General features: G+C 60.7%; 53 protein-coding genes and 1 tRNA gene (1 of these 54 running past the window's edge). 19 read left to right on the forward strand and 35 right to left on the reverse strand.

Annotation, left to right across the window (positions count from 1 at the left end; all coding sequences use genetic code 11):
- Positions 1–679: 679 nt before the first annotated feature.
- A complete protein-coding gene (locus AF71_RS10785) occupies positions 680–2,620 on the forward strand; it encodes a M23 family metallopeptidase (protein ID WP_018860468.1) in 1,941 nt (646 codons plus the stop codon).
- 54 nt (positions 2,621–2,674) lie between these two features.
- Here the strand turns inward: AF71_RS10785 and clpB are convergent, their stop codons facing one another.
- The 11 genes from clpB to AF71_RS32235 form a co-directional block, all read right to left on the reverse strand.
- Positions 2,675–5,278, reverse strand: a complete 2,604-nt coding sequence (gene clpB / locus AF71_RS10790) for an ATP-dependent chaperone ClpB (protein WP_169681319.1) — start codon at positions 5,276–5,278, stop codon at positions 2,675–2,677.
- A gap of 251 nt (positions 5,279–5,529) precedes the next feature.
- Entirely contained in the window at positions 5,530–5,796 is a 267-nt protein-coding gene (locus AF71_RS31600; RefSeq protein WP_348644125.1) for a DUF1214 domain-containing protein, read from the reverse strand.
- A gap of 404 nt (positions 5,797–6,200) precedes the next feature.
- On the reverse strand, positions 6,201–6,608 hold the full coding sequence (locus AF71_RS31605) for a DUF1254 domain-containing protein (RefSeq protein WP_246733629.1): 408 nt from the start codon (positions 6,606–6,608) through the stop codon (positions 6,201–6,203).
- A 67-nt stretch (positions 6,609–6,675) separates the two neighbouring features.
- On the reverse strand, positions 6,676–8,331 hold the full coding sequence (locus tag AF71_RS10800) for an arylsulfatase (RefSeq protein ID WP_113471544.1): 1,656 nt from the start codon (positions 8,329–8,331) through the stop codon (positions 6,676–6,678).
- 218 nt (positions 8,332–8,549) lie between these two features.
- The gene (locus AF71_RS10805) at positions 8,550–9,326 is read right to left on the reverse strand and encodes a DUF4167 domain-containing protein (protein ID WP_113471543.1); all 777 of its coding nucleotides are present in this window, start codon (positions 9,324–9,326) and stop codon (positions 8,550–8,552) included.
- Between the two features lie 344 nt (positions 9,327–9,670).
- Positions 9,671–10,552: a peptide chain release factor N(5)-glutamine methyltransferase gene (gene prmC / locus AF71_RS10810; protein WP_025661664.1), complete on the reverse strand. Its 882-nt coding sequence runs from the start codon at positions 10,550–10,552 to the stop codon at positions 9,671–9,673.
- Positions 10,549–11,628, reverse strand: a complete 1,080-nt coding sequence (prfA, locus tag AF71_RS10815; RefSeq protein WP_018857870.1) for a peptide chain release factor 1 — start codon at positions 11,626–11,628, stop codon at positions 10,549–10,551. The genes prmC and prfA overlap by 4 nt, the downstream gene beginning before the upstream one ends.
- A gap of 28 nt (positions 11,629–11,656) precedes the next feature.
- Positions 11,657–13,924: a phosphoenolpyruvate--protein phosphotransferase gene (ptsP, locus tag AF71_RS10820; RefSeq protein ID WP_018857869.1), complete on the reverse strand. Its 2,268-nt coding sequence runs from the start codon at positions 13,922–13,924 to the stop codon at positions 11,657–11,659.
- 90 nt (positions 13,925–14,014) lie between these two features.
- Positions 14,015–15,289 (reverse strand): aspartate kinase, encoded by a 1,275-nt coding sequence (locus tag AF71_RS10825; RefSeq protein WP_018857868.1) that lies wholly within the window; start codon positions 15,287–15,289, stop codon positions 14,015–14,017.
- 318 nt (positions 15,290–15,607) lie between these two features.
- Positions 15,608–15,961 carry a MarR family transcriptional regulator gene (locus AF71_RS10830; protein WP_245267961.1) on the reverse strand — a complete coding sequence of 118 codons (354 nt, stop codon included), beginning with the start codon at positions 15,959–15,961 and terminating at the stop codon, positions 15,608–15,610.
- Between the two features lie 296 nt (positions 15,962–16,257).
- Complete coding sequence (locus AF71_RS32235; protein WP_348644126.1) at positions 16,258–16,500, reverse strand: hypothetical protein; 243 nt, start codon at positions 16,498–16,500, stop codon at positions 16,258–16,260.
- Positions 16,501–16,585: 85 nt separating this feature from the next.
- Between AF71_RS32235 and AF71_RS10840 the strand changes: the two genes are divergently transcribed.
- Together AF71_RS10840 and AF71_RS10845 are read left to right on the forward strand one after the other, a co-directional pair.
- Positions 16,586–18,478 (forward strand): chloride channel protein, encoded by a 1,893-nt coding sequence (locus AF71_RS10840; protein ID WP_169681321.1) that lies wholly within the window; start codon positions 16,586–16,588, stop codon positions 18,476–18,478.
- A 132-nt stretch (positions 18,479–18,610) separates the two neighbouring features.
- Positions 18,611–20,818 (forward strand): adenylate/guanylate cyclase domain-containing protein, encoded by a 2,208-nt coding sequence (locus AF71_RS10845; protein WP_169681323.1) that lies wholly within the window; start codon positions 18,611–18,613, stop codon positions 20,816–20,818.
- Positions 20,819–20,860: 42 nt separating this feature from the next.
- Here the strand turns inward: AF71_RS10845 and AF71_RS10850 are convergent, their stop codons facing one another.
- Positions 20,861–21,820 carry a FecR domain-containing protein gene (locus AF71_RS10850; protein WP_018857863.1) on the reverse strand — a complete coding sequence of 320 codons (960 nt, stop codon included), beginning with the start codon at positions 21,818–21,820 and terminating at the stop codon, positions 20,861–20,863.
- A 188-nt stretch (positions 21,821–22,008) separates the two neighbouring features.
- Here AF71_RS10850 and ubiG point away from each other — a divergent pair, with 188 nt between their 5' ends.
- On the forward strand, positions 22,009–22,755 hold the full coding sequence (ubiG, locus tag AF71_RS10855) for a bifunctional 2-polyprenyl-6-hydroxyphenol methylase/3-demethylubiquinol 3-O-methyltransferase UbiG (RefSeq protein WP_018857862.1): 747 nt from the start codon (positions 22,009–22,011) through the stop codon (positions 22,753–22,755).
- A gap of 15 nt (positions 22,756–22,770) precedes the next feature.
- Here the strand turns inward: ubiG and AF71_RS10860 are convergent, their stop codons facing one another.
- The 6 genes from AF71_RS10860 to AF71_RS10885 form a co-directional block, all read right to left on the reverse strand.
- The gene (locus AF71_RS10860; protein WP_113471538.1) at positions 22,771–23,646 is read right to left on the reverse strand and encodes an SDR family NAD(P)-dependent oxidoreductase; all 876 of its coding nucleotides are present in this window, start codon (positions 23,644–23,646) and stop codon (positions 22,771–22,773) included.
- Positions 23,643–24,428, reverse strand: a complete 786-nt coding sequence (locus tag AF71_RS10865; RefSeq protein WP_169681325.1) for a hypothetical protein — start codon at positions 24,426–24,428, stop codon at positions 23,643–23,645. Before AF71_RS10865 ends, AF71_RS10860 begins: the two co-directional genes overlap by 4 nt.
- A 10-nt stretch (positions 24,429–24,438) precedes the next feature.
- Positions 24,439–25,026, reverse strand: a complete 588-nt coding sequence (locus AF71_RS10870; protein WP_026371855.1) for a protein-S-isoprenylcysteine O-methyltransferase — start codon at positions 25,024–25,026, stop codon at positions 24,439–24,441.
- 68 nt (positions 25,027–25,094) lie between these two features.
- Entirely contained in the window at positions 25,095–25,673 is a 579-nt protein-coding gene (locus tag AF71_RS10875) for a hypothetical protein (RefSeq protein ID WP_018857858.1), read from the reverse strand.
- Positions 25,674–25,823: 150 nt separating this feature from the next.
- Positions 25,824–25,952 carry a hypothetical protein gene (locus AF71_RS10880; RefSeq protein ID WP_037075964.1) on the reverse strand — a complete coding sequence of 43 codons (129 nt, stop codon included), beginning with the start codon at positions 25,950–25,952 and terminating at the stop codon, positions 25,824–25,826.
- 170 nt (positions 25,953–26,122) lie between these two features.
- A complete protein-coding gene (locus AF71_RS10885) occupies positions 26,123–26,704 on the reverse strand; it encodes a L,D-transpeptidase (protein ID WP_018857857.1) in 582 nt (193 codons plus the stop codon).
- Positions 26,705–26,998: 294 nt separating this feature from the next.
- On the opposite strand from AF71_RS10885, the gene AF71_RS10890 reads away from it, so the two are divergent.
- Positions 26,999–27,754, forward strand: a complete 756-nt coding sequence (locus AF71_RS10890; protein WP_018857856.1) for an SDR family NAD(P)-dependent oxidoreductase — start codon at positions 26,999–27,001, stop codon at positions 27,752–27,754.
- A gap of 1 nt (position 27,755) precedes the next feature.
- Here the strand turns inward: AF71_RS10890 and AF71_RS10895 are convergent, their stop codons facing one another.
- Genes AF71_RS10895 through AF71_RS10910 form a run of 4 tightly spaced genes read right to left on the reverse strand, consistent with a single transcriptional unit; the run spans position 27,756 to position 30,086 of the window.
- The gene (locus AF71_RS10895; protein ID WP_169681327.1) at positions 27,756–28,184 is read right to left on the reverse strand and encodes a DUF1178 family protein; all 429 of its coding nucleotides are present in this window, start codon (positions 28,182–28,184) and stop codon (positions 27,756–27,758) included.
- On the reverse strand, positions 28,181–29,038 hold the full coding sequence (locus AF71_RS10900; protein WP_169681329.1) for a carbon-nitrogen hydrolase family protein: 858 nt from the start codon (positions 29,036–29,038) through the stop codon (positions 28,181–28,183). The genes AF71_RS10895 and AF71_RS10900 overlap by 4 nt, the downstream gene beginning before the upstream one ends.
- A gap of 9 nt (positions 29,039–29,047) precedes the next feature.
- A complete protein-coding gene (gene grxC / locus AF71_RS10905) occupies positions 29,048–29,305 on the reverse strand; it encodes a glutaredoxin 3 (protein ID WP_169681331.1) in 258 nt (85 codons plus the stop codon).
- A gap of 31 nt (positions 29,306–29,336) precedes the next feature.
- Positions 29,337–30,086: a ComF family protein gene (locus AF71_RS10910; RefSeq protein WP_169681418.1), complete on the reverse strand. Its 750-nt coding sequence runs from the start codon at positions 30,084–30,086 to the stop codon at positions 29,337–29,339.
- Between the two features lie 117 nt (positions 30,087–30,203).
- On the opposite strand from AF71_RS10910, the gene AF71_RS10915 reads away from it, so the two are divergent.
- Complete coding sequence (locus AF71_RS10915; protein ID WP_025661652.1) at positions 30,204–31,088, forward strand: methyltransferase domain-containing protein; 885 nt, start codon at positions 30,204–30,206, stop codon at positions 31,086–31,088.
- 8 nt (positions 31,089–31,096) lie between these two features.
- Here AF71_RS10915 and AF71_RS10920 read toward each other — a convergent pair whose 3' ends face one another.
- The 6 genes from AF71_RS10920 to AF71_RS10945 form a co-directional block, all read right to left on the reverse strand.
- A complete protein-coding gene (locus AF71_RS10920; protein ID WP_025661651.1) occupies positions 31,097–31,261 on the reverse strand; it encodes a Flp family type IVb pilin in 165 nt (54 codons plus the stop codon).
- 66 nt (positions 31,262–31,327) lie between these two features.
- Positions 31,328–31,645 carry a hypothetical protein gene (locus tag AF71_RS10925; RefSeq protein ID WP_018857849.1) on the reverse strand — a complete coding sequence of 106 codons (318 nt, stop codon included), beginning with the start codon at positions 31,643–31,645 and terminating at the stop codon, positions 31,328–31,330.
- Positions 31,646–31,768: 123 nt separating this feature from the next.
- A complete protein-coding gene (mutT, locus tag AF71_RS10930; RefSeq protein WP_018857848.1) occupies positions 31,769–32,182 on the reverse strand; it encodes an 8-oxo-dGTP diphosphatase MutT in 414 nt (137 codons plus the stop codon).
- The gene (locus tag AF71_RS10935; protein ID WP_018857847.1) at positions 32,179–32,961 is read right to left on the reverse strand and encodes a GNAT family N-acetyltransferase; all 783 of its coding nucleotides are present in this window, start codon (positions 32,959–32,961) and stop codon (positions 32,179–32,181) included. Before AF71_RS10935 ends, mutT begins: the two co-directional genes overlap by 4 nt.
- A gap of 7 nt (positions 32,962–32,968) precedes the next feature.
- Entirely contained in the window at positions 32,969–34,210 is a 1,242-nt protein-coding gene (gene argJ, locus AF71_RS10940) for a bifunctional glutamate N-acetyltransferase/amino-acid acetyltransferase ArgJ (protein WP_169681332.1), read from the reverse strand.
- Between the two features lie 121 nt (positions 34,211–34,331).
- Complete coding sequence (locus AF71_RS10945; RefSeq protein WP_018857845.1) at positions 34,332–35,219, reverse strand: peptidylprolyl isomerase; 888 nt, start codon at positions 35,217–35,219, stop codon at positions 34,332–34,334.
- Positions 35,220–35,465: 246 nt separating this feature from the next.
- On the opposite strand from AF71_RS10945, the gene secA reads away from it, so the two are divergent.
- The 5 genes from secA (at position 35,466) to AF71_RS10970 (ending at position 42,944) form a co-directional block, all read left to right on the forward strand.
- On the forward strand, positions 35,466–38,180 hold the full coding sequence (secA, locus tag AF71_RS10950) for a preprotein translocase subunit SecA (RefSeq protein WP_018857844.1): 2,715 nt from the start codon (positions 35,466–35,468) through the stop codon (positions 38,178–38,180).
- Positions 38,181–38,371: 191 nt separating this feature from the next.
- Positions 38,372–38,992: a C39 family peptidase gene (locus AF71_RS10955; protein ID WP_169681334.1), complete on the forward strand. Its 621-nt coding sequence runs from the start codon at positions 38,372–38,374 to the stop codon at positions 38,990–38,992.
- 35 nt (positions 38,993–39,027) lie between these two features.
- Positions 39,028–40,131 (forward strand): D-alanine--D-alanine ligase family protein, encoded by a 1,104-nt coding sequence (locus tag AF71_RS10960; protein ID WP_169681336.1) that lies wholly within the window; start codon positions 39,028–39,030, stop codon positions 40,129–40,131.
- A gap of 109 nt (positions 40,132–40,240) precedes the next feature.
- On the forward strand, positions 40,241–41,650 hold the full coding sequence (locus AF71_RS10965) for an oligosaccharide flippase family protein (RefSeq protein ID WP_169681419.1): 1,410 nt from the start codon (positions 40,241–40,243) through the stop codon (positions 41,648–41,650).
- Positions 41,651–41,654: 4 nt separating this feature from the next.
- Entirely contained in the window at positions 41,655–42,944 is a 1,290-nt protein-coding gene (locus AF71_RS10970; RefSeq protein ID WP_018857840.1) for a GNAT family N-acetyltransferase, read from the forward strand.
- A 21-nt stretch (positions 42,945–42,965) separates the two neighbouring features.
- Here AF71_RS10970 and AF71_RS10975 read toward each other — a convergent pair whose 3' ends face one another.
- Positions 42,966–44,594, reverse strand: a complete 1,629-nt coding sequence (locus AF71_RS10975; RefSeq protein ID WP_018857839.1) for an AMP-binding protein — start codon at positions 44,592–44,594, stop codon at positions 42,966–42,968.
- A gap of 177 nt (positions 44,595–44,771) precedes the next feature.
- Between AF71_RS10975 and AF71_RS10980 the strand changes: the two genes are divergently transcribed.
- Positions 44,772–45,752 (forward strand): aldo/keto reductase, encoded by a 981-nt coding sequence (locus AF71_RS10980; protein ID WP_169681337.1) that lies wholly within the window; start codon positions 44,772–44,774, stop codon positions 45,750–45,752.
- 75 nt (positions 45,753–45,827) lie between these two features.
- Entirely contained in the window at positions 45,828–46,622 is a 795-nt protein-coding gene (locus tag AF71_RS10985; protein WP_169681339.1) for a class I SAM-dependent methyltransferase, read from the forward strand.
- Here the strand turns inward: AF71_RS10985 and AF71_RS10990 are convergent.
- On the reverse strand, positions 46,619–47,203 hold the full coding sequence (locus AF71_RS10990; protein WP_018857836.1) for a TetR/AcrR family transcriptional regulator: 585 nt from the start codon (positions 47,201–47,203) through the stop codon (positions 46,619–46,621). The two genes, AF71_RS10985 and AF71_RS10990, sit on opposite strands and share 4 nt — an antisense overlap.
- A gap of 124 nt (positions 47,204–47,327) precedes the next feature.
- Between AF71_RS10990 and AF71_RS10995 the strand changes: the two genes are divergently transcribed.
- Together AF71_RS10995 and AF71_RS11000 are read left to right on the forward strand one after the other, a co-directional pair.
- Complete coding sequence (locus tag AF71_RS10995) at positions 47,328–48,626, forward strand: MFS transporter (RefSeq protein ID WP_018857835.1); 1,299 nt, start codon at positions 47,328–47,330, stop codon at positions 48,624–48,626.
- 120 nt (positions 48,627–48,746) lie between these two features.
- Positions 48,747–48,831 (forward strand) — tRNA-Leu (locus AF71_RS11000).
- An 81-nt stretch (positions 48,832–48,912) separates the two neighbouring features.
- On the opposite strand, the gene AF71_RS11005 is transcribed toward AF71_RS11000, so the two are convergent.
- The gene (locus tag AF71_RS11005; protein WP_018857819.1) at positions 48,913–49,785 is read right to left on the reverse strand and encodes a Hint domain-containing protein; all 873 of its coding nucleotides are present in this window, start codon (positions 49,783–49,785) and stop codon (positions 48,913–48,915) included.
- A 360-nt stretch (positions 49,786–50,145) separates the two neighbouring features.
- Positions 50,146–51,276: a glycosyltransferase family 39 protein gene (locus AF71_RS11010; protein ID WP_026371851.1), complete on the reverse strand. Its 1,131-nt coding sequence runs from the start codon at positions 51,274–51,276 to the stop codon at positions 50,146–50,148.
- 278 nt (positions 51,277–51,554) lie between these two features.
- Between AF71_RS11010 and AF71_RS11015 the strand changes: the two genes are divergently transcribed.
- From AF71_RS11015 to AF71_RS11025, 3 genes are all read left to right on the forward strand, one after another.
- Complete coding sequence (locus AF71_RS11015; protein ID WP_169681341.1) at positions 51,555–53,306, forward strand: cation:proton antiporter; 1,752 nt, start codon at positions 51,555–51,557, stop codon at positions 53,304–53,306.
- A 121-nt stretch (positions 53,307–53,427) separates the two neighbouring features.
- Positions 53,428–54,024: a YqaA family protein gene (locus tag AF71_RS11020; protein ID WP_018857816.1), complete on the forward strand. Its 597-nt coding sequence runs from the start codon at positions 53,428–53,430 to the stop codon at positions 54,022–54,024.
- A gap of 22 nt (positions 54,025–54,046) precedes the next feature.
- A complete protein-coding gene (locus AF71_RS11025) occupies positions 54,047–54,559 on the forward strand; it encodes a disulfide bond formation protein B (RefSeq protein ID WP_018857815.1) in 513 nt (170 codons plus the stop codon).
- Positions 54,560–54,580: 21 nt separating this feature from the next.
- Here AF71_RS11025 and AF71_RS11030 read toward each other — a convergent pair whose 3' ends face one another.
- The gene (locus AF71_RS11030; protein ID WP_007790722.1) at positions 54,581–55,138 is read right to left on the reverse strand and encodes an HNH endonuclease; all 558 of its coding nucleotides are present in this window, start codon (positions 55,136–55,138) and stop codon (positions 54,581–54,583) included.
- A gap of 111 nt (positions 55,139–55,249) precedes the next feature.
- Positions 55,250–55,936, reverse strand: a complete 687-nt coding sequence (locus AF71_RS11035; protein WP_113472148.1) for a DNA-3-methyladenine glycosylase — start codon at positions 55,934–55,936, stop codon at positions 55,250–55,252.
- Between AF71_RS11035 and gluQRS the strand changes: the two genes are divergently transcribed.
- Positions 55,935–56,816, forward strand: a complete 882-nt coding sequence (gluQRS, locus tag AF71_RS11040) for a tRNA glutamyl-Q(34) synthetase GluQRS (protein WP_018857813.1) — start codon at positions 55,935–55,937, stop codon at positions 56,814–56,816. The two genes, AF71_RS11035 and gluQRS, sit on opposite strands and share 2 nt — an antisense overlap.
- On the opposite strand, the gene AF71_RS11045 is transcribed toward gluQRS, so the two are convergent.
- Positions 56,781–57,671, reverse strand: the 3' portion of a protein-coding gene (locus tag AF71_RS11045) for a YihY/virulence factor BrkB family protein (protein WP_018857812.1). The gene runs 24 nt beyond the window's last position; 891 of the gene's 915 nt are visible here — the last part of the coding sequence; the start codon falls outside the window, past its right edge; it ends in the stop codon at positions 56,781–56,783. The two genes, gluQRS and AF71_RS11045, sit on opposite strands and share 36 nt — an antisense overlap.

Here is a 57,671-nt window from a genome sequence, read left to right on the forward strand (position 1 = left end):
GGCATTTACGTCACGTTCTGAATCGACGAGAACTTCACACCTGTTTTCCAAACACAAAGGCAAAAACCCCTGCGTCAAAAACCAGTGTAACTTCTCTTGATAAACGTGACCGCCAAAGTCTCTTTCAAGAACCGAAATCTCTTCCGGTCCCGCAAGCTCCGCCGCCCACGTTTCTCTTTCTTCTCATCTTCAATTGTCAAATAACAGACCAGATACCCCGGTCGAATTTCCTCGCCTCAAACCAAAAAGTCCAAGGAACCAATCAGCAACTAAGCCAATCTTAAAAGAAACTTAAGAGCGAAGGACTTCGTCGCCAGCAGCGCCGCCGCCCTCGTTCAGTGAGGGGGCTTATAGATCCTACCCCTTTTCTAAGTCAACAGCCGTTTTCAAAAAAAACGAGAATTCTTGCATCGCATTGAATTCTAAGAGCGATTTTCCAAGTGGCGCTTTTGTCCCCTTGGATCGCGCCGATAGCCGGGTCATTTGTCGGGAAATAGCGCGCAAAAATCCGATGACGAGATCCTTCGCCCTCACATCTTCACAATCGGATGGTCTCAAGGGCTGATCATTTGGGTGCGCGCAGGCGTCCCATTTGACTTCTATTGGCAAACTATGCACTTTTCGGCGCCAACTAGAGCTGCCCGAGAAAGCCTACCGAAAGGACGCGGATCCACCTGCCATGATGACGGAGAAGATGATGATCCGCTCGTTCGGCAACGAGCCGCCGCTTCTCGCTGATGGCAGACGCGCGCCCGACCGCCGCGAGGTTTCATTGCGTTGGCTTTCGGGTACGTTCCTCACCGGCATTACCTCGAGCGTGCTGATGGGCGTGGCGCTGTTTGCGGCACTCGACGGCCGCCAGCAGTTGGCGATTCCCGCCGAGGCCTACGCCAATATCAATGCCGAAGCCAACGCAGATACTGATGTAACGCGCGGCAGCCGTTTGATTGCAGCCGCGATTGCCGCCAAGCCGTCGGACCGCAAGATCATGGAAGTCTCGACCGTCGTGCACGAGGGCGACAAGGAGGTCGTCCGCCGGCAGCCCTTCGCGCGTGTGAAGATGACGCTTGCCGCCAACCACGTCGCGACGGAGGACTATCCGAGCTTCAATCCGCTGACGATCTTCTCGGCGGACGAGCCGGACGCGCAGCCGACCGTTCGCACCGGGCAGATCTACGGTTCAGACGTGGAGTCCGAAGTCAGCTTGAAGACCGTGGCCTATCCCACGACGAGATCCGATCTCCAGGTGGCGCCCGGCATGACGCTCGACGAGATCGAGGAGAATGTGCGCTCCAACGGCTCAATCCTGACCGACGGCGCCGCCCAAGTGGCAGCACTCTACTATGTCGACCCACGCCGCTTCTCCAACGACGATAACGACGTTGACCTGACAGCCGGCCTGACGGCGCGCGTCCTCGAGCAGAACATGACGGTCTCCGCACCGGAATCGATCACGCCGCAGACCGAGGAATTCGCCGACGACATCATCCCGGTGCGCCAGTCGACCTCGATCATCAAGGCGATGACGGACTCGGGCTATCCCGAACTGCAGGCCAAGGGGCTGGCAGGCTACCTCTCACCGATGATCGGATCGGACGACCTCTCCAAGGGCGATGTGTTGCGCATCGGCATCCTGCAGAAAGGCGAACAAGCAAAGATCATCCGCGCCAGCATCTATCGCGGCACGCGCCATCTTGTCACCGTGGCGCTTGACGACCACGATCGGTTCGTGGCCGGCCGTGAACCACCTGAGATCGACGCAGTCACTACCGCCTTCGACGACAATTCGACATCGGTCCCGTCCAACCAGAATCTGCCACGCGTCTATGACGGCATTTATCGTGCCGCACTGTCCTACGGCATGACCAAGGACATGACCGCCCTGATCATCAAGCTGCTGGCAAGCAGCGTCGATTTCCAGGCGGAGCTGCGGCCGACCGACACGCTGGAAGCCTTCTTTTCCGTCGCCGATTCCAGCGGTCAGGCAACGGAGGATTCCGAGCTTCTCTATGTGAACGCGCGTTTCGGCGACACACAGACCCGCTTCTACCGCTTCCAGGATGCGGAAGATGGGTCGATCGACTACTTCGATCAGGACGGCAAGAGCATTCGGCAATTCCTGCTGCGCAATCCCGTTCCGAACGGCATCTTCAAGTCAGGCTTCGGCATGCGCCGGCACCCGATCCTGGGCTTTGCCCGCATGCATACGGGCGTCGATTGGGCGGCACCGCGCGGCACGGCGATTATCGCAGTCGGCAACGGAACGGTCGAGAAGGCCGGCTGGGATTCCGGCGGTTATGGCAACCAGACCATCGTCCGCCACGCCAACGGTTACGAATCCTCCTACAATCACCAGAGCGCCATCGCCAAGGGCGTCGTTCCCGGCTCCAAGGTACGTCAGGGCCAGGTAATCGGCTGGGTTGGAACGACCGGCGAATCCACCGGTCCGCATCTGCACTACGAGATGATCGTCAACGGCACCAAGGTCGATCCGCTGCGCGTGCGCCTGCCAGGCGGCAAGTCGTTGAAGGGTGAGGCGTTGGCAAAATTCGAGGACGAGCGGCAGCGCATCGACACCCTCCTCGGCAACCAGCCGCCGCCACAAGTGGCAAGCAAGTAGCGTCCATCAAAAATGGCGGCCCGGGGCCGCCATTTTCTTTCCTGTTGTGAGGCCTTAGGCCGCTTCGTTGACCGCGGAATTCCGCGTCCGGAACAGCAGCCGATCCGTACCGCCTGTGATCTTCACCGTCGAACCATCCGGAACCTGCCCGGAAAGGATCTGTTCGGCGAGCGGATCCTGCACGTATTTCTGGATCACCCGCTTCAGCGGCCGCGCACCATAGACCGGATCGTAACCCTTGTTGGCGAGCCAATTGCGGGCATCGTCATCGAGCTCGAGTGTGATCTTGCGTTCGGCAAGCAATGCCACCAGACGCATCAGCTGGATATCGACGATCGCGCCCATTTCCTCGCGCTTCAGGCGATGGAACAGGATGATCTCATCGATACGGTTTAGGAACTCCGGCCGGAAGTGACCGCGCACGACGTCCAGCACCTGCTCGCGGATCTCATCTGTGTCATGACCGTCGGGTAGCTCCGTCAACATCGTAGCACCGAGGTTCGACGTCATGATGATCATCGTGTTGCGGAAATCGACTGTCCGGCCCTGACCGTCGGTCAGGCGACCGTCGTCGAGCACCTGCAGCAGCACGTTGAAGACGTCAGGATGCGCCTTTTCGATCTCGTCGAAAAGAACGACCTGATACGGCCGCCGGCGAACGGCTTCCGTCAGCGAACCACCTTCCTCATAGCCGACATAGCCGGGAGGCGCGCCTATCAGCCTGGCCACCGAGTGCTTCTCCATGTACTCCGACATATCCATGCGCACCATCGCCGTTTCGTCGTCGAAGAGGAAGCGGGCAAGCGCCTTGGTCAGCTCCGTCTTGCCGACGCCGGTCGGGCCGAGGAAGATGAACGAGCCGATCGGCCGGTTCGGATCCTGCAGGCCGGCGCGCGCGCGGCGCACCGCCCGCGACACGGCCTGAACCGCATCACCCTGGCCGATCACCGATTTCGCCAGCTCGTCTTCCATACGCAGAAGCTTGTCGCGTTCGCCTTCCAGCATCTTGTCGACAGGGATACCGGTCCAGCGGGAAACGACATGCGCGATGTTGTCGGGGATGACGACCTCCTGCACCATGGCGCTGCGATCGCTGTCCTGCTGTTCGGCCTCCGTGAGCTTCTTTTCCAGTTCCGGAATGACACCGTAAGTCAACTCGCCGGCGCGCTGAAACTCACCCTTGCGCTGGGCGATCGCCAGATCGTTGCGGGCCTCATCCAGCTGCTTCTTCAGATCGGCGGCGAGGCCGAGCTTCTGCTTTTCCGCCTGCCAGCGGGCCGTCAGGGCGTCGGCTTCTTCCTCGAGGCCAGTCAACTCGGTTTCAAGCCGCGTCAGCCGGTCGGCAGACGCCGTATCGGTTTCCTTCTTCAGCGCTTCGCGCTCGATCTTCAGCTGCATGATGCGGCGATCGAGTTCGTCCAGCTCTTCAGGCTTGGAATCCACCTGCATGCGCAGCCGCGCAGCGGCTTCGTCCATCAGGTCGATCGCCTTGTCGGGCAGGAAGCGGTCGGTGATGTAGCGGTTGGAAAGCGTCGCAGCCGCAACCAGGGCCGAATCCGAGATACGGACCTTGTGATGCTGCTCGTACTTTTCCTTCAAGCCACGCAAGATCGAAATCGTGTCCTCAACCGTCGGCTCCTCAACCATGACAGGCTGGAAGCGGCGGGCTAGGGCCGGATCTTTCTCAACGTGCTTGCGGTATTCGTCGAGCGTCGTCGCACCGACGCAGTGTAACTCGCCACGCGCAAGCGCAGGCTTCAGGAGGTTGGAGGCGTCCATCGCCCCATCCGCCTTGCCGGCACCAACCAGCGTGTGCATTTCGTCGATGAAGAGAATGATCTCGCCGTTTTCGGCCTGCACCTCGTTAAGCACGGCTTTCAGCCGCTCCTCGAACTCGCCGCGATATTTCGCGCCGGCGATCAGCGCGCCCATGTCGAGCGCCATCAACTTCTTGTCCTTGAGTGATTCAGGCACGTCGCCGTTGACGATACGCAGTGCGAGGCCTTCGACAATGGCGGTCTTGCCGACGCCAGGCTCGCCGATCAGCACGGGGTTGTTCTTGGTGCGGCGGGAGAGAACCTGGATCGTGCGGCGGATTTCGTCGTCACGGCCAATGACCGGATCGAGCTTGCCCTCGCGGGCTTCGCCGGTCAGATCGCGGGCATACTTCTTCAGCGAGTCGAAGCCTTGTTCGGCGTTCGAGCTGTCAGCGGTGCGGCCCTTGCGAATTTCATTGATGACTTGGTTGAGCGCCAGCGCGGTCACACCGGCATTCTTCAGCGTCGTCGACGTCGAAGCCGAAGACTCGATCGCCAATGCCTGCAGCAGGCGCTCGACCGTGACGAAGCTGTCGCCGGCCTTCTTCGCTGCCTCTTCGGCAGTGGAAAGCACCTTGGCAAGCGGCTGCGCGAGATAGATCTGCCCGTTGCCGCCGGATACCTTCGGCAGCTTGGCAAGTGCGGCATCGTTGGCAAGGCGCGCCGCTTTGGGATCACCGCCGGCGCGCTCGATCAGCGAGGCGGCCATGCCCTGGTCGTCGTCGAGCAGCACTTTCAGTACATGTTCGGGTGTGAACTGCTGGTGTCCCTGCGCAAGCGCATAGGTTTGGGCGGACTGAATAAAACCGCGCACCCGCTCGGAGTATTTTTCGATATTCATGCTGTACCTCCATGGATCGCCCTGCCCTCATAAGGCACAGGCCGATGACTGAGATTGAGCTCCCTTAAATGGCAAGCCCATTGTTCCGCCGCGGTTGGGATTTGCGGCTGACGAACCTGGGCTGGATATGGTGGAGGATTTCAAAAGTTTAAAGAGGCGATGACGTGAAAAACCCCGGCCTTTGCGACCGGGGGTTCTCATTTCATGTCCTGTCTCCGCCGGAGCCATGTCGGCTGCCGGCAGCCATCCAATCACTTGATTTCTTCGATGTCGTTGGGCTTCCAGGAGCCGTCAAAGGCCGGCTGCGTGGGTCCGTAGATGCGGATGTAGCTGAACCAGCCACGTCCGGACTGGGTTTTGATCCAACGGCCTTCGCCATCCTTCGGCGCCGTTGGACCAAAATAGAGGTCGACCGGCTTTGACGTGTCGATGTCCTTCAACTCAAAGAGCGAGCGGAGCGCCGCCTTGTCCTGATCCGTCTGCACGTCGGAGCGCGTCTGCGCGCCATAGAGCGTCACGGACCAGAGCAGCTTGCCCGGGACGGGCTGGGGAATCGTCAGCTTGTAGTTCTTGCTCCGTCCAGAAACGCACCGCTAGCGTCGCGAGCACCGAGCCAATAGAGCCGAGCCCGCGCCGGCCGAACGGTGGAACATTGCGGGCGTGACGATCGCCTGTGCGAACCAGCGATCATGTGCCTCCAGATCGACGCCCATCGGCGTCTCGAACTGGGCAGCGTTGGGAACCAGGCCGACCCACTCCCATTTGCGGTCCGGCCACGCAAAGCGGTCCGGCCGATCGCTATCGAACGCCGATACGAGAAGCTGGTCACGACCAACCTTCGCAGCTTTTTCGAGGATAGCTTTCGTACGGGCATCAGGTGCGAACGGCTTGCCCTTTTAGATACCGAGCGTCGCAAGAAGCCCTACATCGGTGTGAATTTCTCGACGAGGGGTTCCTCATCGATGATCCGCTTCAATACCTCCCAGAACTGGATGTTGTCCTCCCACTTGAGAGAGGTGCTGTCCATTGCCTTCTCGGTGGTGTCGACGATCGCGATTGGCTTCGGCTTGCTGGCCGTACTCAAAGGGTAGACCTTGATGGCGTGCAGCGCCTTCAGCGCCTTGTCCTGGTCGCCACCGACCGGCAGAGCGCGCACAGCAAGCAGAACTTTGTAGGTGGCCGACTTCCCGACATGGTAGCCCTTTGGCACCTTGCCCTTGTAGTCCGGCAGCAGGATGAGGTGCTTTCCACCCTTTCCGCCATCCGGGCCGGGGAGATTATGGTCGTTGATCAGGCCGATATAGGCGCCCGGCGGCAACTCAACCACCATCGGACCGTCCCTCTTTGGTGAGGACAGCCCGCGCCGTTTGGCCGGCGCGGGCTGTCGCGGTGTTTGCCTATTGCGGGGCAAGCCGCTCGAGTTCATTCAACCGCTTCAGTGCCGCTTGCTGGCGAAGCAGCCCGTAGTTGATGCCGCTGGCATTGAGCGAGCTGCCTTCCTGATACGGGAACTGGTCGAAGTCTGAGAAGAAGTCCTTGATCTTCCCCTGGATCGGAACGAGCAGCCACATGTTCCTTGCAAGGAACTCGATCGCTCCGCCACCGTCCTCCATGCCACGCTCGTAGGGGTCCATTCGCAGGTTGGCGATCATAGCCCATGCTGGGACTTCACGGGTGGCCGTGGCAATGTTGCCGTGGCTCGCGATGGCAAAGCTCAGCTTCCAGTCGTTCCAGCGAAGCGCATTGAGATTGCCGCCCTGATCGAAGTAGTAGACGACATCGCGCGGGCCGCTCTGAGCCTCACCCTTCAGGAAAGGCAAAAGATCATAGCCGTCCAGGTGAACCTTGAAATCCTTGGTCCCTGACTTGAACCCGGCCTTCATCTGCTCCTTGATGTCGGATATCCCGGCGGCGCTCGCGAATGTCGGCATCCAATCCATTAGCGTAACGATCTCATTCACCTCGGTCCCGGGTTTGACGACGCCCGGCCAGCGAACCATCATCGGAATGCGGAAGCCGCCCTCCCATGTCGTGCCCTTTTCACCGTGGAACGGCGTCTGGGCACCATCAGGCCACAAGGCAAGCTCGGCGCCGTTGTCGGTCGTGTAGAGAACGATAGTGTTGTCGGCGATGCCGAGCTGATCCAGCTGCTCGAGAAGCTGGCCGACGTGACCGTCGTGCTCCACCATACCGTCGGCATGAATGCCCTTGCCGGTTTTTCCAAGCGAGTCCGGCTTCAGATGGGTGAAGACGTGCATGCGGGTCGAGTTGAACCAGCAGAAGAACGGCTTGTCAGCTTTCGCTTGCCGATCGATGAAGTTCTTGGCGGCAGCCAGGAATTCCTCATCGACCGTCTCCATACGCTTCGTGTTGAGCGCACCGGTATCTTCGATCTTGCCGTCCGCAGTTGACTTGATCACGCCACGCGGACCGAACTGCCGGCGGAACGCCGGGTCCTTCGGGTAGAAGTAGCCTTCCGGCTCTTCCTCGGCGTTGAGGTGGTAGAGGTTGCCGAAGAACTCGTCGAAGCCATGCTTGGTCGGCAGGTGCTGGTCCTGGTCGCCGAGGTGGTTCTTGCCGAACTGGCCGGTCGCATAGCCCTGCGTCTTCAACACGTCGGCAATCGTCGGCATCCAGTCCTGAATGCCGTGCGGATCGCCGGGCATGCCGATCGTCAAGAGGCCGGTGCGGAATGGTTCTTGCCCGAGAATGAAGGAGGCGCGGCCCGCAGTGCAGCTCTGCTGGCCATAGGAATCGGTGAAGATTGCGCCTTCCCTGGCGATGCGGTCGATATTGGGCGTGCGATAGCCCATCAGCCCCATCGTGTAGGCGCTGATCTGCGGTATGCCGATGTCATCGCCGAAGATGACAAGAATATTCGGCTTCTTGCCGGATGGTGCCGCCGCCGTCTGCGCCTGGGCTGCTGCGAAACTCACCATGCTGGCGACCGTGGCGGCCCCGGCGGCAAGGGCTGTTGACCCTATCAGCAGATTACGGCGCGTGAGGTTGCTGGCGTCGGAGGAGGATGATCGTACGCTATCGTCGCTGGCCATTTCGCGTGTCTCCCGTCAAACGTGAACTTTTGGAATGTTGTCTGGTGATGAGATGCATCGGCGCGAACCAAAGAGGCATAGCCACAGCGTAGACGTAAGTACGTTACGGTAAATGCACGACACTTTAACGGTCGGAGGCGAGACGGCGGCAGAAACGAAAAAGGCCGCTCCATAGAGCGGCCTTTTATCCATTAGCTCGGATCGTTGAAGCGATCCGGTTATTCCGAAGCGGCATCCGCCAAAACAGGCGCATCGCCGGAACCTTCACCCTCGGCCGGAGCCTCGCCTTCCGCAGCGCGGCGCGGACGACGCGGACGGCTACCGGCAGTGCGGCGACGCGGCTGACGCTCGCGCGGCTGGCCTGCAGCACTTTCCTCGTCCATCGAAACCTCTGCCGGAATACCTTCGATCTCCGGCTGCGGGCCGCTGCCATCGTTCACCTCGGGCTGCGGCGCTTCAGCTGCGACCGGGGCCGGCTGCTGTTCCTGGCGACGCGGCTGGCGGTCTTCGTTGCGGCGCGGCTGCTCGTCGTTGCGACGCTGCGACTGTTCTTCCGAACGGCGCTGCTGATGCTCGTGCTGGTGACGCGGTGGCTGGACGATGACAACATCGTCATTGTCGATGGCTTCGACATCGTCACCATCGCGCTCCGCACCTTCACTGAATTCGTTACGGTCGTCGCGCTGGAAGCGCTCCTGCATCTGCGCCTGAGCGGCTGCAATGATGCGGTTATAGTGTTCGGCGTGCTGCAGGTAGTTTTCAGCGATAACGCGATCGCCCGAACTCTGCGCGTCGCGCGCAAGTTGTGCGTACTTTTCAGCGATATGCTGCGCGGTACCACGAATCTTAACGTCTGGGCCGGAGCTGTCGTAGGTCCGCGTCAACGGGTTGCCGCCCTTGCGGTTGAAATTGTTGTTATTGTTATTTCCGCCGCCGCCGCCGCCGTTGTTATTGCCACGCCCGCGACCGCGCTTGTTCTGCTGTCCTGGCCTCATAGATCGTTCACCTGAATTCTCTGTTTGTTGTGGAGTTATGGCACCAACGGCCGTGGCCGGTTCACCGGCTCAGAGCCCTCGTGCCGCAAGCATACTGCGCCTTCGCGCCAACCTGCCGCTTGTTCTCAAGTCAGTTTGACTGATTCACGCATTGGGTCGTATTCAACCTTTGAAGCTCTCGTTTAAAAGAGCGGACCCCCGAGGCCGAGTTAGTTTCGAACGTCTCACCGTTCTGTCCTATCTCTCCAACGCGTGGGGTCAACCTATATTGCTTCCCGTGGAAATCCAAGCCTTTTCTTCGCAATGACACCAATGTCCTGTTCAATGCTTAAAGTCGTCGCGCATCACTTGAGCGCGAACACAAGCGCCCGGTCATTCTGGCCGTAATCCTTTACGGATTCCAGAAGCTTGAAGCCTTCAGCCTCGAAAACGTCTGTCACGTCGTTTCGCTGGTCGTAGCCGATCTCAAGTCCCACAACGCCGTTCGGCTTTATGAACCTTGCCGCATCCTTGGCGATGGTTCTGTAGGCGTCAAGCCCATCCCGGCCGCCATCCAGTGCGGCATGGGGATCAAATTTCGTCACTTCGGGAGCGAGAGTGTGAACGACCTTAGAAGCGATATAGGGCGGATTTGAGACAATCGCGTGAAACGAGCCGTGGATATTCTGAAACCAACTGGATTGAATGGCTTCGAAGCGATCCTGCAATCCGTTTCTTTCCGCGTTTGATTTCGCCGTCTTCAATGCATCGGCCGATATATCGCTGCCGACGCCTGACGCTTCCGGACATTCGCTCAACAGAGCAAGGCATATCGCCCCTGTTCCGGTTCCTAGGTCCAGAATATGGATATGGCCCTCGGTATTTGCAAGGTCGCGCAGATAAGGAAGCATCGTATCGACGAGAATTTCCGTATCAGGCCGTGGCTCAAGGGTTTCCGCAGACAAAGACAGCGGCAGGCCATAGAATTCCCGTTCGCCGAGAATGCGGTGAACAGGCTCATGCGCCAGCCGGCGTTCGATGGCTTGCTCGATCATTGCCATCTGCTCTGTGCTGACGGTTTCGCCGCCACGCGTTACGATGGCGGTCGTCGAAAGTCCAAGCAGCCCTGCGACGAGCATACGGGCATCAGCCGAAGCACTGTCGACACCGGCTTCAGTGAAACGACGGCGAGCCTCGGCCAGCATTTGGGAAACCGTAGCCTCGGCCTGTTTCCCGCTCATGCTCATTGCTGCTCGCCGAGTTGCGCCAACTGGCTTGCCTGATAGTCGGCCATCAGCGCGTCGACCACCTCGTCGATCTCGCCGATCATCATCCGGTCGAGCTTGTAGAGTGTCAGATTGATCCGGTGGTCCGTCACCCGCCCCTGTGGGAAGTTGTAGGTGCGGATGCGTTCGGAGCGATCGCCGGAACCGACCTGGCTCTTGCGATCGGCGGAACGCTCGCTTTCGGCCCGTTGACGCTCGGCGTCGTAGAGACGCGAACGCAGAACCTGCATCGCCTTGGCGCGGTTCTGATGCTGCGATTTCTCGGAACTGGTGACGACGATGCCGGTCGGCAGATGGGTGATGCGCACCGCTGAGTCGGTGGTGTTGACGTGCTGGCCGCCAGCGCCGGATGAGCGCATCGTATCGATGCGGATGTCTTCTGGCCGGATCTCGATGTCGATTTCCTCCGCCTCCGGCAGAACCGCGACGGTCGCGGCCGAAGTGTGGATGCGACCGCCGGCTTCCGTTTCCGGCACGCGCTGGACACGGTGAACACCGGATTCAAACTTCAGCTTGGCAAATACGCCCTTGCCGGTGATGGTCGCGATGATTTCCTTGAAGCCGCCCGCCTCGCCTTCGCTCGACGACAGGACTTCGACCTTCCAGCCGTGGGCGGCTGCATAGCGCTCATACATCCGGAACAAATCACCAGCAAAGAGTGCGGCTTCCGAACCGCCGGTGCCAGCGCGGATTTCCAAAATAGCGCTCTTCTCGTCTGCTGCATCCTTCGGCAGCAGCAAGATCTGGATTTCCTGCTCCAGCGCCTCCAGCCGCTCCTTCACCTCGGGCAGCTCCAGTTCGGCCAGATCGCGCATCTCACGGTCCACCGACTTGTCGTTCAGCAGGGTTTCGAGGTCCGCAAGCTCGGCAATTGCCTTCTCGAAGGCGCGGATCTTCGTGACGACGGGCTGCAACTCGGAATATTCGGAGGCGAGCTTGACGTAGACGTCAGCCGAGGGGCCAGCCGACATGCGCGCTTCGATCTCGCCAAAACGGCGTTCCAGCTCGCGCATCTTTTCAACGGGAAGCTTCGCCACCCTTCACTCCGATTCTGCTTGTCTTGACCTAAAGAGGAATATTGTGAGCTTCCGCGAAGTGGGCAAGCACATCGCGGATCGAAGTCGCCGACTTGGTGTCGTCAAGCGCCTCGTTCATCACCTTCGCCAGCGTCTCAACCTCGAGACCGAGCAGCATCGCCTTGACCGGACCGATCGATGCCGGCGACATCGAAACCGAACGGAAGCCTATGCCGAGAAGCGCCATCGCCGAGATTGGCTTGCCGGCAAGCTCGCCGCACAAGGTCACGGGCGTGTTGTTGCGCTCGCCTGCCCGCACGATGTCGCGCAGGATCCTAAGGAACGGTTTGCCAAGCGGATCGAAGCGGTCGGACACGCGCGCATTGCCGCGATCGACCGCCATCGAAAACTGGAAGAGGTCATTCGACCCGACCGAGACGAAATCGACCGCCGACATCAGCTCGTCGAGCTGCCAGAGCAGCGCCGGCACCTCCAGCATCGCCCCGAACTGCAGCTTGCGCGGCAGGCCGTGGCCGAAGCGCGAAAGGTGCTGAACCTCCTTCTGCAGCAGTTCTCGCACGGCGGCGATCTCGGAAACCTCGGTTACCATTGGCACCATCAGCTTCAGCTCGATGCCGGCCGCCGCCTTCAGCATGGCGCGCAGCTGCGTGCGCAGCAGGCCCGGACGATCGAGCGAAAGGCGGATTGCCCGCCAGCCGAGCGCCGGATTTTCTTCCTCATGGCCACGGAAATAGGGAACGACCTTGTCGCCGCCGATATCAAGCGTGCGGAATGTCACAACTCGTCCGGCCGCCTGCTTGAGCACATTGCGATAAAACAGCTCCTGCTCTTCCGCCTTCGGCATGTTGGAGGCGATCATGAACTGCAGCTCGGTGCGGAACAGGCCAATGCCTTCAGCACCCGAGTCCGAAAGCTGCGGCAAATCGACCAGCAGCCCGGCGTTCATCATCAACGATACGCGCTGGCCGTCCCTGGTGCGCGACTCGACCGAGCGCAGCGCCCGGAACTGCTCCTGGCGGCGGGCGCGGAACCGTACCTTTTCCTCGTAGGAGCGCTGATGCTCCGGCATGGGGCGAAGGTGCACATGCCCGCCATCGCCGTCGATGATGACGGCATCGCCGTTTTCGGCGAGCGCCACCACGCCAGCGGCCTGGCCGATCACAGGAATGCCCATGGCACGCGCGACGATCACCACATGGCTCGTCACCGCACCTTCTTCCAGCACGAGCCCGCGCACATTGGCACGCGGATAGTCCAACAACTCAGCCGCACCCATGGCACGCGCCAGGATGATGGCGTCGCTTGGGAAACCGTCCCCCGCTGTGCGGCCGGTATAGCCGGTCAACTGCCGCAGCAGGCGGTTCGCGAGATCTTCGAAATCGTGCATCCGTTCCCGCAGATAGGGATCGGTCATGCGGATCATGCGCGCCTTGGTGTCGCTCTGCACCTTCTCGACGGCGGCTTCCGCGGTCAAACCGTTACGGATTGCTTCCTCGAGCTTGCGCACCCAGCCCTGGTCATGGGCGAACATGCGATAGGTTTCGAGAACCTCGCGGTGCTCGCCCTCCATCGAAACGTCGCGCTGCGACAGAAGGTCATCGATCGAGATGCGGAGCGACCCTAGCGCCTCGCCCAGGCGGCGGATTTCCTTCTCGGAATCCTCATTCAAAAGGTTGGTGACGACGATACGCGGCTCATGCAGCACAACGTAGCCGAGGCCGATGCCTTCATTATAGGTGTCGCCGTCGATGGTCACCGAACGCGTCAGGTCGAGTTCGAGCCCGGGCTTGGTGATCTTCTTGAGTTCGCCGGTGGCGATCATCTCGGCAAGCACCATCGCGGTCGTCTCGAGCGCTTCGAGCTCTTCTTCGCGGTAGGTGCGGCTCGCCTTGTTCTGCACGACCAAAACGCCGAGCGAGCGGCCGGTGCGCAGGATCGGCACGCCGAGGAACGAATGGTAGATCTCTTCGCCGGTTTCCGGCAGGTAGCGGAAAGCCGGGTGCGATTGCGCGTCGGAGAGATTGAGAGGCTGCGCCGATGCCGCGATCGTACCGACCAGACCTTGTCCCATCTTGAGCTGGGACAGGTGGACCGCTTCCTTCTTCAGACCTTCGGTTGCATAGAGCTCGAGAACGCCGTCAGCGCGCAACACATAGACGGAGCAAACCTCCGCCACCATGTTGCCTGCAATCTGGCGAACGATCCGATCGAGACGCTCCTGCGGCTCCAGCGGCTCCGCCATCAACTCGCGCAGCCGCTTGAGCAGCACGCGCGGACCGCCGGAAAGGTCTCTCATTGCGTCTCAAGCTCCAAAACAAACATCAAAGCCTCGCGGCCGACAGCCGCGTGACTTCACAACTTGAACGCGCGGCAGACTCGTTCAGAATCAGTTCTTATCGAGACCGTAGCAGGAATGCAAAGTCCTGACAGCGAGTTCCGCATAAGGACCATCAATCAGGATCGAAATTTTGATCTCAGAGGTGGTGATCGCCTTGATGTTGATGCCCTTGTCGGCCAGCGCCTTGAAAGCGGTGGCGGCAACGCCGGCGTGGCTGCGCATGCCGATACCGATGACCGACACTTTCACCAGGCCCGCTTCGTTCTGAACGACGTCGTACCCGATCTTTTCCTTGTTCTCGCCCAGAACCTTGATCGCCTTGTCGACATCACCCGAAGGAACCGTGAAGGTCATGTCGGTCTTCGAGCCGTCTTCCGAGATGTTCTGGACGATCATGTCGACATTGATGTGGCTTTCGGCCAGCGGTCCGAAGATCGCAGCGGAAACGCCCGGCCGGTCGGCAAGACGGCGAAGCGAGATCTGAGCCTCATCCTTGGCATAGGCGATGCCGGTGACTACTTCCTGTTCCACGATTTCATCCTCGTCACAAATCAGCGTTCCGGGCGGATTCAAGAAGTCACCCATGCCCGGAGCATCGGGATCTTCGAAAGAGGAGCGCACGAAGGTACGGACCTTGTGCACCATGGCAAGCTCGACGGAGCGAACCTGCAGAACCTTGGCGCCGAGCGACGCCATTTCGAGCATTTCCTCGAAGGCGATCTTCTTCAGGCGGCGTGCCTGCGGCACGATGCGCGGATCGGTCGTGTAGACGCCGTCAACGTCGGTATAGATATCGCATCGATCGGCCTTGACCGCAGCCGCGATCGCAACTGCCGACGTATCGGAGCCGCCGCGGCCGAGCGTCGCGATGCGGTTGTCGGGCCCAAGACCCTGGAAGCCGGCGATGACGGCAACCTGCCCCTCGCCCATACGCTTGATGATGTCGGAGCCATCGATATCGAGGATGCGGGCGGCGCCATGGGCGTTGTCGGTACGGATCGGGATCTGCCAACCCTGCCAAGAGCGGGCATTGATATCCATCGCCTGCAGCGCGATCGCGAGCAAGCCGGAAGTCACCTGCTCGCCCGATGCAACAACGGCATCATATTCGCGCGCATCGTAAAAAGGTGAATTGGCGCCGACGACCTTTGGCGTGCCTTGCACCCACCCGACCAGCTCGTTGGTCTTGCCGGACATGGCGGAGACGACCACCGCCACTTCGTGGCCGGCGTCGACTTCACGTTTCACATGGCGGGCAACGTTCTTGATGCGGTCCAGATCAGCGACGGACGTTCCGCCGAATTTCATTACGATGCGTGCCATATGCCTCTACCACGACCTAGCGCCGAGAGAGACCAAAGCCAGACCCGGCATCACGAACCCTGCATGGAGCCGCATGGCCGAAGAGCCCGGAATTGGGAGTTTCTGGAACCCTTCTAGAGCCTTGCACCCCAAGGGCCCAAGTTGCCGCGTCTCTTAGCGAGTTTGTGGGGGGGTGGCAAGGTGTGGAAAGGAGAATGCGACACCCTGGAACTGGCGGGTAAAAGTGGCAGCTGCCACCCCGGCTAGGCCTCCTCAGCCTCGAGGGCGTTGAGCAGCGCAGCAGAGGAGAGAAATCTGCCGGAGGTCTGAGACTTCCCTTCATCGCTCGATTTCGTCCTGCAGCTTCCTGAGGATGTCAATCAGCTGCGGCGCCATCTCCCGGATTTCCGTCAGATGGATAGCAGTCAGGCGCTTCAACACACGCTCTGCCTTGTCGGTGAGCTCCAATGTCTGCCGGCGCTTGTCGTTCGGATCCGTGCGACGCGACACGTAGCCGGCTGTGACCAGACGTCCAACGAGCTCCGTTGCCGAATGGGGCGCGATCAGCAGCCGTTCAGCAAGCATTCCGATCGTCATCGAGTCTTCGCCGCGATGGCCCTTGATCGACAGCAATGCCTGATGCTGTTGCGTTGGGAGCCCCTCCTCTTGTGCCGCGGACGTGCTGAAATCCATGAAGCGGCGCAAGGTGTAGCGCAGATTGGACAAGGCCTCGTAGTCGGCGTCGGTCAGTCGTTCTCCGGGTGTCCTCAATGCAGATCCCTCGTGGCCATCATTGCATCCATGCGGCGACTTCCATTCTTCGATGATCCTGGAGCACGCGCAACGCCAGCATGAGTTCGGGAGCCATCTCCCGGATCTCGTAAAGATGCGCAGGCGTCAGCCGTCGCAATATCTCTTCCGCCTTGTCTGTCAACCGCGCAATAGTCCGGCGCCTCTGCTTCACTTCGATAGTGACATAGCCACGTCCCTCAAGCGAGCGCGTAAGTTCGGCTGCAGATGCAGCCGGGACGAAGAGTCAAGGTTGAAACGCTCATCTGTTCTCCGCTTCCCAGTCCCTTGATCGCGAGTAGTGCCTGATTCTGTTGCGGCGATAGACCGAGCTTCTCCGCCGCCTTGGTGCTGAATTGGCGAAATTTTCGAATTCTGTACCTCAGGTTGGCCAACGCGGCATGATCAGCATCCGATAAGCTGCCGTTTTTGCCCGACACCATTTCTGCCTCCAGATCTGCTTGTTGATTTATATCGTATCACGATATATTTACAACGTCGAACAGAAGCGTTTCGACGGGATCCTCCATGTACGAGCAATCGACCCCTCACCGGCCACATGACTTTACCGGCGGCCTCTCGCGGCGCGAGGCCGGGGACTTTACGACGGACAAACGCGTTCTCGCGCTGGTCGGCATGGCCGTGGTGGTCGGCTCCGGCGGTGCGTTCGCCGCCTGGGTCCTGGTGAGCCTGATTTCGCTGGTCACCAGTCTCGTGTGGTTCGGGCGTTTCAGTATTGCCGCCACCTCGCTTGCTGATGCACCGCGCTCCGTATGGATGGTTGCCATTCCCATCCTTGGCGGCCTTGTTATCGGGCTGATGGCCCGCTTCGGATCCAAGAAGATCCGCGGTCACGGCATCCCCGAGGCAATCGAGACGATCCTGATTGGTGGCAGCCGGATGTCGCCGAAGGTGGCGATTCTCAAGCCGCTCTCGTCGGCGATCTCCATCGGCACCGGCGGACCTTTTGGCGCCGAAGGGCCGATCATCATGACGGGCGGCGCCATCGGATCGCTCTTCGCGCAATGCTTCCACTTGAGCTCGGCCGAGCGCAAGACGCTCCTCGTCGCGGGTGCGGCCGCCGGCATGACCGCAATCTTCGGTTCACCGATTGCCGCAGTCATGCTCGCCGTAGAATTGCTGCTCTTCGAATGGAAGCCCAGAAGCTTCATCCCCGTTGCCATCGCGGCCTGCGTGTCGATCTGCTGGCGCCCCTTCCTGTTCCAGGCCGGCCCTCTTTTTCCCAAGCAATTTCACATGGACCTTCCCTGGTGGGGCATCGCGCTCTGCGCTGCGATGGGGATTATTGCGGGGCTGCAATCCGGCCTGTTGACGACGATGCTCTACAAGATCGAAGATCTCTTCGAGGCCCTGCCGATCCATTGGATGTGGTGCCCGGCGATTGGCGGGTTGATCATCGGCCTCGGCGGCTTGATCGAGCCTCGCGCCCTCGGAGTCGGCTACGACATCATCGAAGGATTGCTGAACAGCACTCTTCTGCCGTCGGCCGTGTTGGCGGTCCTGCTTGTGAAAGCATTCATCTGGCTTGTGGCGCTGTCATCGGGCACATCCGGTGGCGTACTCGCGCCGCTGCTGATCTTCGGAGGAGCCCTCGGATGGCTGGTCGGCCTGATGCTTCCCGGCGACCCGGGATTCTGGGCCTTGCTGGGCATGGCCGCAATGATGGGAGGAACGATGCGCGCACCGCTGACGGGCACGTTCTTTGCCGTCGAACTCACCGGCGACGTTTCGATGCTGGTACCCCTCCTGGCGGCCACGGTAGCAGCCTACGTGGTGACCGTTCTCCTTCTTCGCCGGTCGATCCTCACCGAAAAGATCGCACGGCGCGGCCAACACATCACGCGAGAATACGGCATTGATCCCTTCGAATTGACGCGTGCGCGCGAGATCATGATCAAGGAGGTCGACACGCTTGCAGCAAGCATGACAGTCGGCGATGCCTGCGCCTTCTTCGCGACGCCTGCAAGAACGCACCGGGTTTATCCGGTCGTTGACGGCAGCGGTGTCCTCAAGGGACTGGTCTCCGGTAGCGATGCGTTGCGATGGCAGGACGCAGCCGCGTTTTCCGACCAACGTCTCGACGACATGGTGTCCGACGCATCTATCCCCGCGGCACATCCTGACGATACGGTCGGATATGTCGCTGACCTGATGTTGTCGACTGGCTCCGGCCGCATCCCGATCGTGGATCCACAGACCGCCAAGCTTCATGGCTTGATTGCGCGGAAGGACCTACTGCGCCTTCGAAGCACGCTGCGAGCGACGGAGACCGAGCGAAGGCCCTTTCTTGGGCCGCGCAGAGCAAATGACGAGCGCATGCTGACGTTGGAGAATTCAGAGGCTGCAGCTTCGCAGACCAACAACCCGCATCGCCTGGGCAAGGAGTTTCCGACCGACTGAACAGCGTCGCTGATTTGCTCGAAAGGCGCAGTTGCATCGCGCGGTGGAAACAGGCAGCCTAGTCGCGCCCGGAAATGCGCCTCCTTTATCGCCGGCGCCACTTGGTTCCAGGCCCGAGGGCTCCGATTGCATATGACGCGTGCGCAGCAAATCGGCGTTATTATTGGCCTCGCCATCGTCGTGGCGTTCACGATGCTGCGGGCAAGCGATCCACCACTGCTGCGGCAAATCCGCGACGTCACATTTGATGAATATCAGCGGATCTCACCGCGCGCCTTTGAGCCGACACCGGTCCGCATCATCGATATCGACGAGGCCTCGCTCAAGGAATTCGGCCAGTGGCCCTGGCCGCGCGACCGGCTGGCGCTTCTCGTGGAGCGCCTGTCCGATCTGGGAGCCGCCGCGATCGCCTTCGATGTGCTGTTTGCAGAACCGGACCGTCTCTCGCCGCGCACTGTCATGCGCGATGTCGCCGGCGTCGACCCGACGTTGCTGAGGCGACTACCCGACAATGACGAGCTTTTCGCCCAAGCGATCGCCGGACGCCCCGTGGTGCTCGGCTTCGGCCTGACGACGGAGGGTAACTATCGGCCACCGGTCAAAGCAGGCTTCGCTTTCACCGGCGAGAGCCCCGTCAACGCGCCGCCCCGGCTCGACGCAGCGACACCGGTACGCCCGCAATTGCAGCTCAATGCGACAGGTCTCGGCCACATCAGCCTCAATCCCGGCAATCCCTCCGCTGTCGTACGCAAGGTCCCGCTCTTTCTGACGGATGGGGAGCAGCTCTATCCGAATCTGGCGATCGAGGCGCTGCGTGTCGCCCAGGGCGCTTCGACCTATGTGTTGGCAGCCGCCCCCGAGGCTCCCGATACACTGACATCGGTCAAGATCGGTGAGTTCGTCATACCGGTGACTGCGAGCGGTGAGTTGTGGCTGTATATCAGTCCTGATGTCCCGCAACGCTATATCTCCGCCGGCAAGATCCTGGCGCCACAAGGCGTCGATCCGCAGGTCGCTGCCGCCATCGAAGGAAGCATCGTCTTTGTCGGCACATCCTCCGCTGGTCTGCAGGATATCCGCACGACGGCGCTCGGCCAGAACGTCCCTGGTGTTTCCATGCATGCCCAAACCGTCGAACAGATCCTGACCGGCCACTTTCTCTCACGGCCCGATTGGGCGGATGGACTGGAAATTCTTGCGATTGCCATCCTGGGTACGCTCCTGGTGGTGCTGACGACCTTCGTCAGCCCGGCTGTGGCGCTTGCCTGCGGCCTATGCCTGACGGCATTGGCGCTTGCGGCCTCCTGGTTTGCCTTTTCCGCCTGGGGCCTGTTGCTCGATCCGCTCGCGCCGATCATTGCCGGCTCAATCACCCATTTCGCCGCCACCTCATTCCGCATCCTCGTTATCGACCGCGAGCGGCGCGCAGTCCGCCGTGCCTTCGGGCAGTATCTCTCACCCTCGCTGCTCTTTCGGATCGAGCACAGCCGCGATGCGATGCGGCTCGGCGGCGACGACCGCGAACTGACGGTGATGTTCGTCGACGTGCGCGGCTTCACCGAACTCAGCGAACGACTGCAGCCAGCCGAAGTCGTCCGCTTCCTGAATACGCTGCTCGATGCGTTGAGCCGCCACGTGACGGCCAATGAAGGGACGCTCGACAAATTCATCGGCGACTCGATCATGGCCTTCTGGAACGCCCCGGTGGACGTCAAAAATCATCCTGCCAAGGCAGTCCGCGCCGCCCTTGCCATGCGTGAGACGCTCGCTTCGCTCAACGCATCCGATGCTTTCGGCTTCGGCCCGGAGTATCAGGTCGGTATCGGCGTCGGCATTCACACCGGACTTGCCTGCGTCGGCAACATGGGGGCCGAAACACGCTTCAACTATTCCGCCGTCGGCGACGCCGTCAACGTCGCGGCGCGCATCGAATCCGCCTGCAAGGAAGTTGGCTTCGACATTCTCGTCTCGGAAACCACGGCTGGCGAACTGGCGCATTTCGCACTCCTCGACGCCGGCCTGCTCGGACTGAAAGGCAAGAGCAGCCGGGCGCGCCTCTATGCCGTTGTCGGTGGCGAGCACGTTCGCGGTTCAAGTGCATTTGCCGAGATGCATCGCATTCATACGGAGCTTGTCGCCGCGCTCCGCGCCCATTCGGCGGAGACACGCAAGCTGCTCAATATCGCCAAGCTCAAGTCAGCCGAGCTAACCGCGACCCTGCCCCAATTCTATAGCCGCCTCGGGCGCCGGGCGGACCACTTCCGCGACAGTCCCGGCAATGACGATGACGGTATTGGCGCGGCTCTGCCGCATGAAACCAAGCTTCACCTCGAACCCTGATTGCGGCTCTTACGACCGCGACCCATCGCGATCGTGGTCTCATCATCGCCAATTGCGCCCACGGTCGCGGTCAAAAGGGCCTCGACCGAAGTGATCCCAACCGCGATGGTGATCCCAGTCGTGATGGTGGTCACGGTCGTGGTGGTGATGGTGATCAGGCTTGTCCGGCTTGTCGGGTGGATCCGGCGTGTCCGGGGGCTGTTGCGGTGTCTGCGGCAATTGGGACGGTTGAGGTGCCTGTGGCGCCTGCTGCGGCGCCTGGGGTGCCTGCGGCGCCGGCCGCTCCTGCCGCTGCGGCCGGGGCCGGTCCTGACGGTCCTGGCGCAGGGACGCCAGCCCGCAACTGGTGCGAATGCCGCCGAGCGCGCCCGAAAGCTGCTGATCGCCGGACAGGAAGGGCAACGCTCGCGGATTACTCAGTGTCTGCAGCGTGCTGCGATCGACCTTGCTCGGATCCGTCATTCGGCCGCCGCGGGTTGCGACCACGCAGTCGCATTGCTGACGCAACTGCTTGCAGCCCCCTGGGCCGCAGAAACTTGCGGCACCGTTCAACAACACGATCGCCGTCGTACCGTTCGGGCCGACGTAGAAATCGAACGCCGTTCCGCGCACCCCGATCGTGCCGGCCGGAGTTACAATCGAGTAGGCCGACGAGGCTGAATTGCCGCTGATCCAGCGGAACGTGCCTTTCGCCGCCTTGATCGAAAGCCTCTTCACGGAGGCCGAATCGTCATAAACGAACTTGTCGATCACGACCGTCGACCCCGCACCGACAGCCAGTTTGGTGCCATCCTTGAAGATGAATTGTCCAAGGCCGGACTGCGATGTGCGGATGCGCTCGTCCTTATGGACGGGGGATCGCACAACCATCGGGCCGGTCTCGCCTGAAACCTCGGTTCGAATCAGTGTTGCCTGCCCAACCGGCTCGGCGGAGAAAGCCTGCAGCGGACCGAATAAAGCAAAGAAGACACCTGCAGCGACAGCACCACAGAAGCGAGACATGGTCGACCCCCGATAAACTGTCAGTATATTAGCATATTGTTAACTTTAACGTCTTCTCATCTTCTTGGTGTAGGGAGTACGGCTTTCGCCTTCACCGGGAGTTGCTTGCGACACCACGCCCGCGGTCAGCTCTTGACTTCCTCACAGCTTCGTCCGACTTCACTCAGAACGAATGCGAGGACAAAAGCATGAGCGAAGCGGCAAAAAGCACGATCGACCAGGAAGAGGTGGACCGCTTTTCGGCGATGGCGGCCGAATGGTGGAGCCCCACCGGTAAATTCAAGCCACTGCACAAGTTCAACCCCGTGCGGCTCGCCTATATTCGCGATAAGGCAGCGGAAAACTTCGGCCGCGACGTTCGTTCCCCAAGGCCGCTAGAGGGTCTTCGCGTCCTCGACATTGGCTGCGGTGGCGGTTTGCTCTCGGAGCCGGTGGCCCGCATGGGTGCCAGCGTCGTCGGTGCAGATCCATCGGAAAAGAACATCGGCATCGCTTCGACCCATGCGAAAGCCTCAGGCGTATCCGTCGATTACCGTGCCGTCACGGCCGAACAGCTTGCAGAGGCCGGCGAAACCTTCGACATCGTTCTCAACATGGAGGTCGTGGAACACGTCGCCGACGTCGATTTCTTCCTGGGCACCTGCGCAAAGATGGTTCGCCCGGGTGGCTTGATGTTCGTCGCAACGATCAACCGGACGATGAAGGCCGCCGCGCTCGCCATCTTTGCGGCAGAAAATATCCTGCGGTGGCTGCCGCGCGGCACTCATCAATATGAGAAGCTGGTCCGTCCCGAAGAGATCGAAAAGCCGGTTGCGGACAATGGCCTTTCGATCATCGATCGCACGGGCGTCTTCTTCAATCCGCTGTCAAACCAGTGGAATCTGTCGAAGGACATGGATGTGAACTACATGATGCTGGCGAAACGCCCTGGCTAATAGAGGTCGCGAGGGTCAGACCCCTCGACGCGCCTGTCTCGAGCCACAGCACTCCTTGAAAGGCTTGCCCGAGCCGCATGGACACAGGTCGCGACTGCGCCGTTGCAGGCGACCGATCAAGGGCACCTTCACGGCCGATGGCAGCGACGATGCCACGAAGGCGACCAGCTTCGCCGAAAGGCTTGGAATCACCAGACGGCGTCCGGCTTTGAACCCGCGCCAGGCGCGCTCGGCCACATAGTCCGAGCTGAGCTTGGGCAGGATCTTGAACAGAGCCGCCCGACCAGCACCAGACCGCTCCAGAAACTCCGTCGCAACGGGCCCAGGCGCAACGCAGGTAACCGTCACGCCGGTTGATCTGACCTCTTGATGCAGCGCCTCCGAGAAGGAGCGGACGAAGGCCTTGCTGGCGTAGTACAGCGCCATGTTCGGACCCGGCGTGAAACCCGCAATGGAGCCGAGATTGAGCACGCCGCCGCGGCCACGCGCCACCATACCCGGCAGGAAGTGCAGGGTCAGGTCAGTGAGTGCCCGGATGTTAAGGTCGACCATGCCAAGCTGGTCGGCAATCGGCAGTGTCGTTGCCGCACCGCGCAAACCATAGCCGGCGCTGTTGACCAGCACCTCGCAAACAAGGCCGTTGGCCGTAAGGAAGTCCTTCAGCCGCGCCGATGCGTCGGCCGCAAGCAGGTCGAGCGAGAGGGTGAATGCTGGGCCGCCTGCCGTTTTCACATCATCCGCAGCCGCCTCCAGTCCATCCAGCGACCGCGCAACGAGGACGACCGTCGCACCTTCTCGGGCCGCCACCTTGGCAATCGCCCGGCCGATGCCACGGGACCCACCGACCACGACGACGGCGGGGCGCAATGCTTCACGCTGTTCGTCTGTCATGGTGCCATCCCCGACACCGCCTCATCGGGGATCGCTTCGCCTGGAGCCATCCCGCGGACTTCGTCGGCAATCGCCCCATTCAGGATACTTTCGAAGCGAACGAGCGCACGGGCAACGTTCGCGCCATCCATGACCCGGTGATCGTAGTGGATGCGCACGGTGACCGTTCCGTCTTCGGAGATCGGGCCATAATTGAAAATGGTGGTCAGCGGCGTTAGAGGGTTCAACGACTCCGCCCCCAGGCCCGAATAGACCGACAGCTGGAATGTGCCGAAGCGCCGTCCGCGCTGACGGCCAAGGTTCAGCCCAAGCCACATCAGGAGCCATCGGATCGGGCCGGGTGCGCGCGCAAATTTCAGCGCCCTGCGGAATTCCTTGATCTCATGGATCGGCTTTGATCTGGCTGCAAGAAAATGTCCCTCGATCTCGGCAATGGACCGATGCTCCGGATCCTTGATCGTGCTCAGCAGAACGATTCGCTCGCCCTCCTGCTCGCGCTCATGCGCAACGGAGGCGACACTGACCGGATATTCGTAGAGTTGCGGCCGGGGCAGCTTGACATAGGCACGCCGCAACTCCGCCACGTCCTGGCTGAGAAGGGCATAGCCCTTCAGGAACAACACCGTCCAGGACGTCTTGCTCTGCTGCGCCATCCTCGCTTGCTGTAGCGGCGCGAGATTCATCTGCCGCTGCACCGTGACGCGCGGCACGCCGATCGAGAACCGCATCAGGTCTCCGACCAGACGTCGTGATGGCGAAAGCTTGACGGCGCGTCCCCGCATCCTGCGTCCTCTAGTAGATGTAGGGGATAATTCGCTTCGTCCGGTCCATGTAGGCGCGGTACTCGGGACCGAAAATCTCCAGCATCATCCGCTCCTCCTTGTCTACCCGCAAAAAGAACAGGACTGCGAAGCCGATCAGGCCCGCCAGCCCAACGACCCAATTCGCGAGCAGAAAGGCCTGGCCAAGCGCCATCAGCAGAAAGGAGGTGTACATCGGATGGCGGACTAGCGCGTAGGGGCCGTGGGAAATCAGCTCGTGTTTCTCGCGGATCTGCAGCGTGATCGACCAGTTGCGGCCAAGCGCCTTGTGCGTCCTGCGGAAGACCCACATGGCCGTGAAAAACAATAGAGCACCGAGAATCACTGCCCACAGATGAGCAGGGTAGTCGGCGGCTGCTGGCTTTCCGGTTGCGACGTAGAAGCCTGGAATAAAGGCAAGCCCTATCAACGCAGCCGTAAGACCCGCCGCCTCCACACCGGAGCGCCGGTCGCTGACGACCCTCGTGCGCCTCGCGCGGCGTTCCGAAGGATAGCGAATGGCATACCAGGCGATGATGCCAAGCACCCACACGATTTTGCCAATGAGAGTGACGCTCAATTCAGATCACCGGAGCCCTTCTACGCCTGCCATCTATGGTGCCGAACGACCCGACGGCTCGCTCCGCATCACGTATTCATCTCTCGGAGCTTTGTAATGAACTCTTGCGGACGAAGCCAGATGCTAGGCGTCTTGTATCCCATGGAACTTGCGATCTCGCCGACGAAATTGTTGCAATTGTCGACGGTGGCCTGCCACATCTTCGATTTGGCCTGCAGGTCACGAATGTAAGCGACGGTCTTGTTGTACTCCGCTTCGGTGAGCAGGATGCGCCAGCTTGCCGAACGATAGGCTTCTTCAAGATCGCCATCCGTGGCCCCGGTCGACGCCGGAACGGGGATGAAATGCCCGAGTACGTAAGGCGCGGCGTCGGGAGAAGCCGGCGCAAGCCCGGCGACCTGCGGATTGATCATTCCGCCAGCCTTGTTCAGGCGTCCGAACACCGCATAGGTATGGCCATAGGTCAGCGCATAGCGTGAACGGAATTCGATGAAATACTGCCCCTCGCGCTGGGAGGCTTTAGCGACTTGTGCACCGCTGGCGTTCGAGGTGTACCTCGGTTGCGGTGGCTTGTCGTCAGATTGGCAGGATGTGAGCGCGAGCGCGGTGAGAATCAGGAGGGATAGGTGGCCTTTAGCAAGCGTCATGCTACGCTTCATCTCCGAGATCGAAGAGCACAGACACCCAAACAGAAATGCCAGCCTAGGGTTGCGCATTTGCGCATTAGGCAGCCTGGCTCCGACAACGATTTGGGGGAGGGGCCACAAAGTCCCTCCCCCTTACTCAAAAGTCAGATGTTACTTGGTGATCGGGGCTTCTGCCACCGGTGGCGGGGCTTTGCCCTTGCCCTTACCAACTGCTCCGCAAGCCGTCAGGCTCGAAACGGAAAACAAAGCAACAAGGCACATGATTAGGATTCTGCTCATCAAGTAGTTCCTCTCCGTTAGCATGGAATAGGTTATCGAAGGCAACGATTCTACTAATAGCGGTAAATTAGCGACAAGCCAAGTGCAGAAAGGGCACACCTAGCCGTCGCGTCGCACAGGCGACGCGCAAAGCTAACAGAGGGTGGCAATATCGATACAAAATGTAAGTATCATACGACCAAAACGCCGGTCCCAATGGGCGCCCGGCTGTAGAGGTGAACGATGTCTTCATTGGTCATGCGGATGCAACCATTCGACACGGCCTGTCCGATCAGCCAGGGCTCGTTCGTTCCGTGGATCCGGAAATAGGTATCCCGCCCGCCTTGGTAAAGATAAAGCGCCGCGGCGCCCAGAGGGTTGTTTTCCCCTCCGGGAACGCCCCCAGCATACTGCGCCAAACGCGGCTTGCGTTCGATCATGCTCGCGGTCGGCGTCCACGATGGCCACTCGGCCTTCCGCCCGACAACGGCATTGCCCTTCAGAGTAAGACCTTCCTCGCCGACTGCCACGCCATAGCGTGTCGCGCGGCCTTCGTCCTCAACGTAGTAGAGGTAACGTTCGTAGGTGTTGACGACGATACTGCCCGGCGCCTCGCCGCCCGAATATGCAACCTCACGCCGCCGGTTGCGGTAGCTGACGCCATTCGAAGAAAAGGGAGACCCTATCGGCCAACTCGCCGTGGTGCATCCAGAGGTCATCAATGCCACACAGCCCAAGACTAGGCCACGGCGCGTAATATGGTCGTTATCCATCGTTACCTGCTGATTATGGTGAGCCCTATCGCTTTCCTTTAGCATCCTGTTGTATTCAGGCCAAGTCATCGGTGGACCGCTCAAGCGCTCTTCTGTGCAGAAACCTCCCTGTCGTTGTATAAGTTCTTCATAATGTCGCCGTGTCGGAGGGCGCCTCTTGCGGCAATGGGCGCCGCGAAGCTAGGTTGAGACGCTTCGCGCCGCGGCGCCGGCGCGTTTCGCGGGGCTTCCGGGAGGTTGGCAGCTGTTCGCGTTTGAATTGACCTTGTCGCAGGGGAGCGATAGCAAATAACGATGAATCTTGGTTTCGAAGGAAAAGTAGCGATCGTCACCGGCGCCGGCTCAGGCATTGGCGCGGCCATCTCCCGTCAGTTGGCCGAGGAGGGCGCGGAAGTTGTCGTCGCCGATATCAATGTGGAAGCAGCGGAGCGGGTTGCAACGGAGATTCGCGAAAAAGGAGGCAAATCTCGCCATTTTGCGGTCGACGTGACCGATGCTGCAGCTGTTGAAAAGCTGGTCAAAACGGTCGCCGAAACCTGCGGCGGCCTCCATCTTGCGGTCAACAATGCCGGCGTCGACGGCGTGCGCAGGGCGACGGGAGATTATCCGCTCGACAACTGGCACAAGCTGATGGACGTCAACCTCAACAGCGTTTTCTACTGCATGAAATACGAGATCGGAGCGATGCTGGCCCGCGGCGGCGGTGCGATCGTCAATGTATCCTCCGTGCTCGGTGCCGTCGCACTGCCGATCGCATGCGCCTATACGGCGGCTAAACACGGCGTCGTGGGACTGACAAAGGCGGCGGCGATAGAATATGCCCGCCTGGGAATCCGCATCAATGCGGTCGGTCCCGGCTGGATTGAGACACCACTCTCATCGGAACATCGTGATATTGCGAGCAGCCGTCGCATGGAAGCACTGCAGCCGATGGGCCGGCGCGGCACGCCCGAAGAAGTGGCAGCTCTCGTCTGTTTCTTATTGTCGGAGCAGGCAAGCTTCATCACCGGCAGCTACCATCTCGTGGATGGCGCCTACAGCGCGCACTAGCTCAATTCACATCGTCGGGCAAAACAGGCAGGGCCGCGATTTCGATGCCTTCGTCCAAAAGCGCTTGGGCCTCATCCATCGTGGTCTGCCCGATGATGCCGCGGGCGTCGCTTTCCCCGTAATGTATCTTGCGGGCCTCCTCGGGAAACCGCGTTCCGACATCCTCGGAATTGGCCCTGATCGTCGCAACAGCCTCTTTCAGCTTCTGCAACGCGTCGCGCCGCATCGTATCCATCGCCAGCGTCTGCAATTCATCCTTCTTGCGCGCCGTCGAAACCGAAGGCGCCATCAGGAGCTTGGAGATGGATGCGGAGTTGCAGGCGGGACAGGTCAGGAATCCTGATGCGATCTGGCGATCGAAATCGGCACTTTCGGAAAACCAGCCTTCGAATTCGTGGGCATTTTCACAACGCAGCGAATAACGGATCAAGCGGCCACGCCTCCTGCGACTGCCCCTGGAACCCTCTCGATTGAGAAATCACGGCCGTTTTTCAGATTGGGAATCTTGTCATGAGCTGACTTGACGGCCGCCGTATCAATGTCGGCAAGGATGACGGCTTCGCCCTCCGGCCCGGCCGAAGCCAGAACGCGGCCCCAGGGATCGACGATCATCGAATGACCAAAGGTCTCACGCCCGTCCTCGTGGCGCCCGGCCTGAGCAGCGGCAATCACAAAAACGCCATTCTCGATCGCGCGTGCCCGAAGCAGGATTTCCCAATGTGCTTCGCCGGTCTGCTTCGTGAAGGCAGCAGGCACCGTCATCACTTCGGCGCCGGCAACAGCCTGGGCGCGGAAAAGGGTGGGGAAGCGAACGTCATAACAGATCGCAAAGCCCATTTCAGCAAAGGGAAGCGACAACACGCGCGCCTCGGACCCCGGCCGGTAGGCAGCGCTCTCGCGCCAGCTTTCGCCGTTGTCGAGATCGACATCGAACATATGGATCTTGTCGTAACGATTAAGGATCTTGCCATCAGGCCCGAAGAGGTAGCCGCGGTTGGCAAGCTTGCCGTCATCGAGCGCAATAGCGGTCGAGCCCACATGCATGAAGATGCCGAGCTCCCGGGCCAATTCCGAACCCGTCCGCACGATGACGTCATTGGTTTCGTCGCGAAGCAGTGTCTTGGCAGCGGCACGATCGCGCTGCAGCATGCCTGTCATCTCAGGTGTCTGCACATAGATCGCGCCCTGGCCCGCAGCGTCGCGGACGAGGCGCGCCATCGCGGCAGCGTTCCTCTCGGGATCGACGCCGGAGCACATCTGGATGGCGGCAGCCGTAAACGTCATCGCACTTCCTTACGCGGCAAGCAGAGGATCAAGCCCGCCGGCCCGATCCAGCGCATAGAGATCATCGCATCCGCCGACGTGCTGCTCGCCAATGAAAATCTGCGGGAACGTCGTGCGGCCGTTGGCCTTGCCGATCATTTCCTGGCGAAGTTCCGGCACAAAGGTCGCATCGTGCTCGACGAAATCCACGCCCTTTTCGGACAGCAGCGATTTGGCGCGCGCGCAGTAGCCGCAGGCTTGGCGCGTATAAATGGTCACGGGTGCCATGGGGTCTCCAGACAATACGGTTATCTTTTCGTCATATAGTTTCTGAAAGAGCCCTTGCAAAGGTCAAAACCGTGATGTCCGTCGCTCCGGCCTTGCGCAGTACTTTTGCCGCCGCGGCAACCGTGGCACCGGTCGTGTAGACATCATCGACAAGGACAAGCCGCTTGCCGAAGACGTCGTTGTCCCGCGCCTTGGCAATGGCAAAGACACCGCGAACATTTTCCTCGCGCGCCTCTGCGCCGAGACCCACCTGAGGGCGGGTGCGTTTGACGCGCATCAGCGTTGCCGGCAGAAGCGCCCTTCCGGATCGCTGCGCCAGATGACGCGCCAGCTCTGCAGCCTGGTTGAATTTGCGCGAGAACATGCGGCTTCGGTGCAGCGGTACCGGCAGGATGGCGTCACACCGCTCCACCATCCCGTCACTCGCGCGTAGCATCCATTCGGACATCATTGGCGCGAGATCTGTTCTGTCGCGGTATTTCAGGCCATGCACCAACTGGCGCACCGGCTCGTCATGAAAGGCGGCTGACCGCAGCCGGTCGAACGGCGGCGGATTGGCAATCGCCTCGGCGCTGAGAATGCCGGAACCGAGATCATGCGAGAACGGTATCCCGAGGATTTCGCAATACGGCCGTTCGATGAAGCGCAGTCCGGACCAGCACGTCGGACAAAGGCCGTTGTGGCGACCGGTGGCGATGCCGCAAACCACGCATCCCGGCGGATAGACAAGGTCGACCAAGCGCCCGAAGGGACGCATTAGAAGCGTCCCATCCAACTTCATAGGCAATCGTCGTCTCCCAAGCCCCACTGCCCCAACCCTCTCGCGAAAGCTTAGCGCGTTTCGCCTTCGAGGAAAATCGCCTTGCAGCACCGGTTCTGCGGGACTATGCACTGCGCCATGGATATGATCTTCGACCAGGCCCGGATCGCAGTAAACCGGCATCGCGCCCGTCTCCACCATGACCCTAAGGCGACCTTCCTTCTCGATATCGCCGCGGAAGAACTCGGCGAGCGTCTTGCCGTGGTCGAACGGACCTTCGAACATGCGGTCGAGCTGCATGGCGCCACCGGGGCTGCGGCCCGCGCTGCGATCGCAACCGGCAAGGTCAGGCAACTGACACGGGTCGAAAGCGAGCACGCCTATGCGGAAGCGGGCGAGGCTATCATCGAGGCTGCTCTGGAAGAGGTTCCCCTGGAGCCACAGTCGGCAAACCTCGTGCTGGCCCCGCTCAGCCTTCACTTGACCAACGACACGCCGGGCGTCTTCATCCAGATCCGTCGCGCCTTGAAACCCGATGGGCTCTTTCTTGCCGCGATCCCTGGATCGGGCACATTGCAGGAGCTGCGCGAGATCCTGCTGGCGACAGAAATCGAAATGACCGGAGGTGCGAGCCCACGGGTCATCCCTTTCGCCGACGTGCGCGACGTCGGCGGTCTCATGCAGCGCGCCGGTTTCGCCCTGCCCGTGATCGATGCAGAGACCTATACGGTCCGCTACGACTCGATCTTTCCGCTGATGAAAGACCTGCGGGCGATGGGAATGACCAATCCGCTTCTTGCGCGCAGCCGCAAACCTCTGACGCGCGCCTTCTTCCTACGGGCGGCTGAAATCTATGCCGAGCGATACGCCGATCCGGACGGCCGGATCAGGGCAACCTTCTCGATCATCTATGTCTCGGGATGGGCACCGCACGAAAGCCAGCAGAAGCCGCTTCGCCCAGGATCGGCGAAGGTGAGGCTCGCCGATGCGTTGAAGGTCGAGGAGCATAAGCTGAAGCAGTAGAAATCGGCTCAGTTCGGGAACTGGTTGGCGATATTGCTCAAAAGGCCGTTGATATCGCCACCAAGCGCCCGCGCTCCACCGATGAGAGCCACGGATATGAGGGCCGCAATCAGGCCGTATTCGATCGCGGCCGCGCCACGGACGTCTGCCAGAAATGCCCTTATTAGTCGCATGCCAACCTCGGCGCTAAAGCGGCAGTCCTTCATCACGTTGCGTCTGCCGCGGCAGCAACGCCAGTATCAGCAACCAGCTCCGCTTCCGTAACCCTGAACCACGCAAACAGAACCCGGCGTTTCCTGAAGCACGCTGCGGCGGATCGTGTAGCGTTTGCCGTTCTCGGTCTTCGGTATCGAGCCCGTTGTCATCGTATCGAATTCCGACGGCGCGCTGGCAAAGACGCTCGACCTGGACTTGTCAGCAAGCATCGGCGTCAAGATCAAAGTCAGGGCAACAACGGCCGTGCCAAACAGCAGCGCAATATTCAGCACTCCCGTTCTGCTCGAGCCAGTCGAGGCCTGTTCTTTCTCTCTAACAGCTTTCCAGAAATCGTCGTCCATGCGTCAAGCCTTCTACACACACGCCAGTTGCTTGATTGAGGCCGATATTTGGCAGAAGGTGTTAAACGATCGATTAATATCCACACCCAAATTCGACGCTTACTGGATAATAATCAGAAGTTCCTAAAGTAAATCCTGCAACATCGGGATCAGGGGCTCGTCAGCGGGCGGCATCGGGTAGTCGCGCAGAGCTTGCGGCTTCACCCATTTCAACGCCTGCCCCTCTTTCCCGTGCGGAATTCCTTCATAGCGCCGGCAGACATAGAGCGGCATCAGCAGATGGAATTTCTCATAGGTATGGCTCGCGAAAGTCAGGGGCGCCAGGCAGGCGACCTTGGTCGTGATCCCGAGCTCCTCGTGAAGCTCGCGCACCAATGATTCCTCCGGCGTCTCGCCCGGCTCCACTTTGCCACCGGGAAACTCCCAAAGCCCCGCAAGCGATTTTCCCTCGGGGCGTTGCGCCAACAGAATTCGCCCGTCGGCATCGATCAGGGCACAAGCGGCAACGAGAAGGATGTTTCGGGCTGCCTCGCTCATCGTGACGGCTCCTGCCGCCAGTAGGAATAGCGGTAGGCTTCACGGAAGCCGAGCCGTTCGTAGAGTGCCAGGGCCGGAGCGTTCGTCGCCTTCACCTGCAACCAGGCGGAACGGGCGGTGCGCATCCTGGCCCAGCGCAGGGCCGATGTCAGGATTTCCATGCCAAGGCCCTCGCGGCGGCGCTCCTTGGCGACGGAGAGCGACATGATGCCGGCGAGGTCGTTGTCCTGAACGCAGAGAACGGTCGCAAGCGGCCCCGTTTCCGCATCTTCGATCATGAACAGGCCCGACGGCGGCTTGATCGCATTGATGATTTCGGCGAGCGCCGGCTTGAGCTTGGACGAGACGCCGTCGGTTGCCAGATTGGCATCCACGAAGCGGCCAATATCGTGAGTCGGCAGATGATCGAGCGTATCCGGCAGTTCCGCATGCGCAAGATCGCAGGTCATGACGATCGTCTCGTCGAAGGATGACCACTGCTGTTCCCGCACGAGGTCGATCAATACCGGCGAGGCGAGCGGCGTCTGACGCAGAACTGCCGGGCGGCCATAGGCTTCGAACTTGCGGCCTGCCTTGGCAAGACGGATTTCGACATCGCGGTGATCTGAAGGATCGAGCGGCACGATCGAATTCAGCCGATTGGACGGATGCCCCGCCGTCAGCCGTATCTGCCAACTGCCGTCGTACTGCACGGATGAGGCTGGCCAAGCCCGGAAGCCGACAGCCTCCAGCCTGCGCACGAGTGGCAGATTTGCCTTCTTGGATAATGCTTCAGTCAATGAAAAATCAGCTCCGGTAGTCACCGTTGATGGCGACATACTCCTTTGTAAGGTCGCACGTCCAGACCGTGGCGGTGCCGTTTCCAAGACCGATGTCGACCTTCACAGGAATATCCTGCTTTTTCATGACGTTGGTTGCAGCTTGCTCGGAATATACGGCGTCGCGCTCGCCGTTGACGGCAACACGCACATCGCCGAACCAGATAGCCAGCCGATCGCGGTCGGCCATTTCACCGGACTTGCCGACGGCCATGACAATACGGCCCCAGTTGGCGTCCTCGCCGGCGGCCGCGGTCTTGACCAGCGGCGAATTGGCGATCGACAGCGCGATCTTCTTGGCCGCGGCATCGCTTTCGGCCCCAGTCACCGTGATCTCCAGCATCTTCGTCGCACCTTCGCCGTCGCGCACGACCTGCAGGGCAAGATCCTTCAGAAGATCATTGAGCGCAGCGCGGAACGAGGCAAGGCGGGCGTCATCGGCGCTCTCGACCCGAGCCTGACCGTCCTCGGCAGCCGCGCCGGTGGCAAACAGCATCAACGTATCAGAGGTCGAGGTATCGCTGTCGACCGTCATCGAATTGAACGTCGGATCAACGCCCGCGGATAGGAGCGATTGCAGGGCGGCGGGAGCAATATCGGCATCGGTGACCACGAAGGAAAGCATGGTCGCCATATCAGGCGCAATCATGCCGGCGCCCTTGGCAATGCCATTGATCGTCACCTTCACGCCGCCGATCTCGGCACTGCGGGTGGCGACCTTCGGATAGGTGTCTGTGGTCATGATCGCCTTGGCGGCCTCGAACCAGAAGTCACCGGTCGCATCCTTGTGCATCTGGTCGAGAACGCCAGAGAACTTCGTCGCGTCCAGCGGTTCCCCGATGACACCGGTCGACGCGAGGTAGACCTCGTTCTCGCCGCAACCGACGGCAGCCGCTGCCGACTTTGCCGTCAGGGCGGTCGCGTCGCGCCCCTTCAAACCAGTGAAAGCATTCGCATTGCCGGAATTGACGACGACAGCGCGTGCTGTGCCATGCGGCAGGTTTGCGCGGCAGAAATCGACCGGCGCCGAAGGGCACTTCGAGCGCGTAAAAACGCCCGCGACTGCGGCCGGCTTGTCGAACACCATCATCAGTACGTCGGTGCGGTTCTTGTACTTGATGCCGGCTGAGGCAGTGGCCATGCGCACGCCGCTCAGGGCGGGCACATTGGCATATGATTTCGGAGCGAGCGGAGAAACGGAACCGGACATGGCAATTCGACCTGGTGGCTGGAAGGATTTTCAGGGCGAGGTATAAGCCGGCTCGCCCTGCGGAAATACGACAACTGCTATAGTGAAGGGCCCGGAAGAACCGGGCCCTAAACTTTGGATTTTACTGCTGCGGCTGCGCGGCGGGTTCATCACCCGGCTGCGGCTGCTTGTTGGCGTCGTCATAGCCCTTGCGCAGCGCTTCGTCGGTGATCTCGACCTTGGACTTTTCCTTGGCAGAGGCGAGAAGCGCAAGGTACTTGTCGCGCATGACGAGCTGGCGAACCTGGTCCTTGACCTGATCGAAGGCTGGTGGAGCGGCGTCGCGCTTATCTTCGACCAGGATAACGTGATAGCCGAAATCGGTCTTCACGGGGGTCTTGGTGTAGGTGCCCTTGTCAAGGGCGAAGGCGGCCTCTTCGAATTCCTTGACCATGCGGCCCTTGGTGAAATAGCCGAGATCGCCACCGTCAGCCTTGTTCGGATCGGTGGACTTTTCCTTCGCCAGATCCGCGAAGCTCTTGCCGGCGTCCAGCTGCTTGATGACGTCCTTGGCCTCGTCCTCGGTCTTCACGAGAATGTGGCGGGCGTGAACTTCTTCCTGCTTCGGAAGTGCTGCGACTTCCTTGTCGTAGCGCGCCTTGACGTCCGCGTCGGTCACCGTGTCGACGACGTGCTTCTTGAAGTAGGCGTTGTGCAGTTCGCGATCAGCGAGATACTGCATGCGCTTCTTGAATTCGGCGTTCTGGTCGAGCTTTTCGGCCGTTGCGTCCAGCGCCAGCAGCTTGACGTCGATGGCGGCGGACAGGGCGGCGATCTTCTTCTGGTCGTCCGGCAGCTGGGCGAGCTGCGGGTCGAGATTGGCAACGGCCAGATCGAGATCGGACTGATGAATCTCGACATCGCCGACCTTGGCGACGACGGCATCCGGCTTGTCTTCCGCACGGACCGGCGCCTGGAACGCAACGAAGGTTGCGAACGCCATCACAGCGATTTTGTTGTAGTTCAACATCAAATAACCCTTCACAGTTACACCCACCGGCTTCAGCTTCGTGAATTCAGCCTGAAACAGCCATCAACACTGGAATGTGGCCTTTGTATATCAGCCAAATCCGTTGACATCATTCGACCCCCCTCTTATCTGTCACGCAACCTCGCGTCCAGAACAGTTTCCTGGCGTTTCGAGACGTGTGCCTGAAATTCGGCCGGGCAGCGGATAAGAAAAGCCGGGGAATATTATTGAGAAAGGACCAGTCATATGGTCAGCTTTGGCGGTATAGCCCGCAAAATATTTGGCTCTGCCAATGATCGCCGCGTGCGGTCCTTCCAGCCGAAAGTCGCAGCCATCAACGCCATCGAAGAAAAGACGAAGGCTTTGAGCGACGAGCAGCTGGCTGCCCAGACCGTCGAATTCCGCAAGATGCTGGCAGACGGCAAGACGCTCGACGACATCCTTGTGCCTGCGTTCGCCGTTGTGCGCGAGGCTTCGCGCCGCGTTCTCGGCCTGCGACCTTTTGACGTACAGCTGATCGGCGGCATGATCCTTCATGACGGCGACATCGCGGAAATGAAGACCGGTGAGGGCAAGACGCTTGTTGCCACGTTGCCGGTCTACTTGAACGCACTCGCCGGCAAGGGCGTCCACGTTGTCACCGTGAACGACTACCTCGCCCGCCGCGACGCCGCGACCATGGGCAAGATCTATGGCTTCCTCGGCCTGACCACGGGCGTCATCGTCCACGGCCTGTCGGACGAGGAGCGCGCTGCCGCCTATAACTGCGACATCACTTACGCGACCAACAACGAACTCGGCTTCGACTATCTGCGCGATAACATGAAGTACGAGAAGAACCAGATGGTCCAGCGCGGCCACAACTTCGCGATCGTCGACGAAGTGGACTCGATCCTCGTCGACGAAGCGCGCACGCCGCTGATCATTTCCGGTCCGCTGGACGACCGCTCCGACCTCTACAACACGATCGACGCCTTCATTCCGCAACTGAGCGAAGGCGACTACGAGATCGACGAAAAGCAGCGCTCAGCCAACTTCTCCGAAGAAGGCACCGAGAAGCTGGAAAACCTGTTGCGCCAGGCTGGCCTGCTGAAGGGCCAGTCGCTCTACGACATCGAGAACGTGGCGATCGTCCACCACGTCAACAACGCGCTCAAGGCCCACAAGCTGTTCCAGCGCGACAAGGACTACATTGTCCGCAACGACGAGATCGTCATCATCGACGAGTTCACCGGCCGCATGATGCCGGGCCGCCGCTACTCGGAAGGCCAGCACCAGGCTCTGGAAGCCAAGGAAAGGGTGACCATCCAGCCGGAAAACCAGACGCTGGCGCAGATCACTTTCCAGAATTACTTCCGTATGTACGGCAAGCTCGCCGGCATGACCGGTACGGCGCAGACGGAAGCGGAAGAATTCGGCAACATCTACGGCCTCGAGGTTGTCGAAGTGCCGACCAACCTGCCGATCAAGCGTACCGACGAAGACGACGAGGTCTATCGGACCTTTGAAGAGAAATACAAGGCTATCATTGCCGAGATCGCGGACGCTCAGAAGCGCGGCCAGCCGGTTCTCGTCGGCACGACCTCGATCGAAAAGTCGGAACTGCTCGCCGAGATGATGCGCAAGCAGGGCTTCAAGGACTTCCAGGTCCTGAACGCCCGCTACCACGAGCAGGAAGCGTATATTGTCGCGCAGGCCGGCGTGCCGGGTGCGGTAACGATCGCCACCAACATGGCGGGCCGCGGTACGGACATTCAGCTCGGCGGCAACCTTGAAATGCGTGTCGAACGCGATCTTGGCGAGATCGAGCCCGGCCCCGAGCGCGACGCAAAGATCGAAGGGATCCGCGAAGAGATCAAGCAGCTCAAGGAGCAGGCACTTGCCGCCGGTGGCCTTTATGTCATCGCGACCGAGCGCCACGAGAGCCGCCGCATCGACAACCAGCTGCGCGGCCGTTCCGGCCGTCAGGGCGACCCTGGCCGTTCCAAGTTCTACCTGTCGCTTCAGGACGACCTGATGCGCATCTTCGGTTCCGACCGCATGGATAGCATGCTGCAGAAGCTCGGTCTCAAGGAGGGCGAAGCCATCGTTCATCCCTGGATCAACAAGGCTCTGGAGCGCGCGCAGAAGAAGGTCGAAGCCCGCAACTTCGACATCCGCAAAAACCTCCTGAAATACGACGACGTTCTGAACGATCAGCGCAAGGTGATCTTCGAACAGCGCCTCGAGTTGATGGAAGCGGCCAATATTTCCGAGACCGTCTCCGACATGCGCCGCGAGGTCATCGACGATCTCGTCGAGAAGCACATCCCCGAGCGCGCCTATGCCGAGAAGTGGGATGCCGTTGGCCTGAAGGAGCGGACAGCAGCCTTGCTCAACCTCGATCTGCCGGTTGAGGACTGGGTTAAGGAGGAAGGTATCGGCGAGGACAGCATTCGCGAGCGCCTGACGGAAGCATCCAATGCGGCTTTCACGGAAAAGGCCGAACGCTTTGGCGACGACATCATGCACTATGTCGAGCGCTCGATCGTCATGCAGACGCTCGACCACCTGTGGCGCGAGCATATCGTCAACCTCGACCACCTGCGCTCCGTCATCGGCTTCCGTGGCTACGCACAGCGCGATCCGCTGCAGGAATACAAGTCGGAAGCGTTCGAGCTCTTCACCTCGCTCCTGAACAACCTGCGTGAAGCCGTCACCGCACAGCTGATGCGCGTCGAACTCGTGCAGCAGGCACCTGCGGAGCCGGAACCTCCGTTCATGCAGGCTCACCACCTCGATCCGAATACGGGCGAAGACGATTTCGCGCCCGCGTTCCTGGCCTCGGAAGTGGTTGTCGCCCCGGAAAACCGCAATCCGACCGACCCCTCGACCTGGGGTCATGTCGGCCGCAACGAGCCTTGCCCCTGTGGCTCCGGCAAGAAGTTCAAGCATTGCCACGGCGCCTTCGCACAGGCTTGAGCCGGCCGGTAAGCTAGAAACAAGGCCCTCGCGACGGAAACGTCGCGAGGTTTTTTTTGTCCGCCCAGTTGTCGCTCGCGCCCAGCCCCTTCACAACTCCTGATTTAATAATCAGCGCACACTTCAGCCACAGAACTGTCGCTTTGTTCGCCGAGTTTGCGACCATATTCGTTTTGATTGCCGAGGAAGAGATGAACGCTTGCGCCCGAGCGGTTCCCTATTTCAGCCAGTGGGAAACGGCGTCGATGACGCTGCCTGTGCTTGAAAGCGGCTCGTCTGCATTATTGAGCGATCCGCTCTGGCACCAGTCTGGCGCCGAGACGGTCGAAGAATATGCCCGCTGGGCGGTCAATATCTGCGGCATGGCATGCCTGAAGATGGCACTTGCCGCACGCGGCGAGATGCACCGGACCATCGACCTGGCACGGGCCTGCACTGCTTTTGGCGGGTACGTCGTCAACGAGGCGGATCAATCGATCAAGGGATTGATCTATGCGCCGTTCGTCACCTTCGTCGGGCGGGCCTTCGGCCTCAAGGCCGAAACGATCACCAATCTGCCGACCACTGATATTCCCTATTTGCTTCGCAGGCACACATTCTTCATCGCCTCGGTCAACAGCCAGATCCGGTGGCCGGATCGCGAGCCGCGGTCGCGCGGCGGCCATCTCGTACTGGTAACGGCGGCATCGCCCGGAACGATCCGTTTCCACAATCCATCCGGCCATGACGCTCAAAGCCAGGCAGACGTCGTACTGCCGCTCCCAACCTTCGACCGCTTCTTCGCCAATCGCGGCGTGGCCATCATTCTCTGACAACCTCAACAGACCCATCCGAGCAGAAAATCATCATGCCGAACACGCGTTCTACGGAAACTGACCGGCCCACAGCCTCGCGCCTGCGGGTCGCTGTCCTCTTCGGCGGGCGTTCGCCCGAGCACGATGTCTCAATCCTGTCGGCAACCAATGTCGTCAATGCGCTCGATCGTGACCGCTACGACGTTCTTCCCATCTACGTGACGAAGGAAGGGCGGTGGTTGCTGATGGCACGGCAGACGGAACTGTCGACCGCAGCAACCGTCGGCGACGCTCCGGAATTGACGCTGCTGCCCGGCGGTCGGGGCCGCCTGCTAGCCATTCCCGCGAATGCAGCTCCATACGAAGTTCCGCCGATCAACATCCTGTTTCCCGTCCTGCATGGCATGCACGGCGAGGACGGATCGGTACAGGGACTGGCCGCCGTCGCCCGCGTGCCGCTCGCAGGCTGTGGCATCCTCGGCTCGGCAACGGCCATCGACAAGGATATCGCCAAGCGCCTGTTGAAGGAGGCTGGTCTACCGGTCGCGAAGGCCGTCTGCATCGAACAGGGCGCGGAGCTGCCCTTCGCTGATGTTGTAAAAAAACTCGGCCTTCCGCTTTTCATCAAGCCCGCGCGCCAGGGCTCTTCCGTCGGCGTCAGTAAGGTAGCCGACGCCGACAGCTACGCCGCCGCCCTCGCCGAAGGCTTCAGGCACGACCGCAAGCTGCTGGCAGAGGAATTCATCACCGGCCGCGAGATTGAATTCAGCGTGCTCGAACACGCCGATGGTTCGCTCTTCGTATCACTGCCCGGCGAGATAGTGCCCGCCGAAACCCACGGCTTTTATAGCTACGAGGCCAAGTATATCGACGAGAATGGCGCAGCGCTCAGAGTTCCCGCGCAACTGCCGAAGGAGATCGGGGAAGAACTGCGCCGCACAGCGACCAATGCCTTCAAAGCGCTCGGCTGCGATGGAATGGCGAGGGTCGATTTCTTTCTCACGCCCGACATGTCCTTCGTCGTCAACGAACTCAACACCATACCCGGCTTCACCAATATTAGCATGTATGCCAAGGCCATGGCCGCCAGTGGCGTCAGCTATGCCGAGGTTCTCGACCGACTGATCGAACGTGCGCTTTCCCATGCAGGCCGCTGATTTCTGGCGTTCCAGCCGTTGGCACGAATGACGGTGTCACAACCGTTTCTTAACGCCGTTCTGCCAAGACTTCGACGACGATTTGCCTGAAGAGTTTTGCGTGTTTGTGATGGCGGTCATTGAGACGGCGGAAAAGATGCTGCCTGCGGGTCTGCGCCCGGCGGGAAGTCGCCTGCTGCGCTCGTTTGTGACCGCTCTGACTGCGCGCGGCGATAAGGCTACAGCTCAGCGCATGGCGCTGACCGCCTTTTCCATCCGCATCGTCAGCGCCGCCCTCGCCTTTCTGTCGCAAATCGTATTGGCCCGCCTCATGGGCGAATATGAGTACGGAATTTTTGTATTCGTCTGGGTGCTGATCGTCCTCTTCGGCGATCTTTCCTGCCTGGGCTTCCACACCGCCGTCGTGCGGTTCCTGCCGCAATACAAGGCGGCCGGCTCTTTTGAGAAGATCCGCGGACTGACCGGCACCGCCCGCATCTTCGGATTGCTCTCCGGCACGGCCGCTCTTGTCATCGGCATGATCGCCCTGCATCTCTTCCGCGACAGGATCGAGGGTTATTATGTCATCCCGATCTTCCTCGGACTGGTCGCCATGCCGATGATCGCCCTCGGTGATATTCTCGAAGGCACGTCGCGGGCCAATCACTGGCCTGTCATGGCGTTGAGTCCTGCCTACATCGTACGGCCGGTCCTCATCATTCTTTTCATGCTGACTGCGATCGGGCTTGGCGCGCCGCGCACCGCGATGACGGCGATGCAGGCCGCACTCATCGCGACCTATGTCACCACCGTCGGCCAATACGTCGCAACGCTCTTGCGACTGCGCCGCCATTACCAAGAGGGTCCGCGCGAGGTCGACTTTCTCGGTTGGCTTGGTGTCGCCTTCCCAATCTTCCTTATCGAGGGGGTCAGCTTCCTGTTGACCAATTCTGATGTGGTCGTGGTCGGCATCTTCCTCGAACCGCACGACGTCGCGATCTATTTCGCCGCCGCCAAGACGATGGCGCTGGTCCACTTCATCAATTTCTCCGTGAAGGCGGCATCCGGTCCGCGCTTTTCAAGCCTCATCGCCGAGGGGACACGCGAGCAGCTCGCGGCTGCTGCGATCGACGCCGCGCGATGGACCTTCTGGCCCGCGCTCGCCATCGGCCTGGCCGTTGTCGCCGCCGGCCATTTTCTGCTCTCGCTCTTTGGCGGCACTTTCACCGCTGGCTATATCGTGATGGCAATCCTGCTGGCGGGCATCCTCGCCAAAGCCCTGGTCGGACCGGCGGAAACGCTGCTGATGATGGCTGGCAAGCAGAACGTCTGCGTTCTGCTCTATGCCGGAGCGCTGGCAGCGAACATCAGCCTCAACCTGCTCCTCATCCCAAGACTGGGTATCGAGGGTGCGGCGATCGCCACGGCCTCGGCCATGGGCGTCGAAGCCATCCTCCTGCATTTTGCCGTCCGGCGCGCGCTTGGAATTATGCTTTTCGCATTTGCCACGCCTCCGGCCAAAACAGACATGGAAGCCTGATATAATGGTGCGCATTCCTCCAGCTACTGAAACGACCGATGTCACGACGAACCGCATGGTTCACGAGCTAGCGGCTCTCGATTTCGACATGCCACGGCCGGATGCGCGCGTTGAAGTCGGCCGTCCGGGCCGTGAACTCTGCCTCTATTCCGGCAAGCTCGGCTACGAACTGCAGGAAGAGCTCGATTTCCTCTCCAACCGAGCGATGGAGCCGAATGTCTTCTTCACCGGTCGCTTCCTCGCCCCGGCCATGCCGCGGCTGGATGATAGAGAGGTTAACTTCGCCCTGTTGCGGGATCTGAGCGACACGCGAAGCCGGATGCGCTTCCTGATGCCGTTCTCCATCGAAAAACCCGGCTTCGCCGTCGGCCCCTCGATCGTACGGGTCTGGTCGAACGGCTTTGCACCGCTCGGCACGCCGCTGGTCGATACCGAGGATGCAGGCGAAACGCTGGACAATCTCTATGACGGCCTGACCCATCGGGACCTGCGCCTGCCCCCAATTCTCGTGCTGCCGGATGTCAGGCTGAACGGGCTCTTTGCCCGCATGGCAAGGGCGGTCGCCATCGGCCGCAACCTGCCGATCACCATCGCCAATCCCTATCAGCGCGCCATGCTGCAGAGCGACGAGGAAGCAACCGTCTATCTGCGCGACGCGATTTCTTCGTCGCATCTGAAGGAGATGCGGCGGCAATGGCGTCTGCTCGAGGACTTGGGCACGGTGGTTTATAACGTCGCCCGCCAGGCGCGTGAAGTCCACGCGCGTTTCGAAGAGTTCCTTGCGCTCGAGGCCGGCGGCTGGAAGGGCAAGAAGCGCAGTGCGCTGGTGACCGATCGCTACCACACCGCCTTTGCCCGAGAGGCGGTTTCCAACCTCGCCGCCGTCGATGCCGTTCGTGTCCACACGATCGACCTCAACGGCAAGGCAATCGCCTCGATGGTGGTCTTGATGATGGGCGGCGAGGCCTACACCTGGAAGACGGCCTACGACGAAGCCTATGCGCGCTATTCGCCAGGCAAGTTGCTGATGGGCGAGGTGACCGAATGGCACCTTGACGACGCCAACATCGTTCGTTCCGACTCCTGCGCCATCCCCGATCACCCGATGATCAATCGCTTCTGGAAGGAGCGGGAGGAGATGGGCACGATGGTAATCGGGCTGAACCAGAACGGCGACCGGGACGTGCGCCAGGTGGCCGCCCAGCTCCATATGTACAGCAGCACCCGCAACGTCGCGAAGATGCTGCGACAGAAGATCATGTCACTCGCCCGGCGTGGAAAGTCTCCCCAGTGACGTCAGGTCACGCCAAAGCCGTCAGCCGGCAGCGGCCCGCTCCCTGAGCAGGCGCCGGATGACCTTGCCTGTCGTGGTCAGCGGCAGTTCCGGGACAAATTCCACTTCGCGCGGATACTCGTGCATCGAAAGCCGCAACTTCACCCATTCGCTGATCTCGGACGCCAGCTGTTGGCTTGGCTCGAATCCTGGCGCCAGCACGACATAGGCCTTGACGATCTCGGTGCGAACGGGATCGGGCTTGCCGATGGCTGCGGCCAGCTGCACGGCGGGATGGCCGATGAGGCAGTCCTCGATTTCGGCTGGCCCGATCCGATAGCCTGAGGAGGTGATGACATCGTCATCCCGCCCGAAGAAGGTGACGTAGCCGTCCGCATCCTGGCGCCCGATATCGCCTGTCAGAAGCCAATCGCCGACAAACTTCCGCTCGGTCGCCCCGACGTCGTCCCAATAGCCGAGAAACATCACGGGATCCGGGCGGCGGATGGCAATCTGCCCAGCTTCGCCAACAGGAAGCTCCTTGCCGGCTTCGCTGACGATGGCCACACGATGCCCGGGCACCGGGCGTCCGATTGCGCCGGGACGACTGATTCCGATCGCGGCGCTCGACGAAAGCACGAAATTGCACTCCGTCTGGCCGTAGAACTCGTTGACCGTAATCCCGAGCGTCCGCTTGACCCATTCCAGCGTTTCGGCACCGAGCGACTCGCCCGCTGCGCCGATGGTGCGCAAGACGAGATCATATTTGGCACGTGGATCTGGCACCGATTTCAGTAGCCGCAAGGCCGTCGGCGGAATGAAACCGTTGCGCACCTTCATTTCGGCCATGATGCGATAAGCCATGTCGGCATCGAATTTCTGCGCTGGCGAGGAGACGACGGGAACACCGAGCAACAGGCTGGGCAGCAGCGCATTCAGCAAACCGCCAGCCCAGGCCCAGTCCGAAGGTGTCCAGACCTTGTCTCCGGCCTGCGGAAATCCCTCATGGGCAAACTGCATGCCCGGTATGTGCCCCGCCAGCACCTGATGACCGTGAAGCGCGCCCTTCGGCGGACCGGTCGTTCCCGACGTGAAGATCATCAGCGCCGGATCGTGGGGCGCGGTTTTCGCGACCTCGAACACCGGGGGATGGCTTTGGAGCAGCCCTGAAAAGTATCGCACGCCCTGTCGATCGCCGTCGACGCAGATCACTTCGGAAAGGTCAGGTAGTCGCTCGCGGATATGACTGATGCGGTCGAGCCCGAATGTGTTGGTGATGACGACGGAAGCGCCCGCGGTCCGCAGCCGGTATTCCAGCGCCTCGACGCCGAAGAGCAAGGCCAACGGCAGTGCGATCGCGCCGATCTTGTAGATCGCAACATGGGCGATAACGGTCTCGAACGACTGCGGCAGGAGCAGGGCGACCCGATCACCTTTCGTTACCCCCAAAGACACCAGCGCATTGGCGAGCGACGCCGACCGGTCGGCCAGCTCGCGGTAGGTCATGGAGAGATGATTGCCGTCAGGGCTGAAGTGCTCAAGGCAAACGCGATCAGGCGTCCGCGCCGCCCATTCGTCGCTCACCGCGCGGCCGATATTGAAATCCTCCGGTATTTCCCAGGCGAAATCACGGTAAAGGTCTTCGTAGCGATCGCGCTGCGGTAGTCTCATCGGCGAAAATCCAGTCAAATGCTGCAGCAGCTAACACCGAGAGCCCGGCACACGCAAGCGCGAGACCTTGCGATGGCTTCTCGATGGTCACAAAACTTTTGTGTGAGGAGCAGACACTTTCAAGCTTGCCGCGCTAGATCAAAGGGCGCTGGGTAGCGACTCGTTTGGAGCAATTTCATGGATTACGTCAAATTTGGCGGCACTGGCTTGGAAGTGTCGAAGATCTGCCTGGGTTGCATGACCTTCGGCGAACCTGGCCGTGGCAACCACAGTTGGACACTCGGCGAAGAAGACAGCCGGGCATTGATCAGACAGGCGCTCGATCTCGGCATCAACTTCCTCGACACCGCCAACACCTATTCGGACGGCTCCTCGGAGGAGATCGTCGGGCGCGCGATCCAGGACTTTTCAAAGCGGGACGAGATCGTGCTCGCGACCAAGGTCTTTAACCGCATGCGTCCGGGGCCGAACGGCGCCGGCCTGTCGCGCAAGGCGATCTTCGACGAGATCGACAACAGCCTGCGTCGCCTTGGCACCGACTATGTCGACCTCTATCAGATCCACCGGTTCGATTATACGACGCCGATCGAAGAAACGCTGGAAGCCCTGCATGATGTCGTGAGGGCAGGCAAGGCGCGCTATATCGGCGCCTCCTCCATGTATGCCTGGCAATTCGCCAAGATGCTCTATACCTCGCGCGCCAATGGCTGGACGCAATTCGTCAGCATGCAAGATCATCTGAACCTGCTCTACCGGGAGGAAGAGCGCGAAATGCTGCCCTTCTGCCAGGATCAGAAGATCGCCGTCATTCCCTGGAGCCCGCTCGCCCGCGGTCGGCTGACGCGCGACTGGGATGAGAAGACGACCCGCAGCGAGACGGACGAATTCGGCAAGACGCTCTACAAGCAGGCGGAAGACGCCGATCGTACCATCATCGGCGTTGTCGGAAAGCTGGCCGAAAAACATGGTGTCTCCCGTGCCCAGATTGCGACCGCCTGGATCCTGCAGAAGGGCGCCGTCACGGCGCCGATCATCGGCGCGTCGAAAGCCAAGCACTTGGCCGACGCCGTCGCCGCACTGTCCGTAAAGCTGGCCCCAGAAGACGTCGCCGCGCTCGAGGAACCCTATGTTCCCCACAGGGTCGAAGGTTTCAAATAACGCGACAGTTTGGAGAGTTGCCGGTCGCGGGCGTTGAGCCGGCGACCGCGGCCACTTCCGTTCAAGGATATTGCCATGACGACGATCCCCTTCGAAGCGCGCCGCTTTCAATCCACGGCCGCCTACTACACGCGCTATCGCGTTCCCTATCCCGATCAACTCATCGGGCAGGTTGTCAAGCGCGCCGGCCTCGTGGCCGGCGAGCGTGTGCTTGACCTTGGTTGCGGCCCCGGTCAGCTCGGCATTGCTTTCGCGCGGCTGGCCGGAGCAACGGTCACTGGCCTCGATCCGGAACCGGAAATGCTGGAGGCGGCGCGGACGGATGCAGCCGCCGTCGGTGTCAACGTCACCTTCATCAAGGGCTCTTCATACGATCTCGGCCCGCGCTTTGCGCCGCTCAAGATGACGGTCATGGGGCGTTCGTTTCACTGGATGGACCGCCCCGAGACGCTGAAGGCTCTCGATGAAATCACCGTGACTGACGGTTGCGTGGTGCTGTTCGGCGATCGCCACATCTCCTCGACGCCCGACTGGCGGCAGGCCGTCAACGAGATCGCCGAGAGCTTCGCACCGGAGCGCAATGCCAATCGCGAACGGCGGAAAAGCCCGGATTGGATTGAGCATGAAAGCATCCTCCTTCGCTCGCCCTTCGGTGATCTGGAGCGGATCTCCGTTGTGAGGGAGCGCAAGCTCGGCCTCGACGATATCGTCGGCCGCGCCTTCTCGACCTCGGTGACATCGCCACAGGCGCTTGGCGAAAGGACGGCAGCCTTCGAGGCCGAGCTTCGCGCCACCCTCCTCAAGCTTTCGCCCGAGGGCAGCTTCCTGGAGGTGGTGGAGATCGGCGGCCTGATTGCACGCCGCGGCTAGCCTTCGGTCCTGTTCTCAAGGGAGAGTGCATCGCGAGTCGCATAGAGAAAGCTGTCGGAGAGTTCACGGCTCTCGACGGCTCGCGCCAGGATCACCGCACCCATCATCGCTGAAAGCGTCGTAAAGCCCTTCTCGCGCCGTTCCTCTGGCGTCTTGCCGGACACAATCTTGGACAGAATATCAACGAGCATCGAAAGCCCATCGTTGAATGTCTCGCGCATCGCTCCGTGACTGCGACTGACTTCCTGGGCAAGCGAAGCGAAAACGCAGCTGCCGCCTGGGTCGTCGACGCTGCAGCGCGACAGATAGTGATTGAGCAGCGCATCGAACGGCCGCTCCGGCGCCGACGCGATGATCTCGTTCCAGCGAATCTTCACCTTCTCGATCAATGCGCGGCTCACTTCCAGCGCCAGCTCTTCCTTGGATTCGAAATGGCCGTAGAACCCGCCATGCGTCATCCCGGCAGCCTTCATGATCTCGGCGACGCCTATGCCGTCGAAACCCTTTTCGCGAAACAGCACCCCGGCAACCGTCAGGATCTTCTCGCGATTCTCGGCAAATTTCTCTCGGCTGACCCGCATTCGGTTCTCCGCAATTGGCAGCTTGACAATTTATATGACGTCAATCATCAATACGCAACAATTATGATGACCATCATCTAAAAGCTTCCGATAGTCTCCGGCAACCTCAAAACGGAACGGCCACATGGTATCGACTGCACTTGCTTCATCTCTGGCGCGACGCAACATCCACTATGGATGGGTGGTCGTTGCAGCAACCTTCCTGACCATGCTGGTGACCGCTGGCGCGATGGGCGCCCCCGGCGTCCTCATCAAGCCGCTCCAGGACGAGTTCGGTTGGGAAACTTCGCAGATATCTTCCGCGCTCGCCGTCCGGCTGATTCTGTTCGGGCTTATGGGACCGTTCTCGGCCGCTTTCATGAACTATTTCGGCATCCGCAAGGTTATCGTCTTCGCCATGGTCCTGATCGGCGGCGGCTTCGTCGGCTCGCTCTTCATGAGCGAACTCTGGCAGTTGCTCCTGCTCTGGGGAATCGTCGTCGGCTTCGGCACCGGGCTGACCGCAATGGTGCTCGCCGCAACCGTATCCGCCCGCTGGTTCACCAAGCATCGCGGCCTCGTGGTAGGCATGCTGTCGGCGAGTTCTGCGACGGGACAGCTGGTCTTCCTGCCACTGATGGCGGAGTTGACGGAACGGTACGGTTGGCGCGCAACAGTCTTTCTGGTCTGCGGCATGATCATGTTCGCCGCACTCATCGTACTGGCCTTCATGCGCGACCGCCCTTCCGACCTCAACCTGCCCGCCTTCGGCGAGGCACATATCACGCCACCGCCGCCAACCGAATCCGGGCTGCTGGCGATGCTGGCAACGCCGGTCACGGTTCTCAAGGAAATCTCCGGTACCTCGACCTTCTGGATCCTGTTCGCCACCTTCTTCATCTGCGGTCTCAGCACCAACGGCCTGATCCAGACGCATTTCGTCACGCTCTGCGGTGACTTCGGTATCATGCCGGTGGCTGCCGCCAGCGTTCTTGCCGTGATGGGCATTTTCGATTTCTTCGGCACGATCGGCTCCGGCTGGCTGTCGGACCGCTTCGACAATCGCTGGCTGCTCTTCTGGTATTACGGTCTGCGTGGCCTGTCGCTGCTGTTCCTGCCCTTCAGCAATTTCAGCTTCTACGGACTGTCGATCTTCGCGATCTTCTATGGCCTCGACTGGATCGCCACCGTGCCGCCGACCGTCAAGCTCGCCGCCGACCGTTTCGGTCGCGAAAAGGCGGGCCTCGTCTTCGGCTGGGTTTTCACAGGCCATCAGTTGGGAGCGGCGACCGCCGCCTACGGCGCCGGCTGGTCGCGCACCGAACTGCAGAGCTATCTGCCCGCCTTCTTCATTGCCGGCGCCTTCTGCCTGCTCGCCTCCGTCCTCGCGATCACGCTGAAGAAGTCGGCCGTCCATCAACCCGCCGCCGCGGTCGCGCATTGATACCGTTTCCGGCCGCACGTCGCGAGCCGGAAACTCCAACAAATCAAGCCGAGAACTTCGCCCGCCGTCTTGCGCGCGCGGGCGAACGCATGCTAGACAGCCGCCTCGTCGGTATCCGTTGCCCCATTGGCGGAATTGGTAGACGCGCTCGACTCAAAATCGAGTTTCGAAAGAAGTGCTGGTTCGACCCCGGCATGGGGCACCATCCCGACAAAACGCTAGTGATTTAATTTCCTATTCTTTGGCGTTTTTGTCTCAAGCACGCAAAACCTCGAAATCAGCCTGTCTAGGCCGAGAGCTCTTTGGCTTGCGCATTGATCTTCTCGCAGACATCCTCGAACGGATCACGCATTGGCACCAGAGGCGAGGCGCCGAGAAGAAGAAGGGCTTTCAGATGTTGCCAGCCGCCTTCCTCGCCCAGAACCGTCGCATAGGATGTCATCGGCTCGCGTAGCTCACCAGCATACAGGCGTTCGTATTCCGCGAAATTTCCGAAATTATCGCGATTGCTGTCCGAGGGGTGGAAGGTTTCTGCCGCAGCGCCTTCAGCAAGGATTACTTGGTGTGTCGCGAGCAGAACGGCGTAATACTCAATCGTCAAATCGTCGCGCGGTGCGATCGGCGCGATTGTTGTGCCGTTTACGAGATCCTTCACTCGGATAAGTACGCCATTCAGGAACAGAGCATGGCCGGGTGACAGGTAGAGATCGGAATGTGGCGTGCCATCGCCCAGTGCATCACGTGCCACTCGAATCGGTACGACGCCTTCCTGCCAGCACGCGCCTCGCTTCGTAAATACCTGCCGACCGACCCACTTGATTGGGCTGGTTTCTCCTTCCAGAAGAACAACGCGATCCCCCGTCTGCAGGTCCTCGACACGCTTTTCGCCGCAATCCGTAAGGATTGACGTCCCACGCAGAAAGCACTGCGCACCGCCGCCAGAGTTGCCATTTCCGCCAGAGTTGCCATTTCCGCCGGAGTTGCCATTTCCGCCCGAGTTCCCGTTCCCGTTACGTGGGCCCGCTCTCACCGGCAAAGACGACGCTGCCATTGCAAGGGCTGCCACGCTTGCAACGCGAGCGCCGGCAGCGGCCGCCACTCCCAGAAAACGTCGGCGCGCGGTATTGCGTGGCAGATTCGGATCTTGGAAATAAGGCATCCTGACGCTCCTTGCTACGAACAGCGTTGGACAATCGATAATACGCCTTCCACCTTTTCTCGCTAAGTCGGCAGAAAGGCTTAGTACGAAACGTGCTCGTCCAGGGTCCGGAGCTTCTCGTCCAATGTAAGGGCTGTGAGGCGCGCTTTAGCCGATGAATTCGGGCCCGCGACAGACATCGCGGAGAAGGACATAACGATCCCGTAAGCTATTGCTATGTCTGATAATTTCGAAGGGTCATAATTTCGCGCGCTTGCCACACCCCGGCATGCGGCAGCCACTGGCAGATGCCACGCAAGATCAGCGCTCGATCCGCTCCGCCCGCGTCTCGGCAAGACGAGCGGCATCGCATGACATGCTTTAGTGGAAGCTCCCAACGAAAACGACGCCCAGGGAGATAAAGATCACCGCCCCCACAAGCGCGACAAGCTTCCCGATTGCGCCGGGGACCTGGACACCTGAGGCCTCGACCTTGAATGCCAGATAAAGCGGGAACGCCACGAAGAAGATCGAGATCCACTTCGGACGCATGATCGTCGCATCGACGGCGAGCATGATCACGTAGACCAGAAACATGCTGATGACGAGCATCCGGCCGATGACCCTCGTCCATTCGCTGCTGGTGCCAAGGATCGTCCGGATATGGCCACGATAGACAATGGCGAGGATAGCGAGCGTCAACGCCGAACATTTGACGATCGCTCCCAACAGCTCCCAGGCCGCAACCACTTGCTCGGGCATCCCGGCGCTAGCGGCTGCCCGCAAATTTTTCAGCGTGTCGCCGGTCGCCAAATCCAGATGGGTCACGATCCAATAAACATGCGGGGCCGCGACGATGAGACCAACCGCGATGGTCACCGCCAGCCGCCAGTTGAAGACCAATCGCCGCAGGCCAGGTTCGAGAAGGAGCGCTGCAACCGTCGCGACCGGGACGATCGCAAAGTTGTACTTGGCAAGGAATCCCAACCCGGCTGCTGCGCCGAGAAGTGCATAATTGCCGGTCGACGGTCGTTCCGCCATCAATGCCAGTACGTAGAGAAAGAACGCGACGACAGCGAAGGCGCCGACGCTGTGAGTTAGATCCCGCTGCGAGAGCAGAAAGACCACAGGCAGGCTCAGGAAGCCGATGGGGGCGATCCATGCAGTTTCGCGCTTGCCCATCACCTTGCGGGCCGCGAGACAGAGAAAGATGCAACTCAGCAGCAGCGTCCCGTTCTTTACGAAAGCCAGCGTGTCGACAGAGGCGCCGAAGATCTTGGCGAAATAGTAGAATAGCCAGTCGTAGAGCGGCGGCTGGTCGCCGTAGCCCAGTTGCAAGGCATGCGAGAGCCTGATCTGCTCTGCCTCGTCGGACGCCAGATCGCCGCCACGCAAGAGTCGAAGAACGAAGCTGGCGCTAAAGTATGTGGCGAGCAGGAGCACGGGCAGGAGTGTGCTTAGACGCGTGGCACGCCGGGTGGAAAGGTATGAACTATCAACAGTATCAGTCAACTTCTGCCCCGTATGCGCCCGGTCTAAACGAGTATTCAGGACGAAGATATGCAACTACTCTAATGGAGAGTATAGCGCTTCACCTGCAATTTCAGGGGTTCTCCAGCATCGTTCAGAAGCTGGGTGTTGCCGCAGGGCAACGCTTTCTCATCTCGTCGTTTGCAACATTGCTGCCTCAATCGGGCTCTACCCAGCAATTGGCCCGACGCGGCAAATCAACTGTTTAATTTCTTCGGCGTTTCGGCCACACTGCGCCCGCCAAGAGGGAAAGCGCACGCGTGCATCAGGAAGTATCGCTTATTGCAACAGTTGCCGTGAGTTTCGTCTGCGCGGCGATACTCGGCTATCTCGCCGATCGAGTGCGTCTGCCGCCGCTTGTCGGATACTTGTTTGCAGGCATCGTGATGGGCCCTTTGACGCCCGGCTTCGTCGCTAATGCCGAGCTTGCCAGCCAGTTGGCGGAGATGGGCGTCATCCTGTTGATGTTCGGCGTTGGCTTGCATTTTTCGACCGCCGACCTGCTTGCCGTGCGCGGGATTGCCGTGCCGGGCGCAATCGCGCGGATCGTCGTCGTTACCCTGCTCGGTATCGGGCTCGCCAGCTGGTGGGGCTGGAACCTTGGGGCGGGAATCGTCCTTGGACTCAGCCTGTCAGTAGCAAGTACGGTTGTGCTGTTGAAAGCCCTGGAGGAGCGGAACCTGCTCAACTCCGCCAGCGGCCGCGTCGCCGTCGGCTGGCTGATCGTCGAAGACCTTGCCACGGTCCTGGCACTGGTGCTTCTGCCTGCCGTCGCCGAATTGCTCGGTGGTCATGCGACCGCGGGCGGCCTTGCACACAACGCCGGGCTGCCGCTTCCGCTGACGATAGCGCTGACGCTGGTGAAGGTTGGTGCCTTTGCGGTCATGGCAATCTTTCTAGGGCCGAAGATCGTCCCTTGGCTCCTGACGCTCGTGGCGAGAACCGGTTCGCGCGAACTTTTCACCCTGACGGTCCTCGCAATAGCGCTTGGCATCGCGTTCGGCTCGGCGAAAGTCTTCGGCGTTTCGTTTGCGCTCGGCGCCTTCTTCGCAGGCGTGGTGATGAGCGAGTCCAACCTCAGCCATCGGGCCGCAGCCGATTCGCTGCCGCTTCAGAACGCCTTTTCGGTGCTGTTCTTCGTCTCGGTCGGCATGCTGTTCGATCCGTCGATCCTGGTGCGGCAGCCGATGGCTGTCATCAGCGCGCTGGCGCTGATTGTCGTCGGCAAGACCATCGTCTCCTTCCTCATCGTCGTCATGCTTCGCTATCCGATCGGCATGGCACTGACCGTGTCAGGCGGACTGGCGCAGATCGGCGAATTCTCGTTCATTCTCGCCAGCCTCGGCGTTTCTCTCGGGCTGCTGCCAAGTGACGGGCAGGACATCATCCTCGCATCCGCCATCATTTCGATCACGCTCAATCCGCTCGTCTGCTTGGGTGCCGAAGCGCTGCATACCCATGTGCACACCAGATGGCCGGTGCTCAGCAATCGCTTCGGTCGCCGCCGGCACGAGGCACTCGGCCGCGAGCTTGAAAAAATCCGAGCGATCAACGAGGCCCGCGAGCACAAGCATCAGCTCGAGATGGAAGAACTTATCGAAACCTTCCCGCTGTTTGCCAAGGTCGATGAAGATTCGCAGGAGGAGTTGCTGCTCCTCTTTCGGCCGAAATCGGCCTTGCCGGGCGAACGCGTGGTGCGCAAGGGCGACCGAGGCGATGGCATGTATTTCCTGTCATCGGGCGCAGTGGAAGTACAGCTACCGGGCGAGCCGATCCGGCTGGAGCCGGGCGCGTTCTTCGGCGAGATGGCGCTGCTCAGCGGCGGACGACGCACCGCGGACGTCGTTGCCGTGGATTTCTGCCAGTTCTTTGTGCTCGAAAGACGTGATTTCAACATGTTCACGGCAAAGCATCCCGTTCTGCGTCAGGCCGTCAGCGAAATGGCGCGCGAACGAACCGAAATGAACGTCATGCGGCAGAAGACAGATCAGCCCTCCAGCGTCGACTCCTGAGCTCATCGCCGCCGTTTGATCACGAAGATTTTTGGCACGTCACCCTACGAACGACACAGCAAGCATTTACAGCGGCGCAGACGCCCCATAAAGCTCATGCGCTCGAAGCGAAAGGATCGGAATGCTCCGCAGACTCTACGACTGGACCATGTCACTCGCGGGCCGGAAATCGGCCGAAGTCTGGCTCGCCGTTATAGCCTTCGTCGAAAGTTCTGTCTTTCTGGTTCCTGCCGACGTTCTCTACCTGCCGATGGGGCTCGCAAAGCCGGAACGCGCCTATCGCTACGCGCTGGTCGCAACCGTTGCATCCGTCCTGGGCGGCATCGCCGGCTGGGCGCTCGGCTACTATGCCTATGATGCGATAGCTCGCCCGGTTCTGGAATTCTACGGAAAGCTTGGCGCCTTCGAGCAGCTCAGGCTCTATATCCACGATGAGTGGGAAATCCTGCTGTTGCTGCTCGTCACCTCCGGCCTGGCGCATCTGCCGCCGATCAAGGTCGTGACGATCCTTGCCGGCGTCATTCACATGAACCTCGGCTTCTTCGTTATTTCCGCGATCATCGCACGCGGTGCCCGCTTCTTCTTCCTCGCCTGGCTGCTGCGCCGCTATGGCGAGCCGATCCGCCACTTCATCGAGAAGCGCCTTGCGCAGGTTACAGGCATTGTTGCCGCCGTCGCCATCGCCCTCGGGATTGCCTATAAACTACTTGCCCACTGAGCTATTCGCGCGGAGTCCGTTCATGCCTGCCTCGTTTTCCCTTGCTCGCCCGGTCGTCGGCTACTCGCTGGTGCTCGCACTAGGCATGGCGGTCGTCGTCGGAACTGCGCTTGGTTTTCAATATATCGGCGGCTACATCCCCTGCGCGCTCTGCCTGCTGCAGCGCCAGCCCTACTATTACGGCATTCCGGTCGCGATCCTCGGCGCGGTTGCCTCCGCAGTCGGCCTTCCGAGCTGGATCGGCCGGGCATTCCTGCTTGCCGCCGGCATGCTTATGATTGTCGGCGCCGGCATGGGCGTTTATCACTCCGGTGTCGAGTGGCAGTTCTGGGAAGGACCGGCGACCTGCTCCACGACGGCAGGCAGCATGACGCAGAATGCCGGCGACCTGCTGGGCGAGCTGAACAGCATCAAGGGCCCCTCCTGCACAGACGCCGCGTTGCGCGTCCTCGGCCTCTCCTTCGCAGGCTGGAACGTGATCACAAGCCTTGTCCTGGCGGCTTTCGCCTTCGTCGGCGTCCGTAAGACGGCCTGAGCCTGTCTGAGTAGAGACTGATCAGGGCTGCAGTTCGCTATCCCAGTAGAGGTAGTCGAGCCAGCTGTCGTGCAGGTAGTTCGGCGGGAAAAGCCTGCCGTTATTGTGCAGGTCTTGCACCGTCGGCTGGTACGGCTTCTGATTCGGGAACATGCCTGCCTGCTTCGGCAGCTTGCTGCCTTTTCTCAGATTGCAGGGGGAGCAGGCAGCAACGACATTTTGCCATGTCGTTTCGCCGCCATGGGCACGCGGGATGACGTGGTCGAAGGTCAGGTCATCGTGCTCGCCGCAATACTGGCATTCGAACTTGTCGCGCAGGAACACGTTGAAGCGCGTAAAGGCCGGGTTGCGGGAAGGCTGGACATAGGTCTTGAGGCAGACGACGCTCGGAAGCCGCATCGAAAAACTCGGCGAAGATACCGAATGCTCATATTCTGCAATGATATTCACACGGTCGAGAAATACCGCCTTGATCGCGTCCTGCCAGGACCAAAGCGACAAGGGGTAATAACTCAGGGGCCTGTAGTCAGCGTTCAGGACGAGCGCTGGCAGGGCCTGGGGGGAGACTGCAATCGTCAAGGGACTCTCCTGATCGATTCGGCATCTGCCCTCTTATATTAGGCCGGTTGTGACGGCATTGTGAAGTCTAATAAATTCAGGCATCAATCCTTGTATTTACTGCACGGTCACTCAGTCGACCGGCAGCATACCGCGACCGAGCTTGACGGCGTAATAGGCCCAGAATAGCCTCGCCGCGATCGATCGCCACGGTGACCATCCACCCGCCATGAACGCCAGCTCGCGAGCAGCTGGGCGAGCGCCGAGATCGAATGCCGCAGCCACGGCGTTCTGCAGGGCGACGTCGCCGGACGGAAAAACGTCCGCATGGCCGCCGCAGAACATCAGATAGACCTCGGCGGTCCAGGGACCGACGCCTTTGAGAGCCGTAAGCTTGGCCAGCGCCTGGTCGGGCGGCAGCGCAGAAAGCGCTGCAAGGTCGAGACGGCCCGAGGCAACCGCCACGGCAATGCGCGACAGCGTTTCGGCCTTGGCGCGCGAAAGACCGAACTCCCGCCAGGCCTCCGGATGGAGAAGCACATAATTATCAGCCGTCAGCACGCCTTCGCTCGGCCGCATCCGTTTCCAGATCGCTTCGGCGCTGGCTCTCGACACCATTTGCGAGACAATAATGTGCGCGAGCCCCTCGAATCCCGGTTCGCGCAGCCGCAAAGGAAGCGGGCCAGTCTCGGCCGCAATGGCAGCAAGTCTCGGATCCAGGTGAAGCAGCTTCTCCAGCCCTTCTCTCACGTCATCGTCGCTGCGAATGATCAACACGCTTCCTCGCGATCCCATCGAATCCGTGGCAGAAGAAAGCATGACCGCGATTCCCCGTCAAAAGCCTGTCTTTCGTTTTGCGCCAAGCCCCAATGGCCCGCTGCATCTTGGCCATGCACTTTCTGCCTTTCTGAACAGAGACATGGCGGCGTCCGCAGGCGCACGCTTTCTGCTGCGTATAGAAGACATCGACCTGACCCGCTGCACACCCGAATTCGAGGCCGGCATTTACGCCGACCTCGAATGGCTCGCCATAGACTGGGAACGACCCGTGCGGCGGCAGTCGGAGCATTTCGCCGAATACCAGTCGGCGCTTGACCGGCTGGTCGACCTCGGCCTCGCCTATCCCGCCTTCATGACGCGGGGAGAGATCAAGACGCGCGTTGCCGCCGCCGAAGCCAATGGCACCCCCTGGCCGCGAGACCCCGACGGCTCGCCGCTCTATCCCCCCGACGATCGTCAACGCGCCGATTTCGACCGACGGCAGCTTCTCGCATCAGGCGTGAAACACGCCTGGCGGCTCGACATGAGCAAGGCTTTGGAGGCTGCCGGCGAGGCTCTTTTCTGGGAGGAAACAGGATACGGCGACCGTGGCACCATCGCCGCAAATCCAGGCGCGTGGGGAGACGTTGTCCTGTCGCGGTCGGATGCGCCGTCGAGCTACCATGTCTCGGTCGTCCTCGATGACGCGCTGCAGGGGATCACCCATGTGGTCCGTGGGCTCGATCTCTTTCACTCAACCTCGGTGCATAGATTGCTGCAGACGCTGCTCGGCCTGCCGGCGCCTGTCTACCATCACCATCGCCTGATCACCGATGAGGACGGACGCAAGCTTTCGAAGAGCCGAAGCGACACGGGGCTTTCCGAACTTCGCGACCGCGGCCTGTCACCGGCCGATATCCGTCACCTTGTCGGGCTTTGACGCCTTGGCCTGACCTCTGCCCAGGAAATTGTTCTTGAAGATCGCACGCACGCGGAACTTCAGGAGGGCGGCATTGATCTCGGCGCCGACAATGAAGATGACGCCGACCATATAAAGAAAGATCAGCACGATCATCACCGATGCCAGGCCGGCATAGGTCGCCGTATAATTGGCGAACGTCGCGAGGTAGTACGCGAAGATCAGGGCTCCCACCAGCCAGAGCAGCAGCGTTACCAACACGCCTGGCGCCACGTCGAATACCCGGCGCCGGCCCGCCGGCAGCCATAGGTGAACGACGAAAAGGCCGATAGTCAGCATGAACAGCGTGCCGTAGACGCGCCAGCTGAAAACAACCTCGAGCGTGTCGGCAAACAGCGGAAACCAATAGCGCGCGTAGTTCAGGGCAATCGGCACCGCCACCAGCAGGACGCTGACGGCGGCGAAAATGACCACGGCGATCATGACAAAACCAAGGCTTGCCAGGCGGGTGAGATACCACGGCCGCGTTTCCTGGACACGATAAGCGCGATTGAGCGAGATGCGCAGCGCCTCGACTCCGTTCGAAGCGAAGTAGGCCGCCGCCAGCACGGACACGGTCAGCAGGCCGCCGCGCGGTATCGTCAGAACCTGGATTACCTGATCGACAAGCGGCTTGGCGATCGCCTCGGGCCAGGTGTCGAAGATGAGATGTATCGCCCTGTCCGAGAACTGGTCAGCGCCCAGGAAGGTCGCCAGTGTCGTCCCAAAGATTAGAAATGGAAAAACGGCGAGAAGCGTCGACAACGCGACATGGCTCGCCATCGCGAAGCCGTCATCCTCTATAAGGTGGCAGATAGCGTCGTAGACCACATCATA

The organism is Rhizobium sp. 57MFTsu3.2, assembly GCF_012932765.1.
GTDB lineage: Bacteria > Pseudomonadota > Alphaproteobacteria > Rhizobiales > Rhizobiaceae > Rhizobium > Rhizobium altiplani.

Coding starts and splice junctions, on each gene's coding strand:
- AF71_RS10785 (WP_018860468.1), top strand. CDS start 680: ATGATGACGGAGAAGATGATGATCCGCTCGTTCGGCAACGAGCCGCCG.
- clpB (WP_169681319.1), bottom strand. CDS start 5,278: ATGAATATCGAAAAATACTCCGAGCGGGTGCGCGGTTTTATTCAGTCC.
- AF71_RS31605 (WP_246733629.1), bottom strand. CDS start 6,608: ATGGTGGTTGAGTTGCCGCCGGGCGCCTATATCGGCCTGATCAACGAC.
- AF71_RS10800 (WP_113471544.1), bottom strand. CDS start 8,331: ATGGCCAGCGACGATAGCGTACGATCATCCTCCTCCGACGCCAGCAAC.
- AF71_RS10805 (WP_113471543.1), bottom strand. CDS start 9,326: ATGAGGCCAGGACAGCAGAACAAGCGCGGTCGCGGGCGTGGCAATAAC.
- prmC (WP_025661664.1), bottom strand. CDS start 10,552: ATGAGCATGAGCGGGAAACAGGCCGAGGCTACGGTTTCCCAAATGCTG.
- ptsP (WP_018857869.1), bottom strand. CDS start 13,924: ATGAGAGACCTTTCCGGCGGTCCGCGCGTGCTGCTCAAGCGGCTGCGC.
- AF71_RS10825 (WP_018857868.1), bottom strand. CDS start 15,289: ATGGCACGCATCGTAATGAAATTCGGCGGAACGTCCGTCGCTGATCTG.
- AF71_RS10830 (WP_245267961.1), bottom strand. CDS start 15,961: ATGGATTTCAGCACGTCCGCGGCACAAGAGGAGGGGCTCCCAACGCAA.
- AF71_RS32235 (WP_348644126.1), bottom strand. CDS start 16,500: ATGGTGTCGGGCAAAAACGGCAGCTTATCGGATGCTGATCATGCCGCG.
- AF71_RS10840 (WP_169681321.1), top strand. CDS start 16,586: ATGTACGAGCAATCGACCCCTCACCGGCCACATGACTTTACCGGCGGC.
- AF71_RS10845 (WP_169681323.1), top strand. CDS start 18,611: ATGACGCGTGCGCAGCAAATCGGCGTTATTATTGGCCTCGCCATCGTC.
- AF71_RS10850 (WP_018857863.1), bottom strand. CDS start 21,820: ATGTCTCGCTTCTGTGGTGCTGTCGCTGCAGGTGTCTTCTTTGCTTTA.
- ubiG (WP_018857862.1), top strand. CDS start 22,009: ATGAGCGAAGCGGCAAAAAGCACGATCGACCAGGAAGAGGTGGACCGC.
- AF71_RS10860 (WP_113471538.1), bottom strand. CDS start 23,646: ATGACAGACGAACAGCGTGAAGCATTGCGCCCCGCCGTCGTCGTGGTC.
- AF71_RS10865 (WP_169681325.1), bottom strand. CDS start 24,428: ATGCGGGGACGCGCCGTCAAGCTTTCGCCATCACGACGTCTGGTCGGA.
- AF71_RS10875 (WP_018857858.1), bottom strand. CDS start 25,673: ATGACGCTTGCTAAAGGCCACCTATCCCTCCTGATTCTCACCGCGCTC.
- AF71_RS10880 (WP_037075964.1), bottom strand. CDS start 25,952: ATGAGCAGAATCCTAATCATGTGCCTTGTTGCTTTGTTTTCCGTTTCG.
- AF71_RS10885 (WP_018857857.1), bottom strand. CDS start 26,704: ATGGATAACGACCATATTACGCGCCGTGGCCTAGTCTTGGGCTGTGTG.
- AF71_RS10890 (WP_018857856.1), top strand. CDS start 26,999: ATGAATCTTGGTTTCGAAGGAAAAGTAGCGATCGTCACCGGCGCCGGC.
- AF71_RS10900 (WP_169681329.1), bottom strand. CDS start 29,038: ATGACGTTTACGGCTGCCGCCATCCAGATGTGCTCCGGCGTCGATCCC.
- grxC (WP_169681331.1), bottom strand. CDS start 29,305: ATGGCACCCGTGACCATTTATACGCGCCAAGCCTGCGGCTACTGCGCG.
- AF71_RS10910 (WP_169681418.1), bottom strand. CDS start 30,086: ATGAAGTTGGATGGGACGCTTCTAATGCGTCCCTTCGGGCGCTTGGTC.
- AF71_RS10915 (WP_025661652.1), top strand. CDS start 30,204: ATGGATATGATCTTCGACCAGGCCCGGATCGCAGTAAACCGGCATCGC.
- AF71_RS10920 (WP_025661651.1), bottom strand. CDS start 31,261: ATGCGACTAATAAGGGCATTTCTGGCAGACGTCCGTGGCGCGGCCGCG.
- AF71_RS10925 (WP_018857849.1), bottom strand. CDS start 31,645: ATGGACGACGATTTCTGGAAAGCTGTTAGAGAGAAAGAACAGGCCTCG.
- mutT (WP_018857848.1), bottom strand. CDS start 32,182: ATGAGCGAGGCAGCCCGAAACATCCTTCTCGTTGCCGCTTGTGCCCTG.
- argJ (WP_169681332.1), bottom strand. CDS start 34,210: ATGTCCGGTTCCGTTTCTCCGCTCGCTCCGAAATCATATGCCAATGTG.
- AF71_RS10945 (WP_018857845.1), bottom strand. CDS start 35,219: ATGTTGAACTACAACAAAATCGCTGTGATGGCGTTCGCAACCTTCGTT.
- secA (WP_018857844.1), top strand. CDS start 35,466: ATGGTCAGCTTTGGCGGTATAGCCCGCAAAATATTTGGCTCTGCCAAT.
- AF71_RS10955 (WP_169681334.1), top strand. CDS start 38,372: ATGAACGCTTGCGCCCGAGCGGTTCCCTATTTCAGCCAGTGGGAAACG.
- AF71_RS10960 (WP_169681336.1), top strand. CDS start 39,028: ATGCCGAACACGCGTTCTACGGAAACTGACCGGCCCACAGCCTCGCGC.
- AF71_RS10965 (WP_169681419.1), top strand. CDS start 40,241: ATGGCGGTCATTGAGACGGCGGAAAAGATGCTGCCTGCGGGTCTGCGC.
- AF71_RS10970 (WP_018857840.1), top strand. CDS start 41,655: ATGGTGCGCATTCCTCCAGCTACTGAAACGACCGATGTCACGACGAAC.
- AF71_RS10975 (WP_018857839.1), bottom strand. CDS start 44,594: ATGAGACTACCGCAGCGCGATCGCTACGAAGACCTTTACCGTGATTTC.
- AF71_RS10980 (WP_169681337.1), top strand. CDS start 44,772: ATGGATTACGTCAAATTTGGCGGCACTGGCTTGGAAGTGTCGAAGATC.
- AF71_RS10985 (WP_169681339.1), top strand. CDS start 45,828: ATGACGACGATCCCCTTCGAAGCGCGCCGCTTTCAATCCACGGCCGCC.
- AF71_RS10990 (WP_018857836.1), bottom strand. CDS start 47,203: ATGCGGGTCAGCCGAGAGAAATTTGCCGAGAATCGCGAGAAGATCCTG.
- AF71_RS10995 (WP_018857835.1), top strand. CDS start 47,328: ATGGTATCGACTGCACTTGCTTCATCTCTGGCGCGACGCAACATCCAC.
- AF71_RS11005 (WP_018857819.1), bottom strand. CDS start 49,785: ATGCCTTATTTCCAAGATCCGAATCTGCCACGCAATACCGCGCGCCGA.
- AF71_RS11020 (WP_018857816.1), top strand. CDS start 53,428: ATGCTCCGCAGACTCTACGACTGGACCATGTCACTCGCGGGCCGGAAA.
- AF71_RS11025 (WP_018857815.1), top strand. CDS start 54,047: ATGCCTGCCTCGTTTTCCCTTGCTCGCCCGGTCGTCGGCTACTCGCTG.
- gluQRS (WP_018857813.1), top strand. CDS start 55,935: ATGACCGCGATTCCCCGTCAAAAGCCTGTCTTTCGTTTTGCGCCAAGC.
- AF71_RS11035 (WP_113472148.1), bottom strand. CDS start 55,936: ATGCTTTCTTCTGCCACGGATTCGATGGGATCGCGAGGAAGCGTGTTG.